Raw genomic sequence first — 57671 nt, 5'->3', positions numbered from 1 at the left:
GCTTTCATGCTCGGGCGCCTGAATGACCACGGTCCCCGCCGTGTCGTAACCGGCTCGTCCGGCCCGTCCGGCAATCTGGTGGAACTCGCGCACGTTCACCTGACGCATCTTCACGCCGTCATACTTGGTGAGGGCCGTGAACAGCACGGTGCGGATGGGCACGTTGATGCCGACGCCGAGGGTGTCGGTGCCGCAGATCACGCGCAGGTAGCCGCGCTGGGCGAGCTGCTCCACCAGCCGGCGGTATTTCGGCAGCATGCCGGCGTGGTGCACCCCGATACCCATGCGGATGAGCCGCGACAGGGTCTTGCCAAAACTCGTCGTGAACCGAAACTCGCCGATCAGCTCCGCGATGATGTCGCGCTGTTCGCGGGTGGCCACCTTGGCGCTCGCGAGCGCCTGCGCGCGTTCGAGGGCGGCGGCCTGGGAGAAGTGCACGATATACACCGGCGCCTTGTCGGTGTGCAGCAGCTCTTCGACGGTTTCGTGCACCGGCGTCTGCTCGTAGTAGTAGCTCAGCGGAACCGGACGCTCCACCCCGGTGACCACGGCCGTTGGCCGGCCGGTGCGCCGGGTGAGGTCGTCGCTGATGAACGTCACATCGCCGAGGGTGGCTGACATGAGAATGAACTGCACCCGCGGCAACAGCAGCAGCGGCACCTGCCACGCCCAACCGCGGTCGGGGTCGCCGTAGAAGTGAAACTCGTCCATTACGACGAGGTCGACCTCGGTGTCTTCGCCGTTTCGCAGGGCGAGGTTGGCCAGAATTTCGGCGGTGCAGCAGATGATCGGAGCGTCGGCGTTGACGCTCGAGTCGCCGGTCATCATGCCGACGTTCGCGGCACCGAAGGTTTCGACCAGAGCGAAGAACTTCTCGCTCACGAGGGCCTTGATCGGTGCGGTGTAGAAGCTGCGCTTGCCGGCCGAGAGCGCCGCGAAATGCGCGCCGACGGCCACGAGCGACTTGCCGGTTCCGGTGGGGGTGCTCAGAATGAGGTTGGCCCCCGAGACGATCTCGATGACCGCTTCCTCCTGGGCTGGGTAGAGCGTCAGACCCTGCTCGGTGGCCCAGTTTTCGAACGCCTCGAAGAGAACGTCGGGGTCGGTTTCGTTTTCGAGGCGTTCAAGCACAGACATAGTCCCTCAAGACTGCACTACTTCTATAGCTCCCGCCCGCAGAATGGTCCCCCGCGCCTCCCTCCTCCGTGGCCAATTCAGGAAATCCCCTCGGAAAGGTGCTCGAAGGCGGAGTAATCGGTCATTTCAGCGCGGATCTCCTGATTTAGCCACCAAACCCGCGGCCAGAATATGACGGATGTCTGACGAAACCGACCGGGCGCCCTGGCCCGGTGGTAATCCCAGCCGCCGGTTCTAGGCTGGCGAAATGGTCTATGTCACTCCCGACACCGCTGCGAGCGCTTCGCCACGCCACCCTCGGGCACTCTGGCGGCCGGCAGCCGCCGGTCTCGCCGCCGCGCTGGCCGGTCTCGGCCTGGCCGAATTGGCCGCCGCGTGGCTCGCTCCCGGCGCCAGCCCGGTACTCACCGTCGGCGCCCTCGTCATCGACATTGTTCCGCCCGTCGTCAAGGACTTCGTGATCGGCCTGTTCGGCACGGCCGACAAGATCGTGCTGATCGCGACCATCGTGCTCGTGCTGCTTCTGGTCGCCGCTCTCGCCGGCATCCTCGAGAGCCGACGCCCGCCATTCGGCCGCCTGCTCGTGGTACTCATCGGCGCGATCGCCCTGTTCGCGGCGCTGTCCCGTTCCAGCGCTTCCACCCTCGACGCGGTCCCCGCCGTCGTGGCCATGGGCGTCGCTGCGATTGCGCTGACCTTTCTCACCACCCGGCTGCCCACGAATGCCCCGGCACCGGCTGCGCAAGGCCGCCGTCGCTTTCTGGTCTACACCGGCATCACCGCGGGCGTCGGGCTGCTCGCCCTGGCCGGCGGCCAGCTCAGCGCCGCCGCCACCCGGGCAGCGGATGCCGCACGCGCGCGCTTCACCCTGCCCGCGGCATCCGTTCGGCAGGCCGCGATACCGGCCGGGGCGAGCCTGGACGTGGCGGGCATCACCCCGCTGATCACCCCCAACGCCGACTTCTACCGCATCGACACCGCCCTGAGCGTGCCGCGCATCGACCCGAGCACCTGGCGGCTGCGCATCACCGGGCTGGTCGAGAACGAGGTCGAGATCGACTTCGCCGAATTGCTCGCGCTGCCGCTGGAGGAGAGCACCACCACCCTGGCCTGCGTGTCGAACTATGTCGGCGGCGACCTGATCGGCAACGCCACCTGGCTCGGCTACCCGATTCGCGAGCTGCTGGCCCGCGCCAGGCCCACGAGCGGTGCCGACATGGTGCTCTCCACCAGCCAGGACGGCTTCACGGCCGGCACCCCGATCGAGGCGCTCACCGACGGCCGCAACGCCATCCTCGCCGTCGGCATGAACGGTGAACCGCTCCCCCTCGAGCACGGCTACCCGGTGCGCATGGTCGTGCCCGGCCTGTACGGCTATGTCTCGGCCACGAAATGGGTGGTCGAGCTCAAGCTCACCCGATTCGACCGAGAGCAGGGCTACTGGACTCCGCGCGGCTGGTCCGAACTCGGACCGGTCAAGTTATCTTCGCGCATCGATGTGCCCCGCGAGGGCATCGCCGTTCCTGCAGGCTCGGTCGTCATCGCCGGCGTCGCCTGGTCCCAGCACGTCGGCATCAGCGCCGTCGCCGTGCAGATCGACGACGGTCCCTGGCGAGACGCCACCCTCGCCGACGCCATCTCGGTCGACACCTGGCGTCAGTGGGCGTACACCTGGACCGACGCAAGCGCCGGCGATCACACGGTCAAGGTGCGGGCAACGGATGCCGCCGGCCTCGTTCAGACGTCAGCCACCGCCGACGTCGCCCCCAACGGTGCCACCGGACTGCATGAAATCTCGATGTCTGTCTCGGGCTGACCTGCGTCAGTTGCCCTCGTAGGCGGCGCGCAGCCAGCCGAGCAGCTCAGCGTCGACCTCGGCGAGGCCGGTCACCGACACCTTGTGGGTGCACATTCCGCCGGCCAGGAGCAGGCGGTCGGTGGGGGCGGCATCCGCCAGATTGATGCCCAGCTGCAGGCGTTTGGCGCTGGCCGGTTCGATCAGCGCGAACTGCTTATGGCGTCGAAGCGACACGCTCGCTTTCTTCGGGGCGACCTCGACGTCGGAGCCGAAACGACTCACGGCATCGATCAGCGCATCGTAGAGCGGTCGCAGGCTGGCTTTCGGGCCGGAATACTGCGCGTCCACGAGCGCCGTGTCGGTCTGCGAGACGTCGCGTGCCCGGAACTGCAGCACGATGCCGTTGGCGAAACCGTGGCTGAGCCCATGCTCGGTCTTGAGGTGGTTCATGAGCTCGGTGTGTTTCGCCAGCCCGCTGGCCCCCAGCATGGTGTACCAGTCCGCGAGGCTTCGGCCGGTGTTCTGGGGCAGGTTGTCGATCATCGACTGAGTGGCAGCATCCATGGCACCAGTAAAACACCGTTGAGCGGATGCGGGACACTCACGTCGTCCACCGCTCGGGTGGTGCGCCGGAACGCGGGAGTTCGGCGTGGCTGGAACCCCCGCGTACCGCGCTACGCCGAATTTAGCCGTTGGCGCCGCTCATGTTGATGACACCGTTCACTCCGGCCGGGAAGAACCCACCGGAGCGCACCGGCGCCGCATTGAGGTAGGTGATGTTGAGCACCTGGGCGGCACTGCGGCTGTAGGCCAGGCCGTTGGCGTCGGTCGGCACGAGGTTGGCCCTCGACGCATTGCCGATGCCCTGGTCGAGATCGGCCCTGCCGTCGACGGCGTCGCGCACATCGGAGATGGCTTGTGCGGTCGTGTACACCGAGGGCAGTGCAATTCCGAGCGCGTAGAGCGTGCTGCGGATGACTCCGGCGTGGTAGGCCTCGACCGCGAGCAGGCCGGCGGCCGCCTCCAAAAACGTCTTGTTAGAGATGAGCGGTGCCGCGCCCTTGTAGGCGGTGACTCCGACGTCCTCGAAGATGAACGCACCGAACAGAAAATTCGCCTCGTTCGCGTAGACGTCGAATTTCTGACCCGGCTTGACCAACCCGGCCGCCAGCGCGGCGGCGGTGAAACTCGCGTCGAGGTTGATCTTCGGGCGGGACACGGCGACGCTTCCGAGCGCGGACCGAAGGAAGGCCACGTGGGCCTTTTCATCGGCGGCGATCTCATCGGCGTACTTTTTGATGATTCCGGTCTTGAAGTTCACCATGCGACCACCGGTCACGCCGCCTCGGGTTCCGGTTCCCGTGGTCAGATTGTCGGGCAGCCCACTGCCGGTGGTCGCCCGCAGGTAGAACTCGGCCTCAAGGTATTCGAGGTTGAGGGCGAAGTTCAGAATGGATGCGTCACTCGGCGCGGCGGCCGGGACAGCGGCCGCTTCGGCAGCCAGGGCAGGTCCGCCCGAAGCGAACACTGCCGCCCCTACTCCGAAACCGGCAACACCGGCGGCCCGCAGAAAGTTTCTCCGGTCCGAGGAATTCTCGGCGCTGCGGTTGATGGCGTTGGTAATGAAACTCTGATCGAACATCCTTGTTCTCCTGTCGTTGGGCGAATATGCCGGGTGTGTCGGACGTAACACCGGCAACCTACCCGCGCAAAGCAATCTCCTGAATGACTGGACAAAGTACGTAAGCAAACGATAAGGACCGTGGGAGTCAGAGCAACAGACCGTCGACACCGACCGGGGGCATCCGCCGTGCGGCCCGACGATCGTGCAGCACGGCGATGCCGTAGGCGGCAAAGTAGAGAACCACCATGGGAACGGCGAGCAGGAACATCGACACGACGTCGGCCGCCGGCGTCGCGATCGCGGTGAACAAAATGATGACCAGTATGGCCACCCGCCAGGATTTGATGATGGAGCGGGAGCTGATCACACCGGCAAAGTTCAGCAGCACGATGAACACCGGCAGCACGAACGCTATCCCGATGGCGATCATGAGTTTGAGCACGAAGTCGAAATAGTTCTGCGCATTGATGAGCGCGGCATCTTGTTGCGGCGCAAAACTCGTCATCAGCTCCACCACGTGCGGCAGCACGTACCAGCCGGCCGCGCACCCCGCCAAAAACAGCGGTACGGCCGTGAAGAAGAAACCGAAGGTGTACTGCTTTTCCCGGCGGGTGAGCCCCGGGGTGAGAAAAGCGAAGATCTGGTACAACCACACCGGGCTCGATACGATCAAACCCACGTAGAACGAGATGCGCAGTTTGAGGTCGAAAGCACTCGTGATGTCGGGATAGTTGATTTGCGCGTTGCGGTTCTGGGCGCGCACGATGGCGTAGATGGGTTCACGCAGACCATCCCAGACCAGACTCGAGAGCAGCCAGCCGGCGACCGCGCCGACCAGAATACCGATCGCCGCCAGGAACAGTCGCTTGCGCAGTTCCAGCAGGTGCTGCCCAAGCGACATCGTGCTCTTCTCGCTGCGCACCCCCTGCGCGACCATCTGGGCCTAGGCCTTCGGGTTCGGGGCGCCGCTCGAGTCGGTGCCGGCCTCGGATGGGTGATCCTCGGTGCGGTCCGGCGTGATCTCGCTCTTGAAGATCTTCATGGATTGGCCGAGGCTGCGGGCCAGCCCTGGCAGCTTCGGAGCGCCGAACAACAGCAGGATCACGACGAGAATGACCAGAAAGTGCCAGCCGGTCAGGTTTTGAAGCATGCGAATTCTCCCTCGAATTAAGTCGGTCGTGCAGCAGTGTAACCGCCGCACCGCCGACACAACCGGGCAAAGCTCAGCATGTGCTCCGGCTGTAACCTTTTCCCGAGAAAAGCCTGAGACGGATGCCTATCCCGGGGTGGATTCCGCTGCCCGGAAATGCTCGAGAACGTCGCCGATGCGCGTTGTGCAGCCGCCACAGCCGGTGCCGGCTCGGGTGGCCGCGCCGATGCAGGCGACGGTGGCGTTGCCGGCCTCAGCCGCCTCGGTGATGGCGCCGACGGTGACGCCGTTGCACCAGCAGATGGTTGCATCGAGCGCGAACGCGCTGCCGGCGGATGGCTCATAGTCCGGTCCGTCGTAGCGCAGCAACACAGAGCGATCGGCCGGCAGTTCGCTGCCGCGCTCGAACAGCAGGGTCAGCTCGGCGGCCGTGCGCGGCATACCGACGCAGACGAAGCCCTCGAGAATGCCGTGGCGGGTGACCATCTTCACGTAACGACCGGCTTCGGGGTCGGCCCACTGTGCGACGCGCACCGGGGCGCCGGAGCACCCGGCGGCATGTTCGTCAAGACCGGCATCCCACGGGTCAGCGGCCGTGTTGCCGACCGACACGACATCGACGCCCTCGGCCTTGAGCATGACCACGGCAGGCGTCGCCGCCGCCAGCGACAGCGCCGCCTCCCGGTTCAACAGCTCGGCCGTGAACCGCGCGGCCAGCCAGTCGGCCTGGCGCCAGCCCGGACCGATCAGGCCGCTCGGCCCGCCGGTCGGACGCGCCGTGGAATCGCCGGCGCGAGGCGCAGGAGCCACGTGCGCGCAGTCGCCGATCGCGTAGACCTGCGGGTCGCCCCAACTCTGCAGGTTTTCGTCGACCAGGATTCCGGTCGACACCGGCAGGGCCGCCAACTGGGCCAGCTCGGTACGGGCGCCGACACCGCAGGAGAGCAGCAGCAGGTCGCCGTGGATCTGCTTGCCGTCAGCACAGATCAGGGCGTCGAACCGGTCCACTCCGTCGTCGTCCTGGTGAAAGAGCAGGCTCTCGGCGCGAGAGTGGTTGACCATGGTCACGCCGGCCCGGCGGGCGCTCTGCGCGAGCACGCTGCCGCCGCCGCGGTCGAGGTTGCGTGCCATGGGAATCTCGCCGTGATAAACCACGCAGGCCTGGGCACCGGCGGTCGCCGCAGCGAGGGCAATCTCCATACCGAGCACGCCCGCGCCGAGCACGACGATGCGGGCTCCGGCAGTCACGGCCGCGAGCACCCGCCTCGCATCGTCGAGGTCACGCAGCACGGTGACCCCGCGCGGGAGTGGGGCGCCGCTGGTGTCGAGGGTGGCGGCATCCGCTGGCGGCGCCTGGCGATCGCGGCGCACACGGGTGACGCCGTCGAGGGTGGGCACGTTGGCACGGGCGCCGGTGGCGAGCACGAGCCGGTCGTAGCGCAACAGCGTGCCATCGCTGAGCGACACCGCACGGCGACTGCGGAGGATGGCCGTGACGCTCAGGCCCAGGCGCAGGTGCACGCCGGCCTCCCGGGCGGCGAGCGGGTCGGTGATATCCAGGCTCTCCCGGTCGGCGTTGCCGACGGCATATTCGGCGATGAGCACCCGGTTGTAGGCGTCCGCGCTCTCGGCCCCGACTACGGTCAGCGTCGCCGCGCCCTGCCGCACAAGCGGCAGCAGCTCGTCGACGAAACGGGCACCGACCGGGCCGTAGCCGACCAGCACGATGTGCTCAGGGTTCCGGTGTTCAGACATGGGCGCCTGCTTCCACGAGCGCACGCACTCGAACGGTCGTCTTCTTGAATTCGGGCATACCGCTCACGGGATCGGTCTCGTCGTCCGTCAGCAGGTTGGCACGCTGATCGCCGGCAAAGTGAAACGGCAGAAAGACCGTGTCAAAGCGGATGTCGGTGCTCACCTGGGCCCGGCAGCGCACCGTTCCCCGGTCGTTGCTGACCTCGACCCAGGCCTCGTCGATGATGCCGAGCTGCTCAGCGGTAGCCGGGTGCAGCTGCAGTCGGGCCTCCGGCTGGGCGTCGGCGAGCTCGCGCACCCGCCGGGTCTGGGTGCCGCTTTGGTAGTGCTCGAGCAGGCGGCCGGTGATCAGCGTGAGGGTGCCGTCGACCTGCGCCGGTGCACCGAGGCGACGGGCCTGGACGGCGACGAGGTGGGCGCGGCCGTCGGGGTGGGCAAAGCGGTCAAGAAATAGGCGGGGCGTTCCGGTGGACCCTGCGGGATACGGCCAGAAGGCCGGCTCTTCGGAGTCGAGCAGCTCATAGCTGAGCCCGGAATAGTCGGCCAGGCCACCCGCCGACGCTCGACAGAGTTCATCGAACACCTCACCGGCTTCGGCGCTGAAGGTCGACGCCGAGTCGAGGCGGCGGGCGAGTTCCTGCCAGATCCACAGTTCGCTGCGCACACCCTCGGGTGCAGCGACCGCCAGCCGGCGCCGGATGACGCGACCCTCGAGCGACGTCATCGTGCCTTCCTCCTCGGCCCACTGCGTAACCGGCAGCACCACGTCGGCGAGCACCGCGGTTTCGGAGAAGAAAAAGTCGGCCACGACCAGAAAATCCAGGGTTTTCAGGGCGGCTCGCACCCGGTTCGCGTTCGGCGCGGAGACGACGACATTGGAACCGTGCACGAGCAGGCAGCGGATGCCGCCCGGCTCGCCGAGCGCGCCGAGCAGCTCGACCGCGGGCAGGCCGACGCCGGGCAGGCTGTCCGGGTCGACGCTCCAGACCCCGGCGACGTGCGCGCGGGCAGCGGGATCGCTGATCTTGCGGTAGCCGGGCAGCTGGTCGCACTTCTGCCCGTGTTCGCGGCCGCCCTGCCCGTTGCCCTGGCCGGTGAGGGTGCCGTAGCCGGAGTGCGTCGTGCCGACGAGGCCGAGCACGAGGCTGAGGTTGATCGCCGCGGTGGCCGTGTCGGTGCCGTCGACGTGCTGCTCGACGCCGCGCCCGGTGAGAATGTAGGTACCGTTGCCGGTCGCTTGTCCGCGGGCAGCCCCTGCCGCCAGGCGGCGGGCGAGTTCGCGCAGCTGCCAGACCGGAACGCCGGTGTGTTCCTGCACGCGGGTTGGCCACCACTGGTTCACGCTGCGGCGTACCGCGTCGAACCCGGTGGTGCGGGCGTGGAGGTAGTGCTGGTCGGTGAGTTTCTTGGCGATGACGAGGTGGGTCAGGCCGAGCAGCAGCACGAGGTCGCTGCCGGGAGTCGGCTGCACGTGCATGCCGGCGCCGTTATCGGTGAGCCGGGCGGTCGCGGTGCGGCGCGGGTCGACGACGACGAGGCCGCCGGCAGCGCGGGCCCCCTCGAGGTGGCCGATGAACGGCGGCATGGTCTGCGCCACGTTGGAGCCGAGAATGAGGATGGTGTCGGCCGTATCGAGATCGTGGACGCGAAACGGGAGCCCGCGATCGAGGCCGAACGCCCGGTTGCCGGCGGCCGCGGCGCTCGACATGCAGAACCGGCCGTTGTAGTCGATGCGGCTCGAACCGAGCGCCACCCTGGTGAACTTGCCGAGCTGGTAGGCCTTCTCGTTGGTCAGTCCCCCACCGCCGAACACGCCGACCGCGTCGGCCCCGTGCTCGGCCCGGGTGCCGCGCAGTTTCGCGGCGACGAGGTCGAGTGCATCGCTCCAGGACGCCGGTTCGAAAGAACCGTCGGGCTGCCGCAACAGCGGTTCCAGGACGCGGTCCGGGGAGACGAGCAATTCGGCGGCGGTCCAGCCTTTCTTGCACAGGCCGCCCCGGTTGGTCGGAAAGTCCCGGCCGGCCACCGTCACCGCGTCGGCATCCGTTGGAGAGGGGTTCAGCATCATCGCGCACTGCAGGGCGCAGTACGGGCAGTGGGTTCGGGTGCCGGGCAAGGGATGCCTAGATCTTCTGGCCGGCGACGGAGGAACCGCGGCGCAGGTAGACGAAGGCGGTGACGCACATCATGACCACGTAGGCGAGCGCGAAGGCGTAGATGGCGCTGGAATAGTCGCCGGTGCTGGTTTTGGAGAAGCCGAGTACCTGCGGGATGATGAACCCGCCGTAGGCGCCGACGGCGGAGATGAGGCCGAGGGCTGCGGCTGTTTTGCGCTGCGTGTTGACGTCGCCCGAGTTCTGGTGGGCGTCTTTCACGCCGCTGCGGGCCGAGAACACGCTCGGGATCATGCGGTAGGTCGAGCCATTGCCGATGCCGGTCGCTACGAAGATGAGCAGAAAGCTGCCGAGGAACGCCCAGAAGTTACCGAGCGGCAGCACCGCGACGACCACGAGGGCGCCGACGGCCATCACGCCGAAAGCAGCGACCGTGACGGATGCCCCGCCGAAGCGGTCGGCCAGGCGACCGCCGGCCGGGCGGGCCAGCGAACCGACGAGGGCACCGATGAACGCGAGCGACAGGGAGGCCGACGCGACCTGGAAGGTGGAATAGGTCGGGAACTGGTCGGCGATGAGCTTGGGGAACACGCTCGCGAAGCCGATGAAGGAGCCGAAGGTGCCGATGTACAGCACGGCAAGAATCCAGAAGTGCGGTTCCTTGATCGCCGCGATCGACCCGGCGAAGTCGGCCTTGGCGTTGGTGAGGTTGTCCATATACTTCCAGGCACCCCACATGGCGACGAGGATGAACGGGATCCAGAACCAGCCGGCGAAAGATATGTTCAGTGTTCCGACGGCGCCGAGGGTGATCACGATCGGCACGATGAGCTGGGCCATCGAGGCGCCGAGGTTGCCGCCGGCGGCGTTCAGGCCGAGCGCGTAACCCTTTTGGCTCTGCGGGTAGAAATAGGTGATGTTCGACATCGAGCTGGCGAAGTTGCCGCCGCCGAAACCGGCCAGGGCGGCGACGAACAGCATCACACCGAACGGGGTGTCGGGGTTGCCAACGCAGAAGCCGAGGGCGATCGACGGGATCAGCAGCAGCCCGGCCGAGATGATGGTCCAGTTGCGGCCACCGAATTTGGGCACCATGAAGGTGTACGGAAAACGCAGGGTCGCGCCGACGAGGCTCGGCATCGAGATGAGCCAGAACACCTCGGTGATGGAAAAGGTGAAGCCGGCGGCCGGCAGCGACACCACGACGATGCTCCACAGCTGCCAGACCACAAAACCGAGGAACTCAGCGAAGATCGACCATTTGAGGTTGCGGGCGGCGATGAGCTTACCGCCCCGGTCCCACTGTTTCTTGTTCTCGGGATTCCAATTGTCGATCCAGCGACCCGCACGGTGTACGAGCACCGCCCTATCGGTGTCGATCAGGTTCGGTGCTGATTCAACGGTGCTGGATGTCATCGAAGTCCCCTTGAAATGAAACGGCAGGCAGCCCGAGCGGCTGACCATGACTTCGACGTTAGCCAGCGTGTGTTTCCGGCAACCGTGACACCCGTTACCTTTCGATCACCAGATGATCACAGGCCGTTCGGGGGGTTGTTGGGGCGCTGTTACATGACGGACACAATCCGATTGCGCCCGATGATGCCGGCAGCGGATACCCGAAGTGGCAGACTGGAACACCTTGCGCCCGAACGGGACGCTGTTTGAAAGGCCCGCACATGACGATCACCGCCGCCGCCGACGGTTCTGCCCTCGGAAACCCCGGACCGGCCGGCTGGGCCTGGTACGTCGACGATTCCTGTTGGGCGGCCGGCGGCTGGAAGCACGCCACCAACAACCAGGGCGAGCTGAAGGCCGTACTCGAGCTGTTCCGGGCCACCGCGCACCTCGACGACGACCTGCTCATCCTGTGCGACAGCCAGTACGTGATCAATTCGGTGACCAAGTGGATGAAGGGCTGGAAGGCCAAGGGCTGGCGCAAGGGTGACGGCAAGCCCGTGATGAACCTGGACCTGCTCAAGGAGATCGACGAGGCCATCGCGGGGCGTCGGTACCGGTTCGAATGGGTGAAGGGTCACGTCGGGCATCCGCTCAACGAGGCCGCCGATGTGCGCGCGCGCGGTGCGGCCGAGGCGTTCCAGCGCGGGCGGTCCGCGCCGGCCGGACCGGGGTTTCGCGGGGGTTCGCCCGAACCGGTGGCGTCGAGCAGGGCGGCAGTATCCGGTGGGCAGAGCGCACCGACCCTCACGACAGAGCGGGTCACCGAACGGGCCGGTGCCTACGCGCACGACGAGTTGTTCTCCTTCGACGACCTCGGCGATGACATCGGCGAGGACCATCGCGACCTGACCGACCCGCACGGCCCCGACGTGATTCGCAGCAACGGTGAGCTGCACCGGGTGACGCTGTCATTGAGCGCTGACGAGCACCGGCTGTTGGTTCAGCGGGCTGCAGCCCGCGGTGTGACCGTCGAAGAGTATGTCCGCGGCCTGATTTGAGCCGTGGGACCATGGAATATGTCCGCTTCTCCCTTTGACGCCGCCCAATTGCACGTGTTCGAGACCGCACTCGGGGAACGTCGGCTCGAGCTGACCGTCGAGTTCCAGCGCCTCGCCGACACCTTCGATGGGGTGCAGAGCTCCCGCAGTGACGGTTCCGCGGACGGCGCCCACGACGCGGAAGCCTCCTCGCTGCGCACCGAATGGTCACGCATGTCGGGATTCCAGGGCGAAGCCGTCGAAGAGCTCGCGTCGATCGATCGGGCCCTGCAACGCATTGTCGATGGAAAGTACGGTCTGTGCGTGCGCGGCGGCGAGCGCATCCCGGACGGGCGACTGGAGATCAAACCGGCCGCTGATCTGTGCATCGCCTGCGCCGAGAAGGCGGCAGCGCGCCGCCGTTAGCCGTCCGTTCAGCGCACCCCGATGAGAGACCGCAGGCCGAATTCGGAGACAATGGGGATGCCGTAGTCGCGGGCCTTACCGGTCTTACCGGTCACCGACTCCGGATCGGCGGCCACGAGCAGGCGGGTGCGCAGGGTGACCGCGGTGCCGAGCGAGAGGCCACGCGCGACCAGCTCCCGGCCCCAGTCGGAGCGGGCGCGGGCCATCTCACCGGTCAACACCACGATGTCACCGTGTTCCAGGAGCACCGTATCGATCGAGGAGATCGGTGGGCGAGCCGGCGTGGTGGGTGCGGCCAGCACTGCGGCGGTGGCCTCGGGAGTGACATCGAGCATGCGGGCGACCGCGATCAGGTCCGCAGAATCTTCGACGCGGAGGGTGCCTTCGCTCCAGGCCACGCGCACGAGGTCGTCAAAGTACCGATGATGCAGGGCACCACGATCTGCCGCTGTGATACCGCTCAATTCGGCGAGAACGTGAAGTTCTCGCGTCTGGCTCGGCGAAAGGACGCGATCAAGAAGGCACAGGTCGAGCAGGGCGAGATAGTCGAGGTGTTCCTCCGGGCCGGTGTAGTCGGGGAGCTTCACGGCCGCCCTGGCCAAGAAACTCGGCGTCGGCACGACGTCGATCGTCATCGAGGGGTCGCGCTGCACCCACGGGGCCGCGCTCGAACCCACGATTGTCGGCCAGTCGCACTGTTCGGCTCGGTCGAGGGCGTTGATCCACGGTGCCGCGCTGGGTGAGCCGTGCACGTAGGCCGCCAACAGGCTCGCACACGCCTCGGCCTGCACCAGCGCGCCGGGACCGGGCTCGATCTCGATGTCGTAGGCCGCGCAGCAGTCTATGAGCAGTCGGCCTGCTCCCGGCAGGTAGTTGCGGGCCAGGTGCATGGTGCAGACCGCCTCCAGCCCTCGCCCGGGGGCATAGCCGATCAGTTCGAATTCACGCATCAGAAATCCGGTGACGAACTGAGCGTTGTGGGTCACCAACACCCGGCCGCGCAACAGCTCGACCAGTCGTGGCGCAACCTGCTCGAAGGTCGGCGCTCGCAGCAGCTCGGCAGTGCTGACGCCATGCGTCGCCACGTCACCGGCATTGCTGCCGGGGTTGATGACGGTCTGCCAGCGCGCAGAAAGGTGACCACCCTCGTCGAGGTGCACCACGGCTACCTCGACGACCCGATCCCGCTGGTACGGGAACAGTCCGGTGGTTTTCAAACTTATAACGGCGTATCCACGTTCGGGCATGGTCACACTCCACAATCTTGTTCTGCGAAGTTATCCGCAAACCCCTCGTGTTGCGATAGCCCGTTCGGGGGCTTGTGGGTATCGCCAAATGCTGCTTAAATCTCACCTCGCTGCGGTGGCTCTTTTAGCTGAATTTTTCGGAGGCAACAGGGTGTCAGCTTCTTCAAGCGACATACCGTTCGTTTCGGGCACCTTGCGCAGCACGAACCAGAAGGAGAGCCCGGCGAACAGGGCGTACAGGCCATAGGTGATCGGCAGGGAGGCATCGGCCATCGGCGGGAAGCTGACGGTGATGAGAAAATTGGCGATCCACTGGGCGGCCGCGGCGAGACCGAGGGCCTTGGCTCGAATCGAGTTGGGGAACATCTCGCCGAGCAACACCCAGACCACGGGACCCCAGGACGCACCGAACGCGATGACGAACAGGTTCGCGGCGACCAGGGCGATCGGCGCCCACGCCCCCGGCAGGCTCAGCTCGCCGCCGACCGTCACCGACTGACTGAACGCCACTGCCATCGTCGCGAGGGACACCGTCATTCCGATGGACCCGCTCAGCAGGATCGGTCGTCGACCGATCCGGTCGACCAGGGCGATCGCGACCAGGGTGACCAGAATATTGGTCACCGAGGTGATCACGGAGATGGTCAGCGAGTTGGATTCCGCGAAACCGACCGCCTCCCACAGGGTGGTCGAATAGTAGAAGATCACGTTGATGCCGACGAACTGCTGGAATACCGACAGAATGATGCCGACCCAGACGATCGGCTTGAGGCCGAAGGCACTGCCGCGCAGGGATCCAGCCCTCTGCGACCGGGCATCGACCTCGATCGAACGACGCATGTCGCGAATCTCCCGATCGACGTCACCACTCGGCCAGAGCCGAGTGAAGACGGCGCGGGCATCCGCTTCCTTGTCTTTCAAAATCAGGAAGCGGGGAGATTCCGGCAGGATGAAGGCGATGCCGCCGTAAACGATGGCCGGCACGGCGCCGGCCAGGAACATCCAACGCCAGGCTTCGAGGCCCAACCAGAATTCACTGCCGGCGCCGCCCGCGCTTTCGGCGAACACGGCGTCGGAGAGCAGAGCAGTAAAGATGCCGAGGGTGATCGCGAGCTGCTGCAGCGACCCGAGTCGGCCGCGCATCTGACGCGGTGAGATCTCAGCAATATAGGCCGGCGCGACAACGGATGCCAGTCCGATACCGAGTCCACCAACAACCCTCCAGATGATCAGATCGACGACGCCGAAAGAAAAGCCGGAACCGATCGAGCTGACCAGGAACACCACGCCGCCGAGCAGCATCATGGGGATGCGTCCGTAGCGGTCTGCGAAGCGGCCGCCGAAGAAGGCGCCCGCCGCGGCGCCGAGCAGGGCGCAGGCCACGGCGAACCCGGTGAGGGTGGCATTCAGCCCGAATTCCTCCTGCACCGCATTGACGGCTCCATTGATGACCGAGGAATCGAATCCGAACAGAAAGCCGCCCAGAGCGCCGGCGACGGCGAGTGCGATGACTTTTCTGTTGGTGCTCGGCGCGGGGGAATCGGTGGCCATCGTGGACGTGCTCATAGTGCTGTGTCGGTCAAGTGCCGCCCCCTGGGTCGAATTCGTGTACCGAATCAGCCTACGTCGGGTGCCATCCGATCCGAAGTTGGCCGCCTGGTCTTCGTCATCGTGGAGGTGAACAGGCCGTTCGCGGCGGGCGTCCAGCGAGACAGAGCTACCATCTTGAATGACCAGATTCACGGACAGCTGGCGCTCGCACCTTCTGGTGACGCTCTCAGGGAACAGCGATGGGCGGCCAGGCTGGGTCGACAAGATCGAGACCGGCGACAATGCGGGATACTTCGGCCCCGGAAGCGCGGCCTGGACCGTACACGGCGGAATGGCGACCATGGTCGCCGGCATCCGCGCCCTGCTCATGCAGACCCTGCACCCCGGCGCCATGGCCGGTGTACACGATTGGTCCCGCTATCACGAGGACCCGCTCGGCCGCCTGTCCGGCACGATTCAGTGGCTGGTCACGGTGACCTTCGCCGACACGGTCGTCGCCGAGCGCGAATCGGGCCGCGTCGCCCACTTTCACGACCGCGTGGCCGGAACCTACCTTGATGCGCGCGGCGAAGAGCGCCCCTATGCCGCGGGCGACCCGGAGCTCTTGTCGTGGGTGCACGTCGTCTTCACCGATGCGTTCCTGCAATCCCACCTGCTCTGGGGCGACGCCATTCCCGGCGGCGCCGACCGCTACGTCAGCGAATGGGCGACCGCCGGCGAACTCATCGGCGTGCAGAATGCCCCACATTCCGCCGCGGAGCTTGCCGCACAGCTCGAGGCTTTTCGCCGGGCCGGCACGCTGAAAAGTGACGCCCGCGTGGCCGACGCGGTGCGATTCATCCGCTACCCGCCGCTCAGTCGGGGCATGCTGCCGTTCTACCGCATCATGTTCGCGGGGGCTGTGGCGTCGATTCCGCGCGAGTATCGCGACATGCTCGGCCTGAAACCATCCCGTCTGCCCGTCATCTGGGGTACCCGGATCGTTCTCCGTATCGTTCGCACGCTGCTCGGCCCCACCTCGACCTCAGAGGATGCCGCCCGCACGCGGCTCGCGCGACTCGCCCCCACCGCCGGGCTGGTTCCGGAAGCCTGATTTCCCGACGCCGCCCGGGCGGACCGCTACGCCTCCGGCGCGAAGAAGGCTCTGGCGGCCGCGCTCAGAGCCCGCGGATCGTTGACGTGGCAGAGTTCACGGGCGGAGTGCATCGACAACAAGGGCACGCCCACGTCGACGACGCGAATGCCGAGCCGGGTCGCGGTCAGCGGTCCGATGGTCGAACCGCAGGGAACCGTGTTGTTCGAGACGAATTCCTGGTAGTCGACGTTCGCTTGGGCGCAGCTGCGAGCCCAGAGGGCTGCGCCGTGGGCATCCGTCGCGTAGCGCTGGTTGGCGTTGATCTTGAGCAGCGGGCCGCCGCCGAGAATGGGCCGGTTCGTGGGATCGTGCCGTTCGGGATAGTTGGGGTGCACGGCATGACCGGCGTCGGCGGAGAGGCACCAGGATTCGGCGTAGGCCTGCAGATGCTCTGACCCGGTCGCGCCGAGGCCGTGACCAATGCGGGTGAGAATGTCGTCGAGCAGCGGGCCGCTCGCGCCGGAGCGGGACTGGGAGCCGAGTTCTTCGTGGTCGAACCCGGCGAGCACGCTGATCGGGCCGCCGGTCTGCTCGCTCGCCTGGATCAGGGCCTGCAGGCCGGCGTAGACGGAGGAAAGATTGTCGAGGCGGCCGGCCGCGAACAGCGCGTTGCCGAGACCGAAGGTGGCGGGCGGCTGGGTGTCAGCCGTCAGAACGTCGTAACCCGCGACATCCGCTGCCTGCAGGCCGGCCAGGTCGGCAAGGTGGGCCACCAGGTCGGCCTCCGACGCGTCGCCAACGCCGAAGACGGGAGTGAGATGACGTTGCCGATCGAGAGTCAGGGCGTTGTTCACCTCACGGTCGAGGTGCACGGCGAGTTGCGGAATGCGCAGGAACGGTCCGGTGCGCACGAGGTGCTCGGTGCCGTCCCGGGTGACCAGCCGACCGGCGAGTTCGAGCTCACGGTCCAGCCAGGAATTCAGCAGCGGCCCGCCGTACACCTCAACGCCGGCCTGCAGCCAGCCGAACGCGCCGATCGTGGGCTTGGGTTTGAGTTTGAAACCCGGGGAGTCGGTGTGGGCGCCGAGGATACGGAACGGCGTGATGGGACCGGCGGCAGCCGGCTGTGACCAGGCGATGACGGCGCCGTCTCGCACGACGTAGTGACCGGTGACCTCGTCGGTCGTCCAACTCGCCGATTCCTCGAGCCGGGTGAAACCGGCCACGTCGAGCCGCCGAGCTACCTCGGCGGCGGCGTGGTACGACGACGGTGACGCTTGCAGAAAGGCGGAGAAATCGGCGGTGTAGGCATCCATTCATCCATCCAACCACCAGCGCGAGGCAGCGGCTGCCGCGGGCCGCGTGCTACAAATCGCCTGGTGCGTCCAAATCGGCGGGCGGGTCGTTCGGTGCGTCGGACTGCAGCGCGGCGCGCGCGAAGGCGGCGCCACCGACGGTGACCGTGCCGCGGTCCCCGTGCCAGGCCTCGGTCTGCTCGAACGCACCGAGCCGGTCGAGCAGGCGCCACTTGGTGTCGACGAGGTGCCAGACCGACTCCGTCGTGGGCTCCTGGCCGTCCGACTGCACCCAGCCAAGCGAGCCCAGCGCGCGCGACAGGGTTGTGAGATAGTCTTCGCGCCGGGCGAGGCCGCGGGTCGCGACGAACAACAGCAGCAGGCGGGTGGCGTCACTCACCGCGGGCGTACGGCTGTGGTGGATGCTGCGGGCCAGGTACCACCAGAGCTCGCGGGGCGAGCCGGACAGTGCGGCGCCCTTTCTCGTGAGCACGAGCATCCCCTTACTGACCCGCAGCAATCCCACGTCGCGCAGGTGCCCGCGCAGTTCCTGCAGCGGCCGCAGGTGCACTTCGCGGTTGACGCTCATCGGCCAGCCCCAGTCAAGCTCGGCAGAAGCTTCGAGCACGACCGCCGGCGGCAGGTGCCCGGCTTTGGTCAAGCGGATGCCGTCGGTCCCGACCCGGGTCAGTATCCACTGCGCGGGAGCGACCATGCGCGCCATGGCGCGCTCCTGCAGCAGGATCGAATCGTTGACCCGCGCCTGCCCGATGAGCCGACGAAAACCGACGACGGCCTGTTCCGGCAGTCGCGTTTCGATCTCCTGAATCACGTTCACCCACCGAGCCTACTGAGCGATCCCCCTCGACGGCGTCGGATGCCCCGCGACACGCACTGCGAACCCGCCCCGACGGCGACGGGGCTCAGCGGCTGTGTCTGGCGAATGGGTTCGGCGGGTGTATTCCCAGCGGGATCAACACCATCGAAGCAATCCCAATTTCAGGCGGGGTCGATCGCTGCTGCCGTCATCACCAGACCAGCGAATAGGAGTGTCGGCGGCATCTGGCACCCTTGAAGGATGACCGACACCCGCGCATCCGCTCTGGCCATTCTGCGCACCCTGGTGGGGCAGGGCGACGCCGATTTTCATACCGGTCAGTACGAGGCCATCGAAACCCTCGTCGACCACCGCCGCCGCGCGCTCGTGGTGCAGCGCACCGGGTGGGGCAAATCGGCCGTGTATTTTGTGGCCACCCTGCTGCTGCGTCGTCAGGGCGCCGGCCCGACCATTCTGGTCTCGCCGCTGCTGGCCCTCATGCGCGACCAGGTCGCCGCCGCGGCCCGCGCCGGCGTGCGGGCGGTGTCGATCAACTCGTCGAACGCCCACGAATGGACCGACGTGCTGCGGCAGCTCGACGCCGACGAGGTCGATGTGCTTCTGGTGTCGCCGGAGCGACTGAACAACCCGTCCTTTCGCGATGAGCAGCTGCCCGCGCTGATCGCTCGGGTGGGCTTGCTCGTGGTTGATGAGGCGCACTGCATCTCCGACTGGGGCCACGATTTTCGCCCGGACTACCGCCGCTTGCGCGAGCTGATCGCGCAGATGCCGGCGGGCGTTCCCGTGCTCGCCACCACGGCGACCGCCAACAGCCGCGTGGTGCAGGATGTCGCGGAGCAGGTCGGCATGGTCGCGACCGGTGTCGACGGCGCTACCGTGGGCACAATGGGCACGGCCGAGGTCGTCACCATTCGCGGCCCGCTCGCTCGTTCCTCGCTGCGGCTCGGCGTGCTGCGACTGCCCGATTCGCGCGCCCGTCTGGCCTGGCTACTCAGCCACCTCGGCGAGCTGCCGGGCAGCGGCATCATCTACACCCTCACCGTGGCGGCCGCCGAGGACACCGCCCGGCTGCTGCGGGAAGCCGGCCACGCGGTGCGCGCCTATACCGGGCAGACCGACACGGCCGAACGTGAAGAATCCGAGGGGCTGCTCAAGTCCAACCAGGTCAAGGCGCTCATTGCGACGAGCGCGCTCGGCATGGGGTTCGACAAACCCGACCTCGGCTTCGTGCTGCACCTCGGGGCTCCCTCATCCCCGGTGGCCTACTACCAGCAGGTCGGTCGCGCCGGCCGTGCCACCGCCTCGGCCGACGTGCTGCTGCTGCCCGGCGCCGAAGACGAGGCCATCTGGCACTATTTCGCCACTGCCTCGATGCCCAACCAGGCGAAGGCCCTCGCCGTGATCGGCGCGCTCGAAGCGGCCGGCGCTCCCCTGTCGACCCCGGCGCTGGAAGCCAGGGTCGACCTTCGGCGCACGCCGCTCGAACTGCTGCTGAAGGTGCTCGACGTCGACGGCGCCGTGCACCGGGTGAAAGGCGGCTGGCAGTCCACCGGGCAGCCCTGGGTCTACGACGAAGAACGCTACGAACGCATCGCGGCGGCCCGGCTCGGCGAGCAGCAAGCGATGCTCGAATTTGAAAGCACCACCGGCTGCCGCATGGAATTTCTGCAACGCTCCCTCGATGACGACACCGCCGTAGCCTGCGGTCGCTGCGACAACTGCCAGGGCATCTGGTATCCGAGTGATCTGGCCGAGGGGGCTGCGGTCACAGCCGCGAAGTCGCTCGACCGGGTCGGCGTCGCCATCGAGGTGCGCGCCCAGTGGCCCACCGGCATGAGCAGCCTCGGCGTCGCTGCCACGGGCAAAATCCCGCTCACCGAACGCGCCGAACCCGGCCGCGCGCTGGCCCGACTCACCGACCTCGGCTGGGGCGGTCCCCTGCGTGACCTGTTCGCGACCGGCCACGCGGATGCCGCAGCCCCGCCCGCCATGCTCGCCGCCTGTGTGCGTGTGCTGGCCGAGTGGGGGTGGGCCGAGCGCCCGGCGGCCATCGTCGGGATGCCGTCGCGGCGGCATCCGCTTCTCATCAATTCGGTGGCCCGTTCACTAGCCGAGGTCGGCCGGCTGCCGTGGCTCGGCGCACTCGACTGGGCGAATGGCGGCCCCACCGGCGAGCCCGGCGGCAACAGCGCCTACCGACTGTCGAGCGTTTGGGACCGCTTCACCGTCGGCCCCGAGCTGGCGTCGGCGCTCACCCCGTTCGCCGGGCGCCCCCTCCTGCTCATCGACGACCTCGCCGACAGCCGGTGGACTCTGACCGTGGCGGCCCGCGTGCTGCGCCGGCATGGCGCTTCGGCCGTGCTGCCGTTCACCCTGGCCCTGCGCTCGTAGCTCCTCGTCGCGCTTAACCGAAAACAGTGCATAACCGAAATAGTGCGTAACTGGAATATTTAGGGCTTGCGGCTCCTTGTTACCCTGAGTAGGCCGCCACCCGCGGCCTCCGCACACTCTGGGGCAGCACCCGCACGACCCGCGCTCGCTCCACCTAGATCGTTAGGCGTTCTTTCATGAAGCTCAGATTCATTCCGGCTGCCCTGCTCAGCGTCGTTGCGCTCACCCTCGCCGGCTGCTCCGCCCCGACCGCTGAGAGCGCGGCCGGCACCGACGACTCGCTGAGCAGCGTACTCGACTCCGGCACGCTCACCATCGGCACCGAGGGCACCTACCGGCCGTTCTCGTTCCACAAAGACGGTTCGGGCGACCTCACCGGCTATGACGTCGAGGTGGCGCGAGCCGTCGCCGCCGAACTCGGCGTTGTCGCCGTGTTCGAAGAAACCCAGTGGGACGGTATCTTCGCCGGCCTCACCGCGGGCCGCTGGGACACCATCGCCAACCAGGTGTCGATCACTCCGGAACGCCTTGAGGCGTACGAATTCTCCACGCCGTACACCTACTCGACCGGTGTCATCGTCGTTCCCGCCGACAACACGTCGATCACGTCGTTCGCGAGCCTCGACGGCCTGACCACAGCGCAGTCGCTCACCAGCAACTGGAACGCCCTCGCCACCGAGAGCGGCGCGACCGTCGAAGGCGTCGAGGGCTGGGCCCAGTCGGTCGCCCTGGTCGAACAGGGCCGGGTTGATGCCACGGTCAACGACAAACTGACCTTCCTCGACTACCAGAAGTCCTCCGGCGCAAAGAACTTGAAGATCGCCGCCGAAACCGAGGATCGCTCGGAGAGCGCCTTCGCCTTCGCGAAGGACGGCACTGCGCTGGCCGAAGCCGTGAGCGAAGCCCTCACGACCCTCAGCAGCGACGGAACGCTCGCCGAGCTCTCCGACAAGTACTTCGGCGCCGACGTCAGCCAGTGACGCTCATTTGATGATCCAGCCTGACTGGGAGTTGTTCGTCGACTCGCTCTGGCCGATGCTCGACGGCGCGGTACGCGGCACGATTCCGCTTGCCCTGATGTCGTTCGCGATCGGTCTCGCGCTCGCGCTCGTTCTCGCGCTCATGCGGCTGTCGGCGAAGCGCTGGCTGTCGGGCATAGCGCGCGGCTACATCTCGATCGTGCGCGGTACTCCGCTGCTTGTGCAGCTGTTCGTGATCTTCTACGGGCTGCCCTCGGTCGGCGTGACGATCGACCCGTGGCCGAGCGCGGTCGTCGCTTTCTCGATCAATGTCGGCGGGTACGCAGCGGAGGTCATCCGTGCCGCTATTCTCTCGGTGCCCAAAGGCCAGTGGGAAGCCGCCTACATGATCGGCATGTCGCACAGCCGTGCCCTCACCCGCATCATCCTGCCGCAGGCGGCCCGGGTGTCGGTGCCGCCGCTGTCGAACACGTTCATCAGCCTCGTCAAAGACACCTCGCTGGCGTCAGTGATTCTGGTCACCGAGCTGTTTCGTGAGGCGCAGCAGATAGCGGCTTTCAGTCAGGAATTCATGCTGATCTATTTGGAAGCAGCCCTCATCTACTGGGTCATCTGCCTGGTGCTGTCCACCGGGCAGGGTTTTCTTGAGAAGCGATTGGACCGTTATGTCGCCCGCTGATCTTTCACAACCGACCGGCCAAGGGGATGCCGCCGCATCCGCTTGGCTGCTGCGGGTTCGGGGCCTGCGGAAGAGTTTCGGCAGCAACCGGGTGCTGGAATCGGTGGACCTCACCGTGGGCCGCGGCCGCGTGCTCGCCCTGATCGGCCCCTCCGGCTCCGGCAAGACCACGATTTTGCGCTGCCTGAATGGGCTGGAACTGTCCGACGGCGGTACCATCGAGGTCGCCGCAGCGGTGAGTGGCGACCGGGCTGGGGCCGTCACGGCTACCGGTCGGGGTACCGCATCGCCCGCCACGGTAACCATCGACTTCGCCGCCAAGACCACGCCGAAGCAGCTCGCCGGCCTGCGCGACCGGTCGGCCATGGTCTTTCAGCACTACAACCTGTTTCCGCATAAAACCGTGCTGCAGAACGTGATCGAGGGTCCGGTCGTCGTGCAGCGTCGCCCGATCGCCGAGGTCACGACCGAGGCGCTCGCGCTGCTCGACCGGGTCGGCCTGACCGACAAGCAGGGCAGCTACCCGTTCGAACTCTCCGGCGGCCAGCAGCAGCGGGTGGGCATCGTTCGGGCCCTCGCACTGCGCCCACAGCTGCTGTTGTTCGACGAGCCGACCTCGGCCCTCGATCCGGAGCTTGTCGGCGATGTTCTCCGCCTGATCAAGGAGCTGGCCGACGAGGGCTGGAGCATGGTCATCGTCACCCACGAACTCGAATTCGCCCGCGAGGTCGCACACGAAATAGCCTTCGTAGACGGCGGCACCATCGTCGAGCGTGGCGACCCGAAACAACTGCTGCGGAACCCCAAGCAGGAACGCACCCGCCAGTTCCTGCACCGGCTGCTCCACCCGTTCTAGGGCGCAGCAGCCGGGGCGAGAAGCTTACGGGTGCGGCGTGATGATCACCACGGTGATGCGGTCGAGTCCCGGGCCGTAATGCCAGTAGATGCGGCCGGCCGTAGGCGTTCGGTGCTCAATGTAGGAGTCCCAAACGGCTTCCCCCTTCTTGCCGGCGAGAGACACGTACTTGTGTGAGCGCAACGCCGGGTCGTCGGGGTTCAATTGAAGCCGACCGAGTGCGGTGCGCACCCGTTTGAGACGGCCCACCAATTGTGGCTTCGTTTCGAGGATGGACAGTCCCGATGCTGCTTCTCTCGTGAGAAGGAGCGTGAAACTCATGATCGGGGCTCGGCCGATGCGGCAGACTCGTCGTCCGCGTGCTCCTCATCGGCGTAGCGGGTGAAGTCGCCACCCTCGCTGGTCTCTTCCTTACTGCTGTGTTCGAGGCCCCGCACCAGGGCGGCCCGGATGCCCTCGTCGTCCCAGACCAGGAGCTCGCGGCGAGGTATGGACACGGGCGGGGTCAAAAGAATTTCGCCTTCAGCATTCACGGCGACGGCGTAACGATCATCGCGGTGCACTCCGGCTTTGCCGAAAGCCATGCGCGAACGCTCATCAGCGCTGACTTCGCCCATCGGAACGAAGTCCGATTTCAGTTCTGTCATCTTCTTCAGTTCCACCATCGTCTTCACCCAATCATCTGGTGGCCGGCACCCGTCCGGGTGGATTCCGGGACCGATGCGAGCCTGTCTGAAAGTGAGATTACCCCAGATTTACATGTGGGTAAACCCCTAGACAAAGAATTTGGACGAAGTGTGGTATCCCGCGCGCATTGCACAGGTTCAGGTGTCGCGCTCGCGAAATGGAAAGACCAGTCCGGTCGGCAGGGCGATCGGACTGGTCTAAGCACCATGAATATACCGAATGCCCCGCACGTGATCAAGATCCCAATTCACTCGTTTTCTTACCAGAATCGCGAAATTAGGTTAGGGGCACTTGAACTCACGATCACGGTGTCAGCGCCGCGCCACCGTGGAGCGCCCGTCGGCGCAGCGAGCGGGAGGAGAACTCCGGGCGCGGTGCGCTCTCGGCGCGTTCCAGCAGGTAGCGCGTCACCGTATTCCAATCAGGAAAGAGCGGGGACAGAAACTTGATCAGCTCGCCCTCGAACCGGTCAGCACCGATGGCCGACCCGTCATCGACCAAAAAGTCGCCCCGGTTGAGATGCTTGTGGTGCGAGAGAATGAGGCGTTTGTAGGCCGGGCCACCGACATCCGCTCCGAGATGTTCCTGCACCCACTCGAGCTTGTGCTGCCAGGCAGTCGCGTTACCCCACGGGGCCATCGACAGGATGTAGGTGTCGAACGAGCGGGCGAGAGTGTGAAACGCGTCGATAGCGCCACTGATCGGCTCCATCCGGGCGAAAATTCCGGGTACTTCATCGAGCCGCTTCTCGTAGCGGATGTACTCGGCGTTGGTGAGTCGGTCGATTCCCGACTGCACGTTGACGAGGGTGTTGTCGAGGTCGATGTAGAGGATCTTTTTCATTCGGTCTCCCTGGCGCGGCTCGCTTCGTTGAGGCAACGTTCCGATGGTGACAGGCTCGCCCCGGATCGGCAATGCCTGCGGTCAACCCCATCAGTCCACCCGCCGCCCCCAGGGTCAGGCGCCGGCCGAATCGGCCTCAATTCGGCTGTGGCCCTGGTCGGTCACCGAGATGCGCAGCGTGGCCGGAATCTGTTCCTTCATGGAGTCGACGTGGCTGATCAGGCCGATCGTGCGGCCACCGGCGCGCAGGGTGTCGAGGGTGCCCATGGCGGTCTCGAGGGTCTCGCTGTCGAGCGAGCCGAAGCCCTCATCAACGAACAGGGTATCGAGCGTGATCCCGCCCGCCTGCCCGGACACCACCTCAGCCAGGCCGAGCGCGAGGGCGAGGGAGGCGAGGAATGTCTCACCTCCCGACAACGAGTGCGTCGCCCGCGCGCGACCGGTGAACCCGTCTCGGATCATCAGGCCCAAACCGGAGCGCGCGCCACCCTTCACCCGGGAGTCATCGTGTTCGAGTGCGTAGCGTCCGCTCGTCATCGTCCGCAGCCGCAGGTTGGCCGCCACGACAATCTCTTCCAGCTGGGCGGCCAGCACGTAGGTTTCCAACCGCATCCGCTTGGTGTTCGGTTCGTCACCCTGCATGACGTCGGCCAGCTGACGCACCTGGGAGTGCACGTTCAATAAGTCAGCGGATGCTGCGAATCTCGTCGCGACCTGCCGCACGAGTTGCGTGAGCTGACCGGCCCGTTCGGTGAGCGAGCCGTGCGCGCTCACCGCCGCATCGCGCGCGCTGCTGGCGGAGTCGAACGCCCGCAGGGACGGCTCGATATCGACCGGTTCCCACGCAAGATCGACCAGCTCAGGATGGGCCGCTGCCGCTCGCGCTGCTGCACGCTCGTCGTCATAGGAGCGCACGACGGTCTCTAAGCGTGCGATCTCCCTCTCATCCCGCCGCGCCGCGACGGCCGTCTGCTCGTCGTCGAAGCCTTCTTCCTCCAGCTGACCGTCACGCTGGCGAGTTGCGGCATCGGTGGCCGCGGCGCGTTGCCGGCTGAGATCTTGCGCGCCGTCGAGTGCGCGCGCACAGGCCAGCTGCTGCTGCAGGGCGAGAACCTGGTCGGTCACGCTGTCGCACTCGCCGCGCTGCGCTCCCACGCGTGCAGCGAGCAGGTCGCGCAGCCCGGAGCGCACGCTGTGCGTGTCGGACGCGGAATCGCGTGACACTCGGGCGGCCAGCACCGCTGCCTGGGCCAGGGTCAGGCCGTGCCGGAGGTCGGCCTGATTCTGCCGAAGCCCCTCGACCAGACCGGCCGCCGTGCGTGCGGTCGCCAACCGAGTGGCCGCGGCAGCGCGGTCAGCACGAAACTCATCGACACTGCGTTGCCCGGCCAGCGCCTGCGCCTGCGCGAGCCGATTCGTGAGGGCGGCCGCGGTCTCCTGGGCGTCGGCCAGTTGCTGCTGCCATTCCTGCAGCTGGTCACGGGCCGTACTGAGGTCGGCCGCAGTCACCAGCCCCTCCTGGGCTGCCGCCGGTGCGGGGTGTTCGATGGACCCGCAGACCGCACACGCGGCACCATCCACGAGGTACCCGGCAAGTTCCGACGCCTGCCCGGCAATGCGCCGGGCCACGAGCACCTCGTAGTCGATGGCGGCCGCCGCATTATCGCGACTGCGGCCCAGCAGGTGCTCGTTCGCCCCGATCAACCCGGCCAGTACGAACACGACGTCTTCGGCGGCCGCGAGCCCGGCGTCGGCCCGGTGAACGGCTTCCTCAGCGTCGGTCTCACCGGCGGCGGTGACGGTCGCTGCCGCGAGCTGCACGCCGACGAAATCGATCTGCTGGGGCAGATCATCGAGTCGCTGCTGGGCACGCTTCAGGTCATCCGTGTGACCGGCGAGCAGATCGAACAACGTCGTGATTTCATGGTCAAGGGCCGGAAGTCGCTTCTCCTCCTCGAGCACCTCGGCGAGCGCTCCGAGCCGTCTCACGAGGGCATCCATGATCGGGCCCAGCGCCGACTCGGAGCCTGCCGGCGCAGCCGCGTCGCTCGCGCTGGCACCATTCGCACCGGCACCGCTCGCACTGACACCATTCGCACTGGCACCAATCGCACCGCCACCATGTGCACCGACACCATGTGCACGCAACGACACGTCGAACGAAAGCCAGGCCGCCCGGGCCAGGGATTCGTCGGCCAGAGCCGCCTGCCAGGCGAGAGTCGCCGCCCGGCTGGCGCGAATGTGCGGCCAGACCCGCGCCGCCCGCGCGGCGTGGCGCAGCGTATCGCGCTGGTCGTCGACCTCGCCAGACCGGGTGTCGAGGGTCGCCAGAGTGGACTCGGCGAGGGCACGCCTGGCCTGACGCCGCTGCGTCTCGGTGGCCGCTCGGTGCTGGACCGTCGCTTCGGCCAGCGTCGCCGCCGCGGCTTCCGCGTCGTGCGCGGCGAGGTCGACCTCGCGATTCAGGCCGTCGAGTGCGCCCCGAAACCAGCCGAGGTCGGGCTCGACTGGCAGCACGGAGAGTCGCAGCTGGTGCATGGCTGCGGTGGCATGCTCAGCGACATCGCGCTGAACGGCAGCGAGACTCTCGTCGAGAGATTTGCGGCGCGTGATCAGCGCGGACTCCAACTGTTCGAAGCGGGTGGTGCCAAACAGTGTGCGCAGCACCGCACGACGTTCCTCGGTTTTGGCCAACAGGAAGTACTGGAACCGGTTTTGAGCGAGCAGGATCACCTGGAGGAATTGGTCGGCCTTCAAGGGCAGGATGGTGCTCAGTTCGAGGCCGACTTCTCGGGGCTTGGCCGCAATACCCCGCCATTCCCCGCCCTGGCGAAGCTGCAGCACAGCCGTCGGCGCCGCGCTGGTCGTTCCGGTACCGTTCTTCTTCGCTCGCTCATATTTCGGGCTGCGCAGCAGCCGGTAGTCCCGCCCGCGCAGGCTGAAGTCGAGTTCGACGAAGGTGGGATCATCGGGCTCGCAGTAGTCGCTGCGCAACCGCTGCTCGGTGTCGGTGAAACGCGGTACCTGGTCATAGAGGGCGAAACAGATTGCGTCGAGGATGCTGGACTTGCCGGCGCCGGTCTTGCCCGTGATGAGAAAGATTCCGTCGGAGTCGAACCGCTCGAAATCGACGATCTGCTCGTTCTTGAAGGGGCCGAACCCGGCCAGACGCAGGCGCTTGATCTTCATGCGTTTGCCTCTTTCGCGCCCTGTTCGGTTTGCAGCTGCGCGATCAGTGCGCTCTCGAATTCGGAGGGCCCGACCCCGTTGCGCACGAACGACAGGAACCCCGCCACGATCTCTGCATCACTGGTGGCGGCACGTATCCGCTCGGCGTAGGTAGAGCCATCCGCTTCGAGCGTGATCGTCGGCCGGTGCTCGAGCGCCACGCAGTGCGCGAATCTGGTCTGCATTGATCGCATGGCATCGAGCGGGCGCACCTGGTCGGTGAGGATGGCCTTCACCCAGTCGCCCTCGGTGCCGGCGAGGGTCTCATCGGCGAGCAGCGTGGCGAGTTCGCCGGTGAGCACCGTGAGTCGGCGTGGCACGGGCAGGTCGATCCACTCAACGGTCGCGTGGGTACCGTCTTCAGTGGCACCGAGGCCCGCGGCACCGAGTTCGACCAGCCAGGCCCCACGCGGCTTGCCGACCTCGGAGAAGGAATAGTGCAGGGGCGCGCCGGAGTAACGAACCCGCTCGGTCAGGGTGGCCCGTCCGTGAATGTGGCCGAGCGCGACGTAGTCGCAGCCGTCGAAGACACCGACTGGCACGACGTCGAGCCCGCCGGCGGTGATATCGCGCTCGACATCGCTCGCCTCGGCGGCCGGCGCCACTCCGGCCGCGAAGCAGTGCGAGAGCACGACGCTGCGGCCGCCGCGGGCAGATAGGGAACCGAGGGTGAGGTTGCGCAGTGCCAGATCCGCTCGAATACGCGTCATGGCGAAGTTCAGCACCTGCTCGTGCGTCTTGAGCGGCACATCGGGGTGCAAATGGCGAATGAGCACGGGCTCCAGATAGGGAATGCCGTAGAAATATACCGGGCCGTGCTCGTCGGTGATGGTGATCGGTTCGAGGTATTGCTCGGGCCCGGTCACAACGTGAATGCCGGCCAGGGCCGCCCACTCCGACTGAAAGCCGAGCCGGGTCGCCGAGTCGTGATTGCCGCTCGTCATGACAACGGATGCCCCGGCCTCTTTAAGGCGCCGCAGCGTGCCGGTCAGCAGCGCGTAGCCCTCTTTCGAGGGTATGGCCGAGTCGAACACGTCGCCCGCCACAGCCACCACGTCGACGCCGCGGTCACGCACGATCTCCACCAGGGCGTCCAGCACGATGCCGAGGTGCTCAAGCGTGGAGTGGGTGTGGAAGGTGCGCCCGATGTGCCAGTCCGAGGTGTGCAAAATCTTCATGCTCTCGACGCTACCGGGATGCACCGACAGTACTGACCGGCAGAGCCGACCGACAGCATCCGCTTTACCTGACCGCCGCTGCCAACCGCAGACCGAGCCCCGTTATTCTTTGTTTATCTTCTATTTCTTGACAAACAAAAATAAACACAGCTAAAGTCAGTTGAAACAACTTCTTGTGACAACGTCACTCATCGACGAGGAGGCATCGTGTTCGCCGAAGAACGTCAACTCTTGATCGCCGCGCTCGTGGCAACCCAGGGCCGGGTCACCGTGACCGACCTCGCCGCGCGATTCGCCATCACCGCCGAGACCGTCCGCCGCGACCTCGACACCCTCGAAGCCGCCCGCCAGCTGCGCCGCGTCCACGGCGGCGCCGTCGCCATCGACCGCCTGAGCCTGTCTGAACCGAGCCTCGACGAACGCCAGACGCAGCGTCTCGACGAGAAGTCGCGCATTGCCGACGCCGCCATGCGCATGATTCCCGCGAGCCGCACCGGTTCCATCGTGCTCGACGCCGGAAGCACCACCGAGCGTCTCGCCGACCGTCTCGCCGGCTGGACGCCAGCCGTCACCGGCGACTCGCTGCTCGTTATCACCAATGCGGTTCCGATCGCCGGCAAGCTCTCCCGCAACGAGACGATCCAACTGCACATCCTCGGTGGGCGTGTACGCGGACTCACCAGTGCCATCGTCGGCGCCGGCACCGTCGCGCAGCTCGAGGCGCTCCGCCCCGACATCGCATTCATCGGCACCAACGGCATCAGCGCGAGTTTCGGGCTCAGCACCCCCGACTCGGTTGAAGCGGCCGTCAAATCGGCCATCGTCACGTCGGCCCGCCGCGTCGTCGTGCTCGCCGATTCCAGCAAGCTCGACCAGGAGACGCTCGTCTGCTTTGCCGCCCTCGCCGATATCGACACTTTGATAACGGATGCTGCGCCCTCCGCGCAGCTCGCCGCAGCCCTCGCCGCAGCCGACGTCGACGTGGTGATCGCATGATCGTCACCCTGACCCCCAACCCAAGCCTCGACCGCACCATCGAGCTGGCCGGCCCGCTCGAGCGCGGCGAGGTACAGCGTGCGGTCGCCGCCCACGGCGAGCCGGGCGGCAAGGGCGTCAACATCTGCCGCGCCCTGGAAGCGAGCGGCATCGAAAGCCTCGCCATTCTGCCCGGAGACCCCGACGACCCGGTGCTGCTGGCCCTGACCAGCCACCACATTCCGCACCTCGGCCTGCCGATCGGAGCACCGCTCCGCAGCAACGTCGCGATCACCGAACCCGACGGCACCACGACCAAGCTCAACGAACCCGGTCCGGTGTTGACGCTCGCCCAGCAGGATGCCCTCGTCGCCCTCGTGCTGGAACAGTCGGTCGGCGCGAGCTGGCTCGTACTGGCCGGATCGGTGCCGCCGGGCGTGCCCGACGACTTCTACGCGCGGATCATTCGCGAGCTGCGCGCTCGGCTCGGCAGCCAGGCACCCCGGGTGGCCGTGGATTCCTCGGGCGGCCCGCTCGCCGCCGCCGCACTGGCCCACCCCGACCTGCTCAAGCCCAACGCCGAGGAACTCGCCGAACTGAGCGGACTCTTCGACGGTGACACCCTCGAGGCGAACCCCGACCTGGTCGTGGACGCGGCGCGCGTTCTCATCGCCGGCGGCGTCGGAGCCGTGCTGGCCACCCTCGGCGCGAAGGGCGCCGTGCTCGTCACCGCCGGCGGCAGTTGGCTCGCCACCACTCCCCCGATGCTCGCCGTCAGCACCGTCGGCGCCGGCGACTCCGCCCTCGCCGGCTACCTGTTGCAAAGCAACCTCGGCGCGAGCGCCCCCGACTGCCTGCGCCAGGCCGCCGCTCACGGCGCCGCCGCAGCCTCCCTGCCCGGTTCCACCGTTCCCGCCCTGCACCAAACCAACCCCAGCGCCGTCACTGTGACGGACCTTGCCCCAGAATCGGTCCCCCGGCCGGTGCTGGCCACACATCCAAAGGAGGATGACCAGTGAGTGCACTGATTACCCCGGAGCTTGTCGCTCTGGACACCCATCTCGGTACCGAGCCGAAAGATGTCATTCGACACCTGGCCGAGCTCGTCGTCGCGGCCGGCCGCGCGACCGAATTCGACAGCCTCTACGCGGATGCCCTCGCTCGCGAGGCGAAGACCGCCACCGGCATTCCGGGGGGCCTCGCCATCCCGCACTGCCGCTCCACCGCCGTGCTCGAACCCACCCTCGCGCTGGCCCGCCTGTCGACCCCGGTCGATTTCGGATCCAAGGACGGCCCGGCCGACCTTGTCTTTCTCATCGCCGCGCCCGACGGTGCCGACCAGGAGCACCTGAAGATTCTGGCCAAGCTCGCCCGGTCGCTCATGAAGAAGGACTTCACCGCAGCCCTGCGGTCCGCGTCGACCGCAGAGCAGATCGTCGAGCTGGTGAACAAAGTCGTCGCCCCGGTTGCCGTTGTCGCGGGCGCCCACGCCAGCGACAATGCCAGTGACAACGCGAACACCGGCACCGGCCCGGCTGCGAGCGGCGTGAAGCGCATTGTCGCCGTCACCGCCTGCCCGACCGGAATCGCCCACACCTATATGGCGGCCGACTCCCTCGTGGCCGCGGCCAAGGCCGTCGGAGTCGACCTGCAGGTCGAGACCCAGGGCTCGGCCGGCCTCACCCCGCTCGACCCCGCCGTGATCGCCGCGGCCGACGCCGTCATCTTCGCCGTCGACGTCGACGTGCGCGGTCGGGAACGCTTTGCCGGCCTGCCCGTCATCAACGCCCCGGTCAAGCGCGGCATCGACGAACCCGAACGGTTGATCGAGGAAGCCCTCGCCGCCGCGCTCAATCCGAACTCCCGTCGGGTCAGCGGCTCCGCTGACCAGAGTGGCGCGTCGGAGGAGAAGAGCGAGCACCTGGGCCAGAAGCTCAAGCGCGCGCTGCTCACCGGCGTCAGCTACATGATTCCGTTCGTCGCCGGCGGAGGCCTGCTCATCGCCCTCGGCTTTCTGCTCGGCGGTTACCAGATCACGGATGTGGCCGACAAAGTCGTGCTGGACAACAGCCTGTTCAACCTGCCCGACGGCGGTCTCCTCACCTACCTCGGGGCCGTCTTCTTCAAGATCGGCCAATTGTCGATGGGTTTCCTGGTTCCCGCGCTGGCCGGCTATATCGCCTTCGCCATCGCCGACCGCCCCGGCATCGCCCCTGGCTTCGTCGCCGGCGCCGTCGCCGGATTCATGGATGCCGGGTTCCTCGGCGGCATCGTCGGCGGTCTGCTCGCCGGTGTCGTGGCCGCGAGCTTCGCCAAGCTCAGCGTTCCGCGTTGGCTGCGCAGCCTGATGCCCGTCGTGATCATTCCCCTCATCGCGTCGATCGTCGCCTCCGGTTTGATGTTCATCGTGCTCGGTGGGCCGATCGCCCTGCTCACCATCGGGCTGGGTGACTGGCTGACCGGCATGACCGGAGCATCCGCTGTGATTCTCGGTGTCATCCTCGGCCTCATGATGGCCTTCGACCTCGGCGGACCGGTCAACAAGGTCGCCTATGCCTTCGCCGTCACTGGCCTCGGCACAGCAACCCTCGCCAACCAGGCTCCGTGGCAGATCATGGCCGCGGTCATGGCTGCGGGCATGGTGCCGCCGCTCGCGATGGCCCTCGCCACCGTGGTCGACAAGAAGCTTTTCAGCGTGACCGAGCGCGAGAACGGTAAGGCTGCCTGGCTGCTCGGCGCATCCTTCATCACCGAGGGCGCCATTCCGTTCGCCGCCGCCGACGTGTTCCGGGTGATTCCGGCCGCCATGCTCGGTGCCGCCGTCACCGGTGGCCTGTCGATGGCCTGGAACGTCACGAGCCAGGCGCCGCACGGCGGCGTGTTCGTGTTCTTCGCCATCGACAACTTCTGGTTGTTCCTGCTCGCGATCGTGATCGGTACGCTGGTATCGGCGTTCGCCGTTGTCGGCCTGAAGCGCTTCGCGGTGCGCAAGCGCCCGGTTGATGCACCGGAGGCCGCTCTCGTCAACGCCTGATCCGAGACCAGCACCGCAGTTCCGCAGTACAGTGACGCCAGCCGAACGCTGGGAATAAAGGAATCGAGAACGATCGTGCAGACGCTGTCAGGCAAGGCCAGTACCGACCAGGCTGAAACCGGCCGCACCTTCGCCGGAGTCGGCGTCAGCCCCGGTCGCATCATCGGCTCGATCCTGTTGATGCCCAAACCCGTCCGCGAGCCCGCGGTGGGTGAGCGACTGGCCGAGGGCACCGCACCGGACGACGCATCCGCTGCACTGCGCACCGCTGCCAAAGCCGTGCAGACCAACCTCACGGCCCGCTCGGCCGGCGCCTCGGGCGCCGGTCGGGAGGTGCTCGAGGCCACGGCCCTGATGGCGAACGACCCGATGCTGGTCAAGGCCGCCGTCAAGCTCATCACCAACGGAGCCTCCGCCGAGCGGGCCATCTGGGACGCAGCGGCGTCGGTGGCTGAGATGCTGCACAACCTCGGCGGCTACATGGCCGAGCGCGCGACCGACGTGCTCGACGTGCGCGGCCGCATCGTCGCCGAGCTGCGCGGCGTTCCGGCCCCCGGCATCCCCTATTCCGACACCCCGTTCATTCTGGTCGGCGAGGACCTCGCCCCGGCCGATACCGCCACCCTCGACCCGGCCAAGGTGCTCGCTCTCGTCACGTCGAGCGGCGGACCGCAGTCACACACGGCCATTATCGCTCGTGCCCTCGGTTTGCCGGCCGTGGTCGCCGCCGCCGGGGTTGACGGCCTCACCGACGGCACCCTCGTTTTCGTCGACGGGGCTGCCGGAACCGTTCGGGTCGACCCTGGCGCCGACGAGTTCGCCCTCGCCAAGGCGTGGGAGACAACGACTGCGGCCCTCGCCGTGTTCGACGGCACCGGGCGGCTGAAAGACGGCCACCTCGTTCCTTTGCTCTCCAACGTGGGCGGTGCCAAGGATGCGGTGAAAGCCGCAGCGGCCGGCGCCCAGGGTGTCGGGCTGCTGCGCACCGAGTTCTGCTTTCTCGAACGTGACACGGAGCCCACCATTGCCGAACAGGTCGAGGCGTACCGCGGCGTGTTCGACGCTTTTCCCGGCAAGAAGGTCGTCGTGCGCACCCTCGACGCCGGCGCCGACAAGCCGCTGCCGTTCCTGACGGATGCCTCCGAGCCGAACCCGGCCCTCGGTGTGCGCGGTTACCGCACCGATTTCACCTCCCCCGGTGTGCTCGAGCGCCAGCTCGAAGCCATCGCGCAGGCCGCCGACGGCACCGAAGCCCAGGTCTGGGTGATGGCCCCGATGATCTCGACCGCCGAGGAGGCGAAGCACTTCGCCGGGCTCTGCGCCGCCGCTGGGCTCACAACGCCCGGCGTCATGGTCGAGGTTCCCTCGGCCGCGCTGACGGCGGCGAGCATTCTCGAACACGTAAACTTCGTCAGCCTCGGCACCAACGACCTCACCCAGTACGCCATGGCGGCCGACCGCCAGCTCGGCCCGCTCGCGGCTCTGAACACGCCGTGGCAGCCCGCCGTGCTGCAGCTGATTCGGCTGACCGTGGCCGGGTCACGCGACGAGGGCCACGACAAGCCGGTCGGCGTCTGCGGCGAGGCCGCGGCCGACCCGGCCCTCGCGGTCGTGCTGGTCGGCCTCGGCGTCTCGACGCTGTCGATGACCGCCCGGGCGCTCTCCGCCGTCGCCGCCGTACTGGCCAGCGTCACTCTCCCCGAAGCGCAGCAACTCGCCGCGCTGGCCCTGACCGCGCATTCAGCAACGGATGCCCGCCGCCTCGTTCGCGAAAAACTCCCCATACTCAATACGCTGGGTTTGTAACCGGCCATCCCGCATCCGCTCTGCCCACCCTGGAGGATCCCATGTCTGAACGAACCGCCGTCATCGCCAGCCGCGTCGGCCTGCACGCCCGTCCCGCCGGTATTTTCGTCGCCGCCGTCGGCGAGCTGCCGCTCGAAGTCACCATCGCCCTGGCCGGCGAACCCGCCGAGGACGCCATGGATGCGTCGAGCATCCTCTCGATCATGAGCCTCGGCGCCTCCAACGGCGACACCGTTGTGCTGCGGGCCGACGGAGAGGGCGCCGATGAGGCCCTCGACTCGCTCGTCAAGATTCTGGAAACCGACCTCGACGCCGAATAGTCGCCGCGCAGTTCGGTAAAGGTCTTTACCAGTCGCAACTGGGTACCTAAGCTAGGCAGATCGGCGGGCATCCATCCGGGTGCGAATCCGATCGGGGGAATCTTCCTGAAATCCCCGAGAATACCCCTGCGCGTGACGGAGAAGGACTCTACTGTGACCGAACGACAGACTTACCTGGGAAACGTCGAAACCAGCGCCAGCGAGGAAGCGCACACCATCAAGGATTGGGCCGATCTCGGCCAGGAGATGTGGTCGTATCTCACCGGCAAGGGCGCCGCCATCAACTACAGCTTCATCGACATGGTCGTCGAGGTTCCCCGCGATATCGGACCCGATGCACCCCGCGCCGTGTGGAAGCTCAACGGCACTCTGCGCGTCACCACGAGCGACGAGAAATCCCTCGGCTCCGATCCGTTCCGCGGCTAACCATGAGCTCCTCCGCGAGCATGCCCACGCCTTCTCGCTTCGGCCTGCACATCGACCTGGCGTTCTCACTGGAGGAACCAACGGTCACGTCCGAGGGCTCCTCTGACGGTTCCACCGGGGACACCTTTGGGCCCACCGACACGATGCAGGGCACGATCACGGCGGACGGAACCGACGTGACCATCTATACGAGCAACCCGGAAATGTTCGTGCAGGGCCGTGCACTCAATCTGGAACCGTTGCGGGCACTGGCCGCGGAGCTGGCTGCCCGAAAACTGACCGTGTCCATCACCGGACCGGTCGGGCTGATCGCCCGCCTGGGTGACGTGCAGGCATCCGTCACACAGCGGCTTGTGACGCGGTCGCCGCACATCGTTCTCGGAGCGCGAAACGCGCTCGGTCCGCTCGTGCAGGCCCGCCTGCGCGGGCAGGCACGGATGCCGGTGGCCATTCCGCTTCCGCCGTCGACCGTGTTTCCGCTCGCACCGACCTTCGACCGGCGCAGTCGGCGCAAGGTCACCACGACGCACTACACGCCGGGAAGTGGCCGACCGCGCCTCATCTTCGTCGTGGGGTCGGAAAACTGGAATGGGCAGATGCCCCGGGAATTCAACCTGTTGCCTGGCACGACCACGATTGGCTCGTCGCCAGAAGCCGACCTGCAACTGCCCGGGTTGAAGCCCCTGCACGCCGAGATTCGCCACGACGAGAACGACGAGTACCGACTGTTCGCGATCGGCGAGGTGGCCGGCAGTTCCCGGCCCACCGAAGACGGCCGCAGCATCGGCAACGGGCAGATTCTGCGCACCGGTTCGCGGCTCGAAATGGGCCCGTGGCGCATGGGCTACTTCCGCGAGGAGTTCGCCGACCACGGCCGCCCGTTCGGCGGTCGCGTCGGCGGCGAACTGGCCGTGCAGAAGCCGCAGCCGCCTCGAAAGCGCGCCTGAACCAGGCCATCACATGAAACGGGGTGCCGCGCTGTGCTGCGGCACCCCTTTTTCACGAGGTGAACAGGCCGGTCCACACGGCTCGCGACCCCGACTCCCCGATGAGCGCGACCAACACGACTGAACCGATCGCGCCGGCCAGAATGACCAGGTCGAGCACGATGGTCGCCACGAGGCGCCCCCTGTGGCTCGGCACAGCGGATGAGAAACGGGCACCCTCAGCTTCAACATAGCGGTACCAGAACCACTGCAGTGCGGCGGCGAGGAACAGCACGATCACCCACGGGAGCATCGTCTTACCGAGCGACGTGTGCGTGCCGAGCAGCGGGGTGACGTTGACGAGGCGCGACTGCAACCACTCGCCCGCCTGCACTGCCATCGGAACCAGCACGAGCGCGGCGAGGGCTACGAGGGGCGTCACAACGCCCAGCCTCCTCCGAGCCGCCGGCCAGAAGGCGGTGAGCACCGCGCACAGGGCCGCCAGCGGCACGACGATCACTACGGCGTGCACGATCAGAACGTGCAGTGGCAGGCCGTTGAATTCCCAATCAATGTTCATGCTGAGTCTCTCCAGATGTCGAGTTCGAGCCCCGCCGCCCGCGTGCACGGATGGTGACTGCGACGACCACGATCACGATCACGATCACGATCACGGCGACAATCGCCGCGACCGCGGTGGGAGTTGACAGGGCCGAGCCGGTGAGCCGAGCCACCGCCACCCAGGCGAGACCCCAGACGAGCGCCACCGTTGGTGCCCATCGTCCCCGGCCATAGACGGCAAGACCGACACCGACCAGACCGGCCAGCGCGATCACGAGTGCACCCCAGAGATCCGGATCCAGACCGAACCCGGTAAAACCGGCCGTCACGAGCACGGCCGCAATATTCGCCGCGGTCGCAACACTGACCCAGCCCAGGTACAGCCCCATCGTTCCGTCGACCAGGATCGCCTCGATGAGATTTCTGGGCGGCGACCGGCACAGCAGTCGAAAAAATCCCACCAGCACCAGGAGCAGGGCGACGATGACGGGCACGCTCAGCGGGAGAAGGTCGAACTGCACGCTGAGAATCCAGAAAGCGTTCAGAACCAGGGACAGCGCGATCGGATAGCCGAGCCGCCGCTGGCGGGCATCCGCCTTCTGGGCTGGCAGTGCCTGCCACACGGCGTAGCCGACCAAACCGAGGTAAATCGGGGTCCAGATGGCGAAGGCCGGCCCACCCGGTGCGATCAGGGTGGCGTCGGCGGCGAGCGCACCGCCGGACGCCTCATTGATGGGTATTCCCCCCGCGGCGCCCGACCCCACGAACGCTCCGATCACGGCGAAGGTCGCGCTGCTGATCACCACGATCTGGCGCAGCCGATCGGATCGGCCAGTTGACGGGTTGCTCACCGGTGGCTCCTGCCTGTTGGCCTGATCATTGCACGATTTTCCCCCGACGCACCCGCAACTTTTCTCCAGGCCTCGTGCGAGGCTAGACGAGTGACTTATACCGCCCCGAACGCTTTCACCACCCGTCCGACCCTGCAGGGAACCTTCGGCATGACTGCCTCGACGCACTGGCTCGCCACTGCGTGCGCCCAGGCCGTGCTCGAGCAAGGCGGCAACGCGTTCGACGCCGCAGTGGCCGGCGCCTTCGTGCTGCACGTCGTGGAACCGCACCTGAACGGGCCAGGCGGCGACCTGACCGGCGTCTTCGTCACGGCGAGTGAACCGGATGCCCCGCGCGTGCTGATGGGGCAGGGCCCGGCCCCGCAGGCGGCCACCATCGAGCACTACCGGTCGGAGGGCCTCGACCTGGTTCCCGGATCGGGCGTACTCGCTGCGGCCGTCCCCGGCGCCGTCGACGCCTGGCTCGTGCTGCTGCGCGATCACGGCACCTGGGAGCTGCCGGAGGTGCTCGGCTTCGCCCTCGGGTACGCGCGCGACGGTCATCCGATTCTCGGTCGGGTCGTCGCGACGATCGCGGCGGTTTCGACGCTGTTCGCCGAGCACTGGCCGACCTCGGCCGCGCAGTGGATGCCGGATGGGCACCTTCCCGAGGCGGGCTCGCTCGTGACCAATGCGGCGTGGGCGAGAAGCCTCGAGCGCCTGCTCGCGGTGGGCGCGGAATCGGCCGCCGCCACCCGGGAGGGGCGCATTGACGCCGTTCGGCGGGAATGGCGGGAGGGGTTCGTGGCCCGCGCCATCGTTGATTTCGCACGCACACCCCACCGGCATTCCTCGGGCACCGACCATGCCGGTGTGATGACCCTGGCCGATCTCGCCGGGTTCGAAGCGAGCATCGAGGAGGCTACGACCGTGATATTTCGCGGCCACACGATCGCCAAGACCGGCGCCTGGGGCCAGGGACCGGCGCTGTTGCAGACCCTGATGATTCTGGACGGGTTCAGCGACGCTGAGCTGGACCCGTCGACCGCGCTCGGCGCGCACACCATCCTCGAGGCTCAGAAACTCGCCATCGCCGACCGGGAAGCGTACTACGGCGACGCCGACGTGCCGTTGGAATACCTGTTGTCGGCCGAGTACGCGGCCATCCGGCGGGCGCTCATCACCGAGCAGGCCTCATGGGAGTTGCGGCCCGGCGTCGTGCCAGGCCACACCCCGTACCTGCCGATCCTGCGCACCGCGTACACGACGGAGGCGCTGGCGAAGCAGGGGGCTGCGGCATCCGCTGCGGTCGGTGAACCGACGGTCGCCGCGCCGATTCGCGCCGCACATGCCGAGGCCGAGGCCGAAACGCTCTCGACCGGTGAACTGCGCGGCGACACCTGCCATATCGACGTTGTCGACCGCTGGGGCAACATGATCTCCGCGACACCGTCAGGCGGCTGGCTGCAGTCGTCACCGACCATTCCCGAGCTGGGATTCTGCCTCGGCTCCCGCCTGCAGATGACCTGGCTGGAACCCGGGGCCCCCTCAGTCCTGGCCGGCGGCAAGCGTCCGCGCACCACCCTCACCCCCACCCTCGTGCTCAAGGACGGGCAGGCGGTGACGGCGCTCGGCTCCCCCGGCGGCGACCAGCAGGACCAGTGGCAATTGCTCTACCTGCTGCGCACGATCGTCGGCGGCTACACCCCACAGCAGGCGATCGATGCGCCCGCCTTTCACAGCACCTCATTTGCGGGCTCGTTCTGGCCGCGCACCTGGGAGCCCGGCGGCGCCGTCGTGGAGGACCGTCTGGGCGAGCCGGTCATCGCCGAACTCGAGCAGCGCGGCCACCGAATCACCCGGGCCGGTGACTGGGCGCTCGGCCGCATCTCGGCCGTCACCCGCGACCCGCAGAGCGGGCTGCTGCAGGCTGCGGCCAACCCCCGCGGGGCCCAGGGGTACGCCGCCGGTCGTTGACCCCGCAGCAAAATAGCACCGTTTCGGGTTTACTGCTGTCCCCACGACGGGGGAGGACATCGACCTGTCTATCCCCACTAGGTTGGAGCTATCGAACCGATAACCCGAGTCGGCGATGGAACGGACAATCGTGAAAATGTTGCAGACAGAGTGCCCAGAATGCCAGCAAATGGTGTGGATCACGTCCGATACCCGGTTCGCGACCTACCACTCCCTGGCCAACTCCACCGAGGATTGCCCCGGCTCACGAATGACCGTTCCGGTACCCCCCAAACAGACTGCCGCAAGCCGTCGGCGTGCCCAGGCCGAGCTGCTCGCCTGGACCCACTCCACCAGTGCGGTGAGCGCAGGCAAACACCAGGCCGCCTGACCCCACAATCCTGACGACATCAATCAACCCGAACGATTGATGCCGGCTGTCCGCTCGTCGAAAGCGGGTGAATGGTTGCTTCAGCTCACCTGAAGTAACCATTCACCCGCTTTCGCGTGGGATCAGGGGGTGGTGGGCACCAACAGGTCGGCCAGCACGCGGGCGAGGGCAAGAGCGCCGGCCTCGGCGTCGTCGTCCTCGACATATTCCTCGGGCGAGTGCGACACCCCGGTGGGGTTCCGCACGAACAGCATCGCGGTCGGCACATATTGGGTGAGGATTCCCGCGTCGTGACCGGCGCCGGTGTGCTGCACCGGCGCATCCGGCAGCAGCAGGCTCAGGTGATCGCGCAGGCCCGTGTCGAAGCTGACCGTGCGGCTGACCGACTCCTCGGTGAGCTGCACCGTGCAGCCCTCAGCAGCCGCGATCAGGCGGGCCTCGGCCAGAATGGTGGCCACAACGGATGCCGTCACCGCGTCGTCGGGGTGCCGTGCGTCGAGCCACAGGTCGACCCGGGAGGCGATCACATTCGTGCCTCCGGGCACCGGTTCGAGCCGGCCGACGGTGGCCCGAGCCCCCGGCTGGGCGCGGGCGGTGTCGCGGATGGCCATGACGATGCCGGCCGCCGCGATCATCGGGTCGTGCCGGTCGGTCATGAGCGTCGTGCCGGCATGGTTGCCCTGACCGGTGACGCTCAGCCGCCAACGACCGTGGCCGAGAATCGACGAACCGATGCCGACCGCCTGGTGGCGGTCGATCAGCTCGCGACCCTGCTCGACGTGCAGTTCGATGAAGGTGCCGATCCGGGCGAGCGCCTCGGGGTCAGGTCCGAGAAGTGTCGGGTCGAAGCCGCTTCTGGCGGCCACCTCGGCGAAGGTGTCACCGTTCTGGTCGCGCAGGCCGCGGGCCAGGTTGACGTCGATCGCGCCCGTGAGCACGCGGGTACCGAGGCAGGCCACGCCGAATCGTGACCCTTCTTCCTCGGGGAACACCGCGATGGCGAGCGGGCGTTCGGGGCGAAGGCCCTCGGCCTGCAGAAAATCCAGGGCGACGAGCGCGGAGGCGACCCCGAGCGGGCCGTCGAAGGCGCCGCCGCCGGGGACAGAGTCGAGGTGGCTGCCGGTGACGACGGCGTTGGCGGTGCCGCCCACCGGGGTGTGCCACCAGGCCCAGATGACCCCGTTTCGGTCCGTCTCCACGTCGAGTCCGCGTTTGGCTGCGTGGGCGAGGAACCAGGCGCGCAGGTCGAGTTCGGCGGTGGAGAAAACCGGCCGGGAGTAGCCGCCGCGGTGCGTATCGGCGCCGACCCGGCTGATCTCGGCCAGAAGCCCGGCGACCGTGTCGGCGGGTGCCGGAGTGCTCGCCGACGGGTGCGTCGGCCCGGAAACCGTCACGGACGGGCTTGGAACTGGGGCGGCACCGACCCGACGCCGGTGGCCAGGTCGGCCGCGAGCTGGCCGATCACCGGCGCGAATTTGGCACCGTGGCCGGAGCACGGCGAGAGCAGGGTGATGTTATCGACGCGGTCGATGATGAAGTCCTCCGTCGGCGTGTTGGTGAACAGGCAGGTGGTCTCAGCGTACGGCGTGGGGTCGAGGCCCGGCAGGTAGCGGGCCACATAGTCGACGACCCGTTCCCGGTTGGCCGCTCCCATGATGCCGTCCTGGTCGGCCGCCGAGGCGAGCCGTTTGCCACCGTTGTATTCGGCGATTTTCTGGCCGCGAAAGGCGGCGTCGCGGCCGCCGGGCAGCCCGTACACCTGCATGCCGTCCATCTTGTGAATGAAGGTCGGCCAGTGCCCGGCGGTATCGGGGTCAGCGTAGGGAAAGTGATAGGCCTGCTCCTGCATCACGGTGATCTCGGGGATCTGCGCGCGGAAGGCGCTCGGCAGCGGCAGCTCACCGAGCAGGCTCGGCAGCCAACCGCCGGCGCTGACGATCACGTTCTCGGCATCGACGGCCTCCCCGGTATCGTTGTGCACCCGGTACCCGGTGGCCGTTTCAGTCACCCGGGCGACCGGCCAGTCGGTGTATAGCCGAGCGCCCGCCGCGAGGGCCAGCTCGACCATGGTCGTCACGGCCGTCTCGGCGTCGATGACTCCGGCACCCGGGTGCCAGAGCACCGGGGTATCGAAGGTGATCTGCGGCCAGCGCTCGCGGGCGGCATCCGCTGTGAGCAGTTCGTGCTCGATGCCGGCGGTCTGCAGCACCCGGGCGAGCGCTTCGGGTTCGCGCAGCGTTCCGTAGTCGACCGAACCGGTGGGAGTGATCAGCTCCCGCCCGCCCAGCCGGGTCAGTTCGTCCCAGCCGACTTTGGCCTGCTGCACGAGGCCGGTGTAGAACGCATCGGGGTAGGCATAGCGAAAGATGCGCGCCGACCCGTGTGAGCTTCCGGCGTCGTTGGCGGGGGTGGACCGTTCCAGAATGGTGACCTCGTGGCCACGGGTGGCGAGCTGCCAGGCGGTGGCGGCTCCGGCCAGGCCGGCCCCGATGACGACGTACTGTGCACTGCTCACTGCGTGACCCACTGTGTTCTCCTGCTCGGTTATTGATGGGTGAAACGGATGCTTACGGCGCCGACACCAGGTCGGCGTCACTGGGTTGGTCGTCACTGGGTTGGTCGTCACTGGGTTGGTCGTCACTGGGTTCGTCGTCGTAGGCGTCTTCGGCGTGCGCGTGGCGGTCGATGCCGTCGACCTCGTCCTGTTCGGGGATGCGCAGTCCGATGGTCAGATCGAGCACCTTGGCGATGACCCAGGTGACGACAAAGGAGTACAGCAGCACGGCGCCGGCGGCGAGTGCCTGGATGCCGAGCAGCAGTGCGCCGCCACCGTAGAACAGGCCCCTTTGGCCGTTGGGGGCGGCATCCGTTGCGAAGAACCCGATCAACAGGGTACCGACCAGGCCACCGACCATGTGCACGCCGACCACGTCGAGGGAGTCGTCGTAGCCGAGTGTGAACTTCCACTCCACGGCGAGGCAGCAGATGATGCCGGCGATGGCGCCGATGGCGATAGCGCCCATCGGGCTGACCGCACCGCAGGCCGGGGTGATCGCCACGAGGGCGGAGACCAGGCCGGAGGCAGCGCCGAGGCTCGTGACCGAGCCGTGCCGGAGCCGGTCGACCAGGGCCCAGCCGAGCAGGCCGGCGCACGCGGCGACGGTGGTGTTGAGAAAGACGACGCTCGCGGCGTTGCCGGCGCTCAGGGCCGAGCCGGCGTTGAAACCGTACCAGCCCACCCAGAGCAGGCCGGCGCCGACAAGAACGAGCGGCCGGTTGTGCGGCTTGAGCGGCCCGCCCCAGCCCTTGCTGCGGCCGAGCACGATGGCCAGGGCGAGGGCGGCCACGCCGGCGTTCATGTGCACCGCGGTGCCACCGGCGAAGTCGATGGCACCCAGATCGTTGGCGATCCAGCCGCCGACGACGTTATCGCCGTCGAAGGCGAACACCCAGTGCGCCACCGGAAAGTAGACCAGCGCGGCCCAGATGCCGGCAAACAGCAGCCAGGCGCCGAATTTCATGCGGCCGGCCGCGGCCCCGGCCACGAGGGCGGTGGTCACTCCGGCGAACAACAGCTGGAACACGATGAACAGTGCGAGCGGCAGGGCCGCGTCGGGATCGTCGGCGAGGATCGTTTCGAGGCCGAAGAATTGGAGCGGGTCGCCGAGGAGTCCGAGGTCGCCGAGCGAGTCGCCGAAGGTGGCCGAGTAGCCGAAAATGACCCAGAGAATGGCGACGAGGCTGGCGCCGCCGAAGCACATCATCATCATGTTCAGAATGCGTTTCGAGCTGACCATGCCGCCGTAGAACAGGGCGAGGCCGGGAATCATCAGTGCCACGAGTGCCGAGCTGGTCAGCAGCCAGGCGGTATTGCCAGTATCCATGAGCGTGTCCTTGTCGTCGATCGGTGAAGAGAACGGAGGTTCAGCGGCCGGGAATCCAGCTGGTGCCGGCGAGGGGCACCCCGGCCATCGCGGCGGCTTCCACCGTGAGGGCGACCAGGTCTTCGGGTTCGAGGTGGTGCAGGTGGGACTTGCCGCAGGCCCGCGCGATGGTCTGCGCTTCGAGGGTCAGCACCCGAAGGTAGTTGGCGATGCGCTTGCCGCCGGCGATCGGGTCGAGCCGTGCGGCGAGAATCGGGTCCTGGGTGCTGATGCCAGCGGGGTCCTTGCCATCCTGGAAGTCGTCGTAGAACCCGGCGGAGGAGCCGAGCGCTTCGTATTCGGCCTGGTAGCGCGGGTCGTTGTCGCCGAGGGCGATGAGCGCGGCGGTGCCGATCGAGACCGCGTCGGCGCCAAGGGCGATGGCTTTGGCCACGTCGGCGCCGTTGCGGATGCCGCCGGAGACGATGAGCTGCACCTGGCGGTGCACGCCGAGTTCCTGCAGCGCGGCGACCGCCGGGCCGATCGCGGCGAGGATCGGGATGCCGACGTTCTCGATGAACACCTGCTGGGTGGCGGCGGTTCCGCCCTGCATACCGTCGAGCACGACCACGTCGGCGCCGCTCTTCACGGCGAGCGCGGTGTCGTAATAGGGGCGGGAGGCGCCGACCTTGACGTAGATCGGTGTGTGCCAGTCGGTGATCTCGCGCAGTTCGGCGATCTTGATCGCGAGGTCGTCCGGGCCGGTCCAGTCCGGGTGCCGGCAGGCCGACCGCTGGTCGATGCCCACCGGGAGGGTGCGCATGCCGGCGACGCGTTCGGTGATCTTCTGGCCGAGCAGCATGCCGCCGCCGCCGGGCTTGGCGCCCTGTCCGAGCACGATCTCGATCGCATCCGCTTTGCGCAGGTCGTCGGGGTTCATGCCGTAGCGGGATGGCAGGTACTGGTAGACGAGGTGGCGGGACTGCCCGCGTTCCTCGGGGGTCATGCCGCCGTCGCCGGTGGTGGTGGAGGTGCCGGCCTCCGTGGCGCCACGGCCGAGGGCCTCCTTGGCGTTGGCCGAGAGGGCGCCGAAGCTCATGCCGGCGATGGTGATCGGAATGTCGAGGGTGATCGGCTTGAGCGCGTGGCGGCCGCCGAGGGTGACGTCGGTGCCGCACTTCTCGCGGTAGCCCTCGAGCGGATACCGGGACACGCTCGCGCCGAGGAAGAGCAGGTCGTCGAAGTGCGGCAGGGCCCGCTTGGCGCCCCAGCCGCGAATGTCGTAGATGCCGGTCGTGGCGGCCCGCTGGATGTCGTTGATGGTGGCACGGTCGAAGGTGGCCGATTCGCGCAGGCCCCGGCTGGCATAGCTGTTCGTCATGGTGTGTCCCTTGGGTTCGTGAGCGTATGGGTGGGTCGGCGACGCTTAGTAGGCGGCGGCGTTGACGGCGGCGAAGTGGTACAGCGTGCGGGCGGAGCCGTAGCGGCGAAAGTCGGTCGGGGCATCCGTTCGACCGGCCAGGGTGAGCAGCTCGGCCAGCTCGGCGAGGTGTTCGGGTCGCAGCGGCTTTTCGACGCAGTCGGCGCCGAGGGAGGCGACCGTGCCCTTCACGTAGATGCGGGCTTCGTAGATGGAGTCGCCGAGGCCCTCTCCGGCGTCGCCGCAGACCACGAGCCGGCCGGCCTGGGCCATGAACGCCGAGGCGTGGCCGATGTCGCCGCCCACGACGATGTCCACGCCCTTCATGGAGATGCCGCAGCGAGCGCCGGTGTTGCCGTCGATGATGACGAGACCGCCCTGCCCGGTTGCCGCGGCTGCCTGGGAGGCGTCACCGGTGACGTGCACCGTGCCCGACATGATGTTCTCGGCCAGTCCGACGCCGGCGCTGCCGTGCACGGTGACGCGGCCCTTCTGGTGCATGCCGGCGAAGTAGTAGCCCACGTGTCCGTTGACGACGAGGTCGAGGTCGCGGTCGATGCCGACGGCGATGTTGTGCTGCCCGGCCGGGGTGTCGACAACCCAGCTCGTGCCGTCGTCGGTGGCGTGCAGCGCCTGGTTGAGTTCGCGCACGGTGCTCACGGCGAGGTCGACAGTCTCGATGTGCACGGGGGCTTGGGTGAGGGTCACAGCGTCACCAGTTCTTTGGTCGAGTCGAGGGTCCAGGTGTAGACGACGCCGGGAGCGGGTTCGAAGATGCGCGCGGATTCAATACCGGGCAGGTGCGCGAGGGCGCGGTATTCACTCGCCATCGCGACCCAGGCATCCGTTTCGGCGATGATGGCCGGCTTGCACGCGATGGGGTCGCGCACGATCGCCATGCTCGTGGCGGTCGTCACGACGAGGGTGTAGAACCCGTCGAAGACGCTGCCGAGCTTTTCGAGGGCCGTGGTGAGGGTGTCCCCGGCTGCCAGGCACCAGGCGATGAAGCGGGCGGCGACCTCCGAGTCGTTTTCGCTGTCACAGGTGACGCCCTCGGCGCGCAGCTGCCGGCGGATCGTGGCGTGGTTGCTGAACGACCCGTTGTGCACGAGGCAGAGATCGTCGGCGACGGTGAACGGATGCGAGCCGGCGGCGGTCACGGCCGACTCGGTGGCCATGCGGGTGTGGGAAAGTCCCTGGCTGCCGGTCGCCGAGCGCAGGTCGTACAGCTCGGCCAGGTCGAGCGGATGCCCGGTGCCCTTGCGCACCGCCGCGTGCTCGCCGCGGCCGGCGATCTGCACGCCGGGAAGGATGCTCGTGATGGCGTCTTCGAGGGCGCCGGTGCCGATCTGGGCGTTGATGAGGGTGGTCTCACCGAATCCGGTGACGGTGACGGTGACCCCGACCGCGGGCGGCAACGCGTCGCGGAGGGCCGCGGCAAGCGCGTCGGGGGTCAATTCGGCGTTGAGCACGGTGACGGTGCTCGTGCCGGCCGGGGTGAGGGTCGGGTCGTTGTAGATGGCGAGACCGGCCGAGTCGGGGCCGCGGTCGACGATGCCGCAGAGCATGCCGTGCATGAGCTCACCGAGGCTGGCGCGCAGGCCGACGTCGCGAATTTGAAGTGCTGCAATGCCACACATAGGGAATCCTGTCTGTTAGTAAGCGGTGAGGTAGGAGTTGATCTCCCAATCGGTGACCGTGTTGTGCCAGGTCAAAAATTCGTCTTCCTTCGCCTGAGCGAAATACTCCCCGACCGGATGCTCGATGCCGAACGAGTCGAGCAGCACCCGGTCACGACGCAGCGCTTCGACGGCGTGCAGCAGGGTCTGGGGCAGCACGGCGGAGGTCGCGCGCGACTCGCCCGGACCGCACGGGTCGCCCGGGTCGATCGCCTGGTCGAGCCCGTCCAGGCCGGCCGAGATCGTGGCGGCGATCGCGAGGTACGGGTTGGCCGAGCCGTCGCCGGCGCGCAACTCGATGCGCTTCTCGTCGGGCACCCGAATGAAGTGGGTGCGATCGTTTCCGCCGTAGGTGGCCTTTTTCGGCGACCAGGTCGCCCCCGAAGCGCTCGTGGAAGCGCCGCGGCGCTTGTAGGAGTTGACCGACGGCGCCAGGAACGCCTGCAGCCCGGAGGCGTGGGCCAGGATGCCGCCGATGAAGGCGTAGGCGGTCGGTGACAGGCCAAGGCCCCTTCGGTCGCGATCGTCGGGAAATACCGGGGCGTCGTCGGCCCAGAGTGAAAGGTGAAAGTGCAGGCCGCTGCCGGCGCGATTGGCGAAGGGTTTGGGCATGAAGGTCGCGGTCATGCCGCGCTGTTCGGCGAGCACGCTGATCAGGTAGCGCAGGGTGACCACCCGGTCGGCGGTGATGAGGGCGTCGTCGTAGGCGAAGTTCTGCTCGAACTGGCCGGCGGCATCCTCGTGGTCGTTGGCGTAGTTGCCCCAGCCGAGGCTGTTCATGGCGTCGCTCACCGCGGTGAGGTGGTCGTACATGCGCGTCACGCCGCGGGCGTCGTAGCAGGTGCGCGCACCGTCGTCGCGGCGGTCGGCGGTGCTGATGGCGCCGGCGTCGTCCCGGTGCACGAGAAAGTATTCGACCTCGGCGCCGACCTTGGCCTGCAAGTTGCGACGGGCCAGGTCACTGATCGCGTTTTTGAGAATGACCCGCGGGGCGTACGGCCACGGTTCGCCGTTCACGTGCGGGTCACAGTGCACGATACCGAGGCCCTCCTTGACGAAGGGGATGGGCACATACGAGGTCAGGTCGGGGATGGCGATGAGGTCGGGATCCTGCGGTTGCTGTCCGATCAGGCCGGCCGCGAAGCCGGCGAAGCCGAGGGCGCCGGCTTCGAGCTGGTCGGCCGCCGCGGTCGGTACGAGCTTGGCGCACGGCTTGCCGTTCAGGTCAACGAAGACGGCGAGAATGAAGCGCACGCCGTCGGCTTCGGCGAGTTCGCGCAGGGTCGGTGGGCTCAGTGTGGCCGATTCGGGTGCTGCGAGGGCCTGGGCCCGTCGCGCCTCCCCCAGCTCTGCAATATTTGTCATGCCCGACCTCTCCTCATGTTCACTGTCAGTGAATCTTGTTGCTTCAGAGTAATCAACTGAATTGGTCGGGGCGTGACCGGGATGTTACGAACAGGTAAAACAGCGGCCGGTCGGTGCGCCCCGAACGGGGAAACCGGTCGGACGCGCGGATACAACGGATGCATAACAAACCGACCGGCCGGGAGAGCGGCGCCCAACACCGGGGGTAGACTCCATGATCACAATTTGTCAGCCTCTTCTCAGGCCGTGCCCCGTACGGTTGAACACGGAGTTCCCCCACTCCAACGATTGGCCCCGGCATATTTCTCACCTCCCCCCAGGCGAGAAGTGCTGGGGCTTTTTCGGTCCCGGGCGTGTATCGATGGCCCGCCGGCCGGCTGGGGATAGGCATTCCGGAGCATTGCGCGAAAAGCATGCGCAACGCCCCGAAGTACCTCAAAACTCGCAACTCCGCGAATAACCCGCACCGCCACTTGACTCTTGGAATCCGAGCGACGGGGCAGGGGTGTCCGCGGGGTTGCGAGTTTCGTGGGTAAGCAGGAAGGCTCCGAGCGTTTTTCTCGGAGTCTTCCTGCGCACCCGCGATGTTTGAGCGAGGAGCGGATATCCCTGTTTCGGCGCGACCCGCTCCGACGCGGTACCGTACAGCCGGTCAGGCGGCGAGGGACCCGGCCAGGGCGCGGGCTGAGTGCTGGGCGGCCAGGCCGGCCAGGAGCAGGGCGAGCTGGTCGGCGGGGGAATCGGGCGCTTCGGGGTGCCACTGCACTCCGGTGATCGGCGCGCTCTCGTGTTCGAGGGCTTCGATCAGACCGTCGGGGGCGTGGGCGGCGGCAACGAGATTGGCACCGAGACGGTCAACGATCTGGTGGTGGGCGCTTTGTACCGAGATGTCGACCCGACCCAGACTTGACGCGAGCGTGCTGTCGGCCGCGAGCGAGACTCCGTGAGCGACGAGGATCTGGTCGATCGGCACGTCGATGTTCTTGTGGATGCCGTCGTCAATGTGCTGAACGAGGGTGCCGCCGAGGGCGACGTTGATGATCTGCAGGCCACGGCAGATGCCCAGCAGCGGGGTGCCGAGGGCGAGGGCGCGCTGCACGAGAGCAATCTGGCCCTCGTCGGCCGTGGCGAAGTGCGCCGTCTCGCCCTCGTAGCCGGCGCTGCCGCCGTAGAAGCGGGGCGTGATGTCTTCGCCGCCGACGATGACGAGGGCGTCGGCATCCGCTGTGCGGCGCAGCAGTTCGGCGGGGGTGACGTCGGCGGCGGCAATGCGGATGACGGCCCAGCCGGCGGTTTCGGCGTCGGCGACCACTCGAGAGTTGAGCACCTGCACCTTGGCGTGATAGGCGGGGCGATCGGGACGCGCCGTGGTGACCTCGACGACGACGAGCATCCGGTTCGTGAATTCTTCGTTCATGCGCGGCTCCCGTCGGTATCGAATTGCTGTTCCTGGTCAATTGTGCGCGGCGCGGCGGGAGCACGCGAGTGGCCCTGTAACACTGGGCAACATGCTGCTCAGCGGTATTTCTTCGGGTTCCCAGACTCGCGTCGGTCGGTGACCCTAAACTTTGGACATACCCGCACTTTCCTGGCGAAATTTTTGGGCCAGGACCACTCCTATGGAAGGGACCTCCGAATGACCAAGCAGTCCATCTTCGGCCGTATTTCCCAGCTCGCGAAGGCGAACATCAACGCCATCCTCGACTCGGCGGAAGACCCGGCGAAAATGCTCGACCAGATGGTGCGCGACTTCTCGAGCAGCATCTCAGACGCCGAGAGCGCCATCTCCGAGACCATCGGCAACCTGCGCCTGCTCGAAGACGACCATCGCGAAGACCAGGAAGCCGCCGTGGAGTGGGGCGATAAAGCCCTCGCCGCCAGCCGCAAGGCCGACCAGCTGCGCCTGACGGGCAATGCCGCCGACGCCGACAAGTTCGACAACCTCGCCAAGGTCGCGCTCGGTCGCCAGCTCACCTCGGAGAAGGAAGCGAAGACCGCCGAACCGCAGATTCAGGCGCAGACCGCGGTGGTCAACCAGCTCAAGACCGGCCTGAACGCCATGAAAGAGAAGCTGGTGCAGCTCACCAACAAGCGCGCCGAACTGATCGCGCGTTCCAAGACCGCCCAGGCGCAGGCGCAGGTGATGGACGCCGTCAAAAGCATCGACATGATGGACCCGACGAGCGAGGTCAACCGGTTCGAAGACAAGATCCGTCGGGAAGAAGCGCGCGTACGCGGCGCCCAGGAACTGGCCGCGTCGAGCCTCGACGCCCAGTTCGAAAGCCTCGACGACCTCGGCGAGCTCACCGAAGTGGATGCCCGCCTCGCCGCCCTCAAGGGCGGCAACACCGCAGCCATCGAGAGCTAGTCGGCGAGTCCGACAGGTTCGGGCATCCGCTTCGCAGAAAATTCGCTGCTGGCGAAGCGGATGCTGACCCGCCCGGTCGCTGCGCCATACTGAGGTATGGCTCCCACCTTCGTTGTAGTGCCGCAATGGCAGGGTTCGATTTCTCCGCGCGCGATGCGCCTGGTCGACGGGGCGGCGGCCATTCAGGGCGACCTGCCCTTCTCTGCCACCCGCCTGGTCGACGTGCCCGTCGAGGCCGGTGATGCGCTCGATACCGGGGTGCACCGGTTCTCGGCGATCCAAGTGGTGCGCGAGCGCCACGCCAAGGTTCTCAGGGACACCGCCGACTGGGCACTCTCCATCGGCGGCGACTGCGGCATCGCCCTGGCCGCCGTTGAACAGGCGGCGCGCACGCATCCGGGCGACCTGGCCGTCGTCTGGTTCGACGCCCATCCCGACCTGCACACCCCCGAATCCTCGCCATCGGGCGGATTCTGCGGCATGGTGTTGCGCGCGATCAGCGGTGAGGGACCGGCCGAACTCGAGCTGAAAGCCGCGAGCACGGTGCCGCTGGAGAACGTCGTACTGGCCGGGATTCGCGACGTCGACGACGCCGAAGACGTGCTGCTGCACGACCGTGGCCTGGTGAGCGTGTCGTGTTCAGAGCTGGCCGACCCGGCCGCCCTCGTCGCGGCGGTCGCGGCGACGGGCGCGAAGCATGTCTTCGTGCATATCGACCTGGACGTGCTCGACCCCTCGGCGCTCGAGGGCCTGAGCGACCTGATTCCGTTCGGGTTGAGCGTGGCCGATCTCGGGGGCGCGATCACCGCGCTGCGCGCCGAGTTCACTGTGGCCGGCGCGACCATCACCGGGTTCGCACCGGCGTCACCCGAGGCGGCGACCGACGATCTGCCGAGCATTCTGCGCATCATCGGAGCGCTCACCCGCTAGTCAGGCCACCCCGCACAAGCCAGTCGGAACGCCGGACATGACGCATAACTCCTGCAATTTCTGGCCGGCCGGGAAGACATCCGCGTCTTTCCGGGCAACTCCGAGGCACTCCCGAACGAATTGCAGGAGTTATGCACGCGCGGGGGCGAGAGCGGCCGAAAAATGTACGAATTCACACCGATCAATGGAGGCCCCATGACCGACCAGCCCCGCATCCTCACCGAGCGTCGCGGCCACATTCTGCTCATCGGGCTCAACCGGCCCGACAAGCGCAATGCCGCCGATTTCTCGCTGCTTCAGCAGCTGGCCCTCGCCTACGGTGAGCTCGACCGGGACCCGGCCCTGCGCGTGGGCCTGGTCTACGCGGTCGGGGAGCACTTCACCGCAGGGCTCGACCTCGCCGACATCGGCCCCCGGCTCGGCCCGAACGGGCTCGAGATGGTGCCGGCGGGCGGCATCAATCCGTGGCAGGTGGATGGCGTTGCACTGACCAAACCGGTCGTCATCGCCGTTCAGGGCACCTGCCTCACTCTCGGCATCGAGCTGATGCTCGCGAGCGATATCGTCGTCGCCGCCGAATCGGCCCGGTTCGGGCAGATCGAGGTGGCCCGCGGTATTCTGCCCTTTGGCGGCGCCACGATTCGGTTTCCGCGCGCGGCCGGTTGGGGCAACGCCATGCGCTGGCTGCTCACCGGCGACCTGTTCGATGCCGCCGAGGCGCACCGCCTCGGCCTGGTGCAGGAGGTCGTGCCCGACGGCGCCCAGTTCGATCGGGCGCTGGAACTGGCCGAGAGAATCGCGGCCCAGGCTCCGCTCGCCGTGCAGGCCACCCTCGCCAACGCGCGGCTGGCCGAGCGGGAGGGGGCGGCATCCGCTGAAGCAGCGCTGCAGCCCGCGCTGGCCCGCCTGGCGGCGACCGAGGACTCCCGCATCGGCATGCAGTCCTTCCTCACACGAACCCCCGCCGAGTTCCTGGGCCGCTGACCCGGTCCAGCCTTCCATCTCTTTCCGGGACCGGGCCCGGAAAGCGGGACCACGATAGATCATGGTCCCGTTTTCCGAGGATGGGCCCGGCGATTTTCTAAGGTGAACCCGGCGACACCGAGGGGTTCGTGCCGTCGCGGGACCAACCGAAACCGGCCAACGCCGACAAAACAGCATCGGCAACGCGCGCGTCGGCGAGAAGACGAAAGTGCCCGCCGGTGTCAATCTCGATGTTGGTCGCCCCAGCCAGTGCGCTTCCCTCCGGAATGTGCGGGTCGAACCGGGCAAAAATTGAGGTGATCCGGCGGTTCGTTTCGGTGTTCGTGTTGAGGCCGGTGATGTGTTCGTTGCCCGCAGCGAACGCACGCAGGCTGGGCGAAAGCATATACCGAGCGTAGGCAGAGCCCGAAAAAGGGGCAGCCACCGCGATCATGCCCGCGATGCGCGAGTCGGCGTCGAGCCCGACCATGACATATTTTCCGATGAGTCCGCCCTTGCTGTGCGCGAGCACAACGACGTCTTCCAGGCGCTCCGCAGCGATGAGATCCGCCACGTGCCGGGCGGCGTCGGGGACGGATGCGAGATTCCAGGACAGCCGGTCGACGACGTACACGGGGTGGCCGGCGTCGTGCACCCGCGTGATCAGCGGCTGGAGAAATTTCCAGGTTTCGTACACGCCGGGGATGATCACCACCGGACACGCCGTGCCGGTCTGAAAGCCACGAGGGCTCGGGCGTGACGTGAACGCCCGGAGCTGCCTCTCGGCGGCGTAGGCATAGTCCTGCGCCCACGACACCAAATCGAGGATGCCGGCGGTCACGTCACGAGTCCGCGCTCGACACCCGCAAACTCCACGATTCGCTCCGCAACACGATCGGCAGCACTGTAATGCACGAGGTGACGGTGTCCCGGAATTTCCACGAGGCGCCCGTGGGGTGCAGAGCGAACCAGGTGGCGGCACCACCCCTGTCGGGCGATCGGGTCGTCGCTGCCCCGCACGACGAGCACGGGCGCGGCCAAGCGCACGATGCGCTCGTCGGTCGCGTAAGCGAGCATGGCGCTGAGCGTTTTGGTGTACCACCACGGGCCGCAGCGCGCGTAGTCGCCGAAAACCATTGCGTTCGCCCGCACCGGTTCTTTGAGCGTGTCGCGGTAGAGGTCGACAGCCTGAGCCACGGCCGTTCGACGATGCGCGTCGGTAACCGGTCCGATCAACACGACGTGGGAGACCAGCTCGGGCCGCTGCACGGCGAGTTCGGTGACGAATTGAGCGCCCATCGAGTGGCCGATGGCGACGCTGTTCGTCACGCCAAGGGTGTCCAGAAGAGCGCCGAGCAGGTTCGCGTAGTCCTCAACCCACAATCGGTGTCGCGGTGTGCTGGTGCCCCCAAAGCCCGGCAGGTCGACCAAGTAGGTGGGGTGCCCGGCTGCGAGAGCGCGCTGCAGCGGAACGGAGTACCGGTGCGAGGTTCCAATTCCGTGCACGATCACGAACACGGGCGTGGTGACCGCTCCCGACGACGCCGGAAAATGCTGCACACCGAATTCATGCCCGTCGATTCTGACCCGATCCGGACGGTTCATGAGGGCACGATGGGAACTCGTACCCGCAGACGGCCGGGCTCGATCCAGGCTTTGAAGGCGAGGGCGTGGCCGAATTCGTCACCATCGAGTTCGATCTGTTCCGGCCGGGATAAGCGTGCGGTCAGCACCGAACCGGTTTCGTAGCGCAGATCCTTGTCGTTCTTGTGTTCCCCGGCGATGGCCCGGCCAGCTTTGGTCCGTCGCACGATACCGTTGGTCCAGGCAATCTTCACCCAAACCCGGATCCAGCCCATGGCACCGCCCGGCCGGGTCATCATCACGTCGAACAGGCCGTCGTCGAGGACCGCTTCCGGCATCAGCAGAATGTTCGCGGGCAGTGACCCGCAGTTGCCGAGGATGAGGGTATGCACCGTAGCCCGCTTGACCGGTTGATCATCGAGCCGGAATCGCAGGTGGAGTTCCTCCGGGTCCCGCAAGGACGCGACGAGTGCTTTCACGTACGCGACCCATCCGGCCTTCTTCTTGAGGTCCTCGTCGGTATTGGTGATCATCTTCGCGTCAAGGCCGAGGCCGGCCATCACCACGAATGCGTGCTCATCGCGGGTGCCGTCCGCTCGCTCAACCCGGATCATGCCCAGATCGATGGCACGATCCTCGCCCGCAAAGGCGGTGCGCACACTGTCGGGCATGTCGTTGAGGGTCATTTTCAAGTTGCGGGCGAGAAGATTGCCCGTGCCCGATGGCAAGAGGCCGACGGGAACATCTCGCCCACGGACGGCCTCGACGACCGCTCGCACCGTACCGTCACCACCAGCGACAATCACCAGGTCAACACCGCGCGCCAGGGCTTCAGCGGTCACTCCCTGGCCGATGTCGTCGACGGACGTCTCAAACCAGATACTCTCCGCCCAGCCGGCGGCCGCCGCTTCCGTGTTCACGGCTTCCCGAAGCGCGTCGATATCGACCTTCACGGGGTTGTAGATAACGGCAGCGCGCCTGAGCTGAGACGTGGGTAGCACATCGTTCATGGAGACCTCCGGTAATTGTTCGGGCATTATCGTCCGGGCGGGCATGAGCTACAGTAGCTGAATTTAAATCAGATTCAGTACGCGGGAGCGGATGCCCCGCTCCCGCCGTGAGCTCTCTACTTTCCGGGCCCGGGCCCGGAAAGCGGGACCACGATAGAGAGCTTGTTGATTTATGGCTGGAGGTTTTCGGCAGTCAGCAGTGAATTTCGAGGCGGATGCCCGTCGGGTGGTGGTTGAGCAGGCGCGGTGACCGCGTCGAAGGCCGTTTTCGGCGTTCGACGGGGGTGTTGGGGCAGCGTGCGGTGGTCCCGCGGGCCGTTCTAACTCGTGGCGGGAGCTGCGGTGAGGCCGGCGGTGAAGAGTTTCATCAGGTTGGTCGTTAGTGCGGCGAAGTGGACTTCGGCTTGGGCTGCAGCGTGGCCACGGCACGCGAATTGGCGGAGTCCGCGCCGGTCTTTGAGGAAAGCGTTGACCGGTTCGACGAGGACGCCGCGGCGATTGTAGATCTTCTGATTGCCGGGCAGGGCGAGCTTGGTGACCATGGTGTTCACGGCATGCGAGCGGGCTTCGCCCGACTTGGCGTTAATGGTCCCCGCCCAGGCGCCGTCCTTCATCTTTCCGCGGCCCGGAGCGAGGAGCCGGTCGAACCCGGGAGCGTCAACGTTCTCGTTGGAGAGATATCCGTTGTCGGCCACGACCAGTCCAACGTCCAGATCGGTGCGGGATGTTTCCTGCTGGCAGCGCCGCAGGTTGGTTTCCAGGTTGGCCATCATGGGGATGAGTTGGCCTTGATCGTTGGGGGCGGTGACGACGTCAACGGCGATGATGAGTTGGTCGTCGGCGGTGGCCAGTTGGGCGTTATAGCTTTGAACAAACCCGTCGCGGGCGTGCATCAGACGCGAGTCCGGGTCGGTGATATTGCGGCGCAGAAGATACCGTCCGGTGGATTCCGTCTCTCCCGAAAGTTGCCGATCCGCGCGCTCTCTGGCCCGGGCCAGGTTGGCTTCGGCGAACGCGACACCATGAACGGCTTTGTGCCATCGCCCGTTGTTCTCTCTCGGTGGGTAACCGTTGGGCTTGGCGGCGAACCGCGCCCGGGACGCAGCCTGCTTTGCTTCCAGATCGCTCAACCGCTCCTGCGCGCACAGAAGCCGGGTCTGAAGCGCCTCGATCAGAGGATCATTCTCGGCCTTGACCACGGCCTCCAGCTGCGCGATCCCGTCTTGGATGCGCTCGAGCCGGCTCCCACCCGGACCCGGCGGATCCTTCTGCTTCACCGCCGCATCCGTTGTGTCCTCGGTCGCGGAATCGGTTTCCGGCTCTGGCTCGATCGCTGCGCGGATGGTGTCGAGCTCTGCCCGGATTCGAGTGGCTCGATCCGGGCCGGGCTCGAACCCGTCGGGAAGGTCATCGTCGGCCGTCGGAGTGTTCGCGGCGTCTTCGGCCGCATCTGTCGCCGCCGCCTGATCCAGAATCGTCTTCGCCAGGTCGCGCAACTTCTTCAACGACCGGTTCTGGTCCTTCGACGCGTTGGCTTTGATCTTCGTGCCATCGATGGCGATGACCCCGAATTTGCCCAGCCCGCGGCTGACACACAACACGAGGACCTGCGCGAACAGACCCGCCATCGCGCCGCGGTTGCGTTGCCGAAACCGGGCCAAAACGGTGTGGTCAGGCACGTCCTGCCCGCACAACACCCGAAACGCGACGTCCTCGATGCAGGCCCGCTCAATCTGCCGCGACGACGAGATCCCGCGGGCCGACGCGTAAATCCACACCGCCAACAACAGGTCGGGGTTATACCCCCCACGGCCCGTGCCGCCGAGTTTGGTCTTGTCGTGCAAAGCGCTCGTGTCGAGCTGCTTCACGACATCGATCAGGAACCACGCGAGGTGATTCGTCGGCAACCAATCACGCATATCCGGCGGTATCAGAAACGATTGATCACGATCCACCGGACGATAATTCAGGGCCATA

General features: G+C 67.1%; 51 protein-coding genes (1 of these 51 running past the window's edge). 20 read left to right on the top strand and 31 right to left on the bottom strand.

Going from position 1 to position 57671, the window contains the following annotated elements; genetic code table 11:
• Window positions 1-1137 carry the beginning of a DEAD/DEAH box helicase gene (locus tag BMW72_RS12495; RefSeq protein WP_092111034.1) on the bottom strand. It extends 1362 nt beyond the left edge of the window, so only the first 1137 of its 2499 coding nucleotides appear in the window; it begins with the start codon at window positions 1135-1137; its stop codon lies beyond the left edge, outside the window.
• Between the two features lie 247 nt (window positions 1138-1384).
• Here BMW72_RS12495 and BMW72_RS12490 point away from each other — a divergent pair, with 247 nt between their 5' ends.
• Window positions 1385-2953 (top strand): molybdopterin-dependent oxidoreductase, encoded by a 1569-nt coding sequence (locus BMW72_RS12490; protein WP_092111032.1) that lies wholly within the window; start codon window positions 1385-1387, stop codon window positions 2951-2953.
• Window positions 2954-2959: 6 nt separating this feature from the next.
• Here BMW72_RS12490 and BMW72_RS12485 read toward each other — a convergent pair whose 3' ends face one another.
• From BMW72_RS12485 to BMW72_RS12455, 7 genes are all read right to left on the bottom strand, one after another.
• The gene (locus BMW72_RS12485) at window positions 2960-3499 is read right to left on the bottom strand and encodes a DUF4287 domain-containing protein (RefSeq protein WP_092111030.1); all 540 of its coding nucleotides are present in this window, start codon (window positions 3497-3499) and stop codon (window positions 2960-2962) included.
• 121 nt (window positions 3500-3620) lie between these two features.
• Entirely contained in the window at window positions 3621-4577 is a 957-nt protein-coding gene (locus BMW72_RS12480) for a ferritin-like domain-containing protein (RefSeq protein ID WP_092111027.1), read from the bottom strand.
• A gap of 127 nt (window positions 4578-4704) precedes the next feature.
• Window positions 4705-5460, bottom strand: a complete 756-nt coding sequence (gene tatC, locus BMW72_RS12475) for a twin-arginine translocase subunit TatC (RefSeq protein ID WP_092111102.1) — start codon at window positions 5458-5460, stop codon at window positions 4705-4707.
• 42 nt (window positions 5461-5502) lie between these two features.
• A complete protein-coding gene (gene tatA / locus BMW72_RS12470) occupies window positions 5503-5709 on the bottom strand; it encodes a twin-arginine translocase TatA/TatE family subunit (protein ID WP_092111026.1) in 207 nt (68 codons plus the stop codon).
• Between the two features lie 126 nt (window positions 5710-5835).
• Window positions 5836-7464 (bottom strand): FAD-dependent oxidoreductase, encoded by a 1629-nt coding sequence (locus BMW72_RS12465; protein WP_092111024.1) that lies wholly within the window; start codon window positions 7462-7464, stop codon window positions 5836-5838.
• Window positions 7457-9580, bottom strand: coding sequence for a molybdopterin oxidoreductase family protein (locus BMW72_RS12460; RefSeq protein ID WP_092111022.1), 2124 nt, complete (start codon window positions 9578-9580; stop codon window positions 7457-7459). Before BMW72_RS12460 ends, BMW72_RS12465 begins: the two co-directional genes overlap by 8 nt.
• Window positions 9581-9587: 7 nt before the next feature.
• On the bottom strand, window positions 9588-10994 hold the full coding sequence (locus BMW72_RS12455) for an MFS transporter (protein ID WP_092111101.1): 1407 nt from the start codon (window positions 10992-10994) through the stop codon (window positions 9588-9590).
• A gap of 260 nt (window positions 10995-11254) precedes the next feature.
• Here BMW72_RS12455 and BMW72_RS12450 point away from each other — a divergent pair, with 260 nt between their 5' ends.
• Both BMW72_RS12450 and BMW72_RS12445 read left to right on the top strand, forming a co-directional pair.
• The gene (locus BMW72_RS12450) at window positions 11255-12034 is read left to right on the top strand and encodes an RNase H family protein (protein ID WP_092111021.1); all 780 of its coding nucleotides are present in this window, start codon (window positions 11255-11257) and stop codon (window positions 12032-12034) included.
• A gap of 18 nt (window positions 12035-12052) precedes the next feature.
• Window positions 12053-12439 carry a TraR/DksA family transcriptional regulator gene (locus tag BMW72_RS12445; protein WP_092111019.1) on the top strand — a complete coding sequence of 129 codons (387 nt, stop codon included), beginning with the start codon at window positions 12053-12055 and terminating at the stop codon, window positions 12437-12439.
• A gap of 8 nt (window positions 12440-12447) precedes the next feature.
• On the opposite strand, the gene BMW72_RS12440 is transcribed toward BMW72_RS12445, so the two are convergent.
• Together BMW72_RS12440 and BMW72_RS12435 are read right to left on the bottom strand one after the other, a co-directional pair.
• Window positions 12448-13686, bottom strand: a complete 1239-nt coding sequence (locus BMW72_RS12440) for an exonuclease domain-containing protein (RefSeq protein WP_092111018.1) — start codon at window positions 13684-13686, stop codon at window positions 12448-12450.
• A 102-nt stretch (window positions 13687-13788) separates the two neighbouring features.
• Window positions 13789-15303: a sugar porter family MFS transporter gene (locus tag BMW72_RS12435; protein ID WP_370448747.1), complete on the bottom strand. Its 1515-nt coding sequence runs from the start codon at window positions 15301-15303 to the stop codon at window positions 13789-13791.
• A gap of 112 nt (window positions 15304-15415) precedes the next feature.
• Here BMW72_RS12435 and BMW72_RS12430 point away from each other — a divergent pair, with 112 nt between their 5' ends.
• On the top strand, window positions 15416-16330 hold the full coding sequence (locus tag BMW72_RS12430; protein WP_092111014.1) for an oxygenase MpaB family protein: 915 nt from the start codon (window positions 15416-15418) through the stop codon (window positions 16328-16330).
• A 26-nt stretch (window positions 16331-16356) separates the two neighbouring features.
• On the opposite strand, the gene BMW72_RS12425 is transcribed toward BMW72_RS12430, so the two are convergent.
• Window positions 16357-17628 (bottom strand): M18 family aminopeptidase, encoded by a 1272-nt coding sequence (locus BMW72_RS12425; protein WP_092111012.1) that lies wholly within the window; start codon window positions 17626-17628, stop codon window positions 16357-16359.
• Window positions 17629-17677: 49 nt separating this feature from the next.
• A complete protein-coding gene (locus BMW72_RS12420; RefSeq protein WP_092111011.1) occupies window positions 17678-18445 on the bottom strand; it encodes a hypothetical protein in 768 nt (255 codons plus the stop codon).
• 240 nt (window positions 18446-18685) lie between these two features.
• Between BMW72_RS12420 and BMW72_RS12415 the strand changes: the two genes are divergently transcribed.
• From BMW72_RS12415 to BMW72_RS12400, 4 genes are all read left to right on the top strand, one after another.
• The gene (locus BMW72_RS12415; RefSeq protein WP_092111009.1) at window positions 18686-20836 is read left to right on the top strand and encodes a RecQ family ATP-dependent DNA helicase; all 2151 of its coding nucleotides are present in this window, start codon (window positions 18686-18688) and stop codon (window positions 20834-20836) included.
• A 176-nt stretch (window positions 20837-21012) separates the two neighbouring features.
• Entirely contained in the window at window positions 21013-21816 is an 804-nt protein-coding gene (locus BMW72_RS12410) for an amino acid ABC transporter substrate-binding protein (RefSeq protein WP_092111008.1), read from the top strand.
• Between the two features lie 10 nt (window positions 21817-21826).
• Window positions 21827-22495 (top strand): amino acid ABC transporter permease, encoded by a 669-nt coding sequence (locus BMW72_RS12405; RefSeq protein ID WP_092111006.1) that lies wholly within the window; start codon window positions 21827-21829, stop codon window positions 22493-22495.
• Complete coding sequence (locus BMW72_RS12400; protein WP_092111004.1) at window positions 22482-23351, top strand: amino acid ABC transporter ATP-binding protein; 870 nt, start codon at window positions 22482-22484, stop codon at window positions 23349-23351. Before BMW72_RS12405 ends, BMW72_RS12400 begins: the two co-directional genes overlap by 14 nt.
• A gap of 24 nt (window positions 23352-23375) precedes the next feature.
• Here the strand turns inward: BMW72_RS12400 and BMW72_RS12395 are convergent, their stop codons facing one another.
• The 5 genes from BMW72_RS12395 to BMW72_RS12375 all read right to left on the bottom strand — a co-directional run bounded on the left by BMW72_RS12395 (window position 23376) and on the right by BMW72_RS12375 (window position 29287).
• Window positions 23376-23672 carry a hypothetical protein gene (locus BMW72_RS12395; protein ID WP_092111002.1) on the bottom strand — a complete coding sequence of 99 codons (297 nt, stop codon included), beginning with the start codon at window positions 23670-23672 and terminating at the stop codon, window positions 23376-23378.
• Complete coding sequence (locus tag BMW72_RS12390) at window positions 23669-23998, bottom strand: hypothetical protein (protein WP_092111100.1); 330 nt, start codon at window positions 23996-23998, stop codon at window positions 23669-23671. The genes BMW72_RS12395 and BMW72_RS12390 overlap by 4 nt, the downstream gene beginning before the upstream one ends.
• A gap of 343 nt (window positions 23999-24341) precedes the next feature.
• On the bottom strand, window positions 24342-24881 hold the full coding sequence (locus tag BMW72_RS12385) for a 5' nucleotidase, NT5C type (protein ID WP_092110999.1): 540 nt from the start codon (window positions 24879-24881) through the stop codon (window positions 24342-24344).
• A 114-nt stretch (window positions 24882-24995) separates the two neighbouring features.
• Window positions 24996-28070: an AAA family ATPase gene (locus BMW72_RS12380; protein ID WP_092110997.1), complete on the bottom strand. Its 3075-nt coding sequence runs from the start codon at window positions 28068-28070 to the stop codon at window positions 24996-24998.
• Window positions 28067-29287: an exonuclease SbcCD subunit D gene (locus BMW72_RS12375; protein ID WP_092110995.1), complete on the bottom strand. Its 1221-nt coding sequence runs from the start codon at window positions 29285-29287 to the stop codon at window positions 28067-28069. Before BMW72_RS12375 ends, BMW72_RS12380 begins: the two co-directional genes overlap by 4 nt.
• A 207-nt stretch (window positions 29288-29494) precedes the next feature.
• Between BMW72_RS12375 and BMW72_RS12370 the strand changes: the two genes are divergently transcribed.
• The 7 genes from BMW72_RS12370 to BMW72_RS12340 all read left to right on the top strand — a co-directional run bounded on the left by BMW72_RS12370 (window position 29495) and on the right by BMW72_RS12340 (window position 36795).
• Window positions 29495-30283 (top strand): DeoR/GlpR family DNA-binding transcription regulator, encoded by a 789-nt coding sequence (locus BMW72_RS12370; protein WP_092110993.1) that lies wholly within the window; start codon window positions 29495-29497, stop codon window positions 30281-30283.
• Window positions 30280-31281 carry a 1-phosphofructokinase family hexose kinase gene (locus BMW72_RS12365; protein WP_092110991.1) on the top strand — a complete coding sequence of 334 codons (1002 nt, stop codon included), beginning with the start codon at window positions 30280-30282 and terminating at the stop codon, window positions 31279-31281. The genes BMW72_RS12370 and BMW72_RS12365 overlap by 4 nt, the downstream gene beginning before the upstream one ends.
• Entirely contained in the window at window positions 31278-33296 is a 2019-nt protein-coding gene (locus BMW72_RS12360; protein WP_092110989.1) for a PTS fructose transporter subunit IIABC, read from the top strand. Before BMW72_RS12365 ends, BMW72_RS12360 begins: the two co-directional genes overlap by 4 nt.
• 84 nt (window positions 33297-33380) lie before the next feature.
• Window positions 33381-35102 (top strand): phosphoenolpyruvate--protein phosphotransferase, encoded by a 1722-nt coding sequence (ptsP, locus tag BMW72_RS12355; protein ID WP_422386308.1) that lies wholly within the window; start codon window positions 33381-33383, stop codon window positions 35100-35102.
• Between the two features lie 41 nt (window positions 35103-35143).
• A complete protein-coding gene (locus BMW72_RS12350) occupies window positions 35144-35422 on the top strand; it encodes an HPr family phosphocarrier protein (RefSeq protein ID WP_092110985.1) in 279 nt (92 codons plus the stop codon).
• Window positions 35423-35596: 174 nt separating this feature from the next.
• On the top strand, window positions 35597-35848 hold the full coding sequence (locus BMW72_RS12345; protein WP_092111098.1) for a hypothetical protein: 252 nt from the start codon (window positions 35597-35599) through the stop codon (window positions 35846-35848).
• A 20-nt stretch (window positions 35849-35868) separates the two neighbouring features.
• Window positions 35869-36795, top strand: coding sequence for an FHA domain-containing protein (locus BMW72_RS12340; protein WP_092111096.1), 927 nt, complete (start codon window positions 35869-35871; stop codon window positions 36793-36795).
• Between the two features lie 52 nt (window positions 36796-36847).
• Here the strand turns inward: BMW72_RS12340 and BMW72_RS12335 are convergent, their stop codons facing one another.
• Both BMW72_RS12335 and BMW72_RS12330 read right to left on the bottom strand, forming a co-directional pair.
• Entirely contained in the window at window positions 36848-37354 is a 507-nt protein-coding gene (locus BMW72_RS12335) for a hypothetical protein (RefSeq protein WP_092110984.1), read from the bottom strand.
• Window positions 37344-38186 carry a tryptophan-rich sensory protein gene (locus BMW72_RS12330; protein ID WP_198416327.1) on the bottom strand — a complete coding sequence of 281 codons (843 nt, stop codon included), beginning with the start codon at window positions 38184-38186 and terminating at the stop codon, window positions 37344-37346. The genes BMW72_RS12335 and BMW72_RS12330 overlap by 11 nt, the downstream gene beginning before the upstream one ends.
• A gap of 90 nt (window positions 38187-38276) precedes the next feature.
• Here BMW72_RS12330 and BMW72_RS12325 point away from each other — a divergent pair, with 90 nt between their 5' ends.
• Together BMW72_RS12325 and BMW72_RS12320 are read left to right on the top strand one after the other, a co-directional pair.
• Entirely contained in the window at window positions 38277-40142 is a 1866-nt protein-coding gene (locus tag BMW72_RS12325) for a gamma-glutamyltransferase family protein (RefSeq protein WP_092110982.1), read from the top strand.
• Between the two features lie 169 nt (window positions 40143-40311).
• Entirely contained in the window at window positions 40312-40512 is a 201-nt protein-coding gene (locus tag BMW72_RS12320) for a hypothetical protein (protein WP_092110980.1), read from the top strand.
• Window positions 40513-40634: 122 nt separating this feature from the next.
• Here BMW72_RS12320 and BMW72_RS12315 read toward each other — a convergent pair whose 3' ends face one another.
• The 8 genes from BMW72_RS12315 to BMW72_RS12280 all read right to left on the bottom strand — a co-directional run bounded on the left by BMW72_RS12315 (window position 40635) and on the right by BMW72_RS12280 (window position 50256).
• On the bottom strand, window positions 40635-41906 hold the full coding sequence (locus tag BMW72_RS12315; RefSeq protein WP_092110978.1) for an allantoate amidohydrolase: 1272 nt from the start codon (window positions 41904-41906) through the stop codon (window positions 40635-40637).
• Window positions 41903-43027: an FAD-dependent oxidoreductase gene (locus BMW72_RS12310; RefSeq protein ID WP_092110976.1), complete on the bottom strand. Its 1125-nt coding sequence runs from the start codon at window positions 43025-43027 to the stop codon at window positions 41903-41905. The genes BMW72_RS12315 and BMW72_RS12310 overlap by 4 nt, the downstream gene beginning before the upstream one ends.
• 52 nt (window positions 43028-43079) lie before the next feature.
• Window positions 43080-44396, bottom strand: coding sequence for an ammonium transporter (locus BMW72_RS12305; RefSeq protein ID WP_092110974.1), 1317 nt, complete (start codon window positions 44394-44396; stop codon window positions 43080-43082).
• Between the two features lie 40 nt (window positions 44397-44436).
• Window positions 44437-45756, bottom strand: coding sequence for an FMN-binding glutamate synthase family protein (locus tag BMW72_RS12300; RefSeq protein WP_092110972.1), 1320 nt, complete (start codon window positions 45754-45756; stop codon window positions 44437-44439).
• Between the two features lie 45 nt (window positions 45757-45801).
• The gene (locus tag BMW72_RS12295) at window positions 45802-46503 is read right to left on the bottom strand and encodes a GltB/FmdC/FwdC-like GXGXG domain-containing protein (protein ID WP_241983864.1); all 702 of its coding nucleotides are present in this window, start codon (window positions 46501-46503) and stop codon (window positions 45802-45804) included.
• Window positions 46500-47435: a class II glutamine amidotransferase domain-containing protein gene (locus tag BMW72_RS12290; RefSeq protein ID WP_092110968.1), complete on the bottom strand. Its 936-nt coding sequence runs from the start codon at window positions 47433-47435 to the stop codon at window positions 46500-46502. Before BMW72_RS12290 ends, BMW72_RS12295 begins: the two co-directional genes overlap by 4 nt.
• A gap of 15 nt (window positions 47436-47450) precedes the next feature.
• Window positions 47451-48839, bottom strand: a complete 1389-nt coding sequence (gene glnT / locus BMW72_RS12285; RefSeq protein ID WP_092110966.1) for a type III glutamate--ammonia ligase — start codon at window positions 48837-48839, stop codon at window positions 47451-47453.
• 652 nt (window positions 48840-49491) lie between these two features.
• Window positions 49492-50256: a gamma-glutamyl-gamma-aminobutyrate hydrolase family protein gene (locus BMW72_RS12280; RefSeq protein ID WP_092110964.1), complete on the bottom strand. Its 765-nt coding sequence runs from the start codon at window positions 50254-50256 to the stop codon at window positions 49492-49494.
• A gap of 219 nt (window positions 50257-50475) precedes the next feature.
• Here BMW72_RS12280 and BMW72_RS12275 point away from each other — a divergent pair, with 219 nt between their 5' ends.
• The 3 genes from BMW72_RS12275 to BMW72_RS12265 all read left to right on the top strand — a co-directional run bounded on the left by BMW72_RS12275 (window position 50476) and on the right by BMW72_RS12265 (window position 53121).
• Entirely contained in the window at window positions 50476-51207 is a 732-nt protein-coding gene (locus tag BMW72_RS12275; protein ID WP_092110962.1) for a PspA/IM30 family protein, read from the top strand.
• Between the two features lie 96 nt (window positions 51208-51303).
• Window positions 51304-52137 carry an arginase family protein gene (locus BMW72_RS12270; protein WP_092110961.1) on the top strand — a complete coding sequence of 278 codons (834 nt, stop codon included), beginning with the start codon at window positions 51304-51306 and terminating at the stop codon, window positions 52135-52137.
• Window positions 52138-52332: 195 nt separating this feature from the next.
• Window positions 52333-53121 carry a crotonase/enoyl-CoA hydratase family protein gene (locus tag BMW72_RS12265; protein ID WP_092111094.1) on the top strand — a complete coding sequence of 263 codons (789 nt, stop codon included), beginning with the start codon at window positions 52333-52335 and terminating at the stop codon, window positions 53119-53121.
• A gap of 97 nt (window positions 53122-53218) precedes the next feature.
• On the opposite strand, the gene BMW72_RS12260 is transcribed toward BMW72_RS12265, so the two are convergent.
• From BMW72_RS12260 to BMW72_RS12245, 4 genes are all read right to left on the bottom strand, one after another.
• Entirely contained in the window at window positions 53219-53941 is a 723-nt protein-coding gene (locus BMW72_RS12260; RefSeq protein WP_092110959.1) for a lipase family protein, read from the bottom strand.
• Window positions 53938-54705: an alpha/beta fold hydrolase gene (locus BMW72_RS12255; protein WP_092110957.1), complete on the bottom strand. Its 768-nt coding sequence runs from the start codon at window positions 54703-54705 to the stop codon at window positions 53938-53940. The genes BMW72_RS12260 and BMW72_RS12255 overlap by 4 nt, the downstream gene beginning before the upstream one ends.
• Complete coding sequence (locus BMW72_RS12250; protein ID WP_166787706.1) at window positions 54702-55694, bottom strand: diacylglycerol/lipid kinase family protein; 993 nt, start codon at window positions 55692-55694, stop codon at window positions 54702-54704. The genes BMW72_RS12255 and BMW72_RS12250 overlap by 4 nt, the downstream gene beginning before the upstream one ends.
• A gap of 320 nt (window positions 55695-56014) precedes the next feature.
• Window positions 56015-57671 (bottom strand): transposase (locus tag BMW72_RS12245; RefSeq protein ID WP_092107658.1); only part of this gene is annotated, 1657 nt, incomplete at its 5' end.

It is taken from the genome of Cryobacterium luteum (assembly GCF_900110125.1).
In the GTDB taxonomy this organism is placed as follows: domain Bacteria; phylum Actinomycetota; class Actinomycetes; order Actinomycetales; family Microbacteriaceae; genus Cryobacterium; species Cryobacterium luteum.
This window is presented reverse-complemented; position numbering and strand designations above follow the sequence as displayed.

Coding starts and splice junctions, on each gene's coding strand:
- BMW72_RS12490 (WP_092111032.1), top strand. CDS start 1,385: ATGGTCTATGTCACTCCCGACACCGCTGCGAGCGCTTCGCCACGCCAC.
- BMW72_RS12340 (WP_092111096.1), top strand. CDS start 35,869: ATGCCCACGCCTTCTCGCTTCGGCCTGCACATCGACCTGGCGTTCTCA.
- BMW72_RS12250 (WP_166787706.1), bottom strand. CDS start 55,694: ATGAACGATGTGCTACCCACGTCTCAGCTCAGGCGCGCTGCCGTTATC.
- BMW72_RS12440 (WP_092111018.1), bottom strand. CDS start 13,686: ATGCCCGAACGTGGATACGCCGTTATAAGTTTGAAAACCACCGGACTG.
- BMW72_RS12275 (WP_092110962.1), top strand. CDS start 50,476: ATGACCAAGCAGTCCATCTTCGGCCGTATTTCCCAGCTCGCGAAGGCG.
- BMW72_RS12265 (WP_092111094.1), top strand. CDS start 52,333: ATGACCGACCAGCCCCGCATCCTCACCGAGCGTCGCGGCCACATTCTG.
- BMW72_RS12255 (WP_092110957.1), bottom strand. CDS start 54,705: ATGAACCGTCCGGATCGGGTCAGAATCGACGGGCATGAATTCGGTGTG.
- BMW72_RS12480 (WP_092111027.1), bottom strand. CDS start 4,577: ATGTTCGATCAGAGTTTCATTACCAACGCCATCAACCGCAGCGCCGAG.
- BMW72_RS12405 (WP_092111006.1), top strand. CDS start 21,827: ATGATCCAGCCTGACTGGGAGTTGTTCGTCGACTCGCTCTGGCCGATG.
- BMW72_RS12445 (WP_092111019.1), top strand. CDS start 12,053: ATGTCCGCTTCTCCCTTTGACGCCGCCCAATTGCACGTGTTCGAGACC.
- BMW72_RS12320 (WP_092110980.1), top strand. CDS start 40,312: ATGGTGTGGATCACGTCCGATACCCGGTTCGCGACCTACCACTCCCTG.
- BMW72_RS12415 (WP_092111009.1), top strand. CDS start 18,686: ATGACCGACACCCGCGCATCCGCTCTGGCCATTCTGCGCACCCTGGTG.
- BMW72_RS12455 (WP_092111101.1), bottom strand. CDS start 10,994: ATGACATCCAGCACCGTTGAATCAGCACCGAACCTGATCGACACCGAT.
- BMW72_RS12385 (WP_092110999.1), bottom strand. CDS start 24,881: ATGAAAAAGATCCTCTACATCGACCTCGACAACACCCTCGTCAACGTG.
- BMW72_RS12290 (WP_092110968.1), bottom strand. CDS start 47,435: ATGTGTGGCATTGCAGCACTTCAAATTCGCGACGTCGGCCTGCGCGCC.
- BMW72_RS12425 (WP_092111012.1), bottom strand. CDS start 17,628: ATGGATGCCTACACCGCCGATTTCTCCGCCTTTCTGCAAGCGTCACCG.
- BMW72_RS12450 (WP_092111021.1), top strand. CDS start 11,255: ATGACGATCACCGCCGCCGCCGACGGTTCTGCCCTCGGAAACCCCGGA.
- BMW72_RS12400 (WP_092111004.1), top strand. CDS start 22,482: ATGTCGCCCGCTGATCTTTCACAACCGACCGGCCAAGGGGATGCCGCC.
- BMW72_RS12485 (WP_092111030.1), bottom strand. CDS start 3,499: ATGGATGCTGCCACTCAGTCGATGATCGACAACCTGCCCCAGAACACC.
- BMW72_RS12350 (WP_092110985.1), top strand. CDS start 35,144: ATGTCTGAACGAACCGCCGTCATCGCCAGCCGCGTCGGCCTGCACGCC.
- tatC (WP_092111102.1), bottom strand. CDS start 5,460: ATGTCGCTTGGGCAGCACCTGCTGGAACTGCGCAAGCGACTGTTCCTG.
- BMW72_RS12465 (WP_092111024.1), bottom strand. CDS start 7,464: ATGTCTGAACACCGGAACCCTGAGCACATCGTGCTGGTCGGCTACGGC.
- BMW72_RS12380 (WP_092110997.1), bottom strand. CDS start 28,070: ATGAAGATCAAGCGCCTGCGTCTGGCCGGGTTCGGCCCCTTCAAGAAC.
- BMW72_RS12365 (WP_092110991.1), top strand. CDS start 30,280: ATGATCGTCACCCTGACCCCCAACCCAAGCCTCGACCGCACCATCGAG.
- BMW72_RS12395 (WP_092111002.1), bottom strand. CDS start 23,672: ATGAGTTTCACGCTCCTTCTCACGAGAGAAGCAGCATCGGGACTGTCC.
- BMW72_RS12390 (WP_092111100.1), bottom strand. CDS start 23,998: ATGACAGAACTGAAATCGGACTTCGTTCCGATGGGCGAAGTCAGCGCT.
- glnT (WP_092110966.1), bottom strand. CDS start 48,839: ATGACAAATATTGCAGAGCTGGGGGAGGCGCGACGGGCCCAGGCCCTC.
- BMW72_RS12280 (WP_092110964.1), bottom strand. CDS start 50,256: ATGAACGAAGAATTCACGAACCGGATGCTCGTCGTCGTCGAGGTCACC.
- BMW72_RS12410 (WP_092111008.1), top strand. CDS start 21,013: ATGAAGCTCAGATTCATTCCGGCTGCCCTGCTCAGCGTCGTTGCGCTC.
- tatA (WP_092111026.1), bottom strand. CDS start 5,709: ATGCTTCAAAACCTGACCGGCTGGCACTTTCTGGTCATTCTCGTCGTG.
- BMW72_RS12270 (WP_092110961.1), top strand. CDS start 51,304: ATGGCTCCCACCTTCGTTGTAGTGCCGCAATGGCAGGGTTCGATTTCT.
- BMW72_RS12305 (WP_092110974.1), bottom strand. CDS start 44,396: ATGGATACTGGCAATACCGCCTGGCTGCTGACCAGCTCGGCACTCGTG.
- BMW72_RS12375 (WP_092110995.1), bottom strand. CDS start 29,287: ATGAAGATTTTGCACACCTCGGACTGGCACATCGGGCGCACCTTCCAC.
- BMW72_RS12335 (WP_092110984.1), bottom strand. CDS start 37,354: ATGAACATTGATTGGGAATTCAACGGCCTGCCACTGCACGTTCTGATC.
- BMW72_RS12300 (WP_092110972.1), bottom strand. CDS start 45,756: ATGACGAACAGCTATGCCAGCCGGGGCCTGCGCGAATCGGCCACCTTC.
- BMW72_RS12430 (WP_092111014.1), top strand. CDS start 15,416: ATGACCAGATTCACGGACAGCTGGCGCTCGCACCTTCTGGTGACGCTC.